Below are 57,671 nucleotides of genomic sequence, written 5' to 3'. Positions count from 1 at the left end.
TACTATTCCCGTGCCCGAAATTTGCATAAAACGGCTCAATATGTCGCAAATGATCTTAATGGAATTTTCCCTGCTAATTATGCAGCACTATTAAAGCTAAAAGGTGTTGGTGAATATACCGCCGCTGCAATTGCCTCTTTTTCTTATAATGAAGCCGTTCCTGTTGTTGACGGAAATGTATTTCGTGTACTTTCCCGCTATTTTGATATCGAATCAGATATTTCTCTGCCTGCAACTAAAAAAGAGTTCACAGAACTGGCAAAGGAATTAATGCCAAAGGATAACCCTGCAATATTTAATCAGGCGATTATGGAATTTGGTGCTTTGCAATGTGTTCCCAAAAGTCCTGATTGCCCGGTTTGTGTTTTTAATGATAGTTGTCTGGCACTTCAGAAAAAGAAAGTTTCAGTTTTGCCTGTAAAATCGAAAAAGCTAAAAGTGACCAACCGCTTTTTTAATTATCTAATTTTAGAAGATGTTTTAGGAAATACTTTAATTCAAAAAAGAACAGCTAAAGGCATTTGGCATAACTTATATGAGTTTCCTCTTTTTGAAACTACAGAAATTGTTGGTTTTGATGTTGTTTCAAAAGCAGCTCAAAATGATATTTTTCCTTCTTATACTATAGTAAGTATAGAGGAGTGTACAGAAACAACTGTAATCCATAAACTTTCGCACCAACATCTTCATATTCAGTTTTGGAAAGTTAAAACTGACGAAATAATTAAAAATGGATTGAATTACAGTGATTTAAAAACTTTTCCTTTTCCTATTGTGATTTATAATTTTATTGAAAAGCAGGAAATAAATTGCTAAAAAAATGTATCTTTGGGATAAATACCACTAATAGATTATGAACGGAACATTAAATAAAGTGATGCTAATTGGCCATTTAGGTGATGATGTAAAAATGCATTATTTTGATGGAGGAAATTGCATTGGACGTTTTCAATTGGCTACAAATGAGGTTTATATTAATAAAACTACCAACGAAAAAATAACTTCAACAGAGTGGCATAATTTGGTTGTGCGCAACAAAGCAGCTGAAATTTGTGAAAAATATCTTTCTAAAGGAGATAAGATATATGTAGAAGGACGCATAAAATCCCGCCAATGGCAAGCTGAAGATGGTACTACAAAGTATACTACCGAAATTCAGGTTACCGAGTTTACTTTCTTGACTACCAAAAAAGAAACTGGAAATCATAAGCCGGCCAGCGAACCAGAATCCGTAAAAAATACTAACTTTGACGCGACGAGTGAAGGCTTACCTATAAACGATTTGCCTTTTTGATTGTTTAACTAATCTTTTTTAATTTGGACCCGGAGCCCAGTTTGTTCGCTACAACTTTAGACATCAATTTAATTATTGGTTTTGTCGGAATATTTATTTTGCTGTTTTTATCAGCAATTGTCTCAGGTGCTGAAATAGCACTTTTTTCTTTATCACAAAAAGACATTGATGATGCCTTGCAGGAAAATCTTCCAAAAGGAAGAATTATTTCGAGTCTTTTAGATAAACCCAAAAAACTTTTAGCGACCTTATTAGTAGCCAATAATTTCTTTAATATTGGAGTCGTTATTTTATTCTCCTTTGTAGGCCAAAATATTTTTGAGACTATAAGTTCACCGGTGCTTAAGTTTATTCTTGAGATCATCGTGGTTACTTTTTTTATTTTATTGTTTGGAGAGGTTTTGCCTAAAGTATATGCGAGCCGAAACAATATTAAATTTGCGAAACGAATTGCGTACCCCATCGCAGTTTTAGATAAATTGCTTTCACCAATAAGTTTACCTATGCGAAGTGTTACCTTATATTTGCACAACAAATTAGGGAAACAAAAAAATAGTTTTTCTATTAATCAGCTTTCGCAGGCTCTTGAGCTTACAGATTCTGAAGGAACATCAAGCGAAGAACAAAAAATACTGGAGGGAATTGTTTCTTTTGGAAACACAGATACCAAACAGGTAATGAGCCCGAGGATTGATATTTTTGCATTAGAAGTATCAGAATCATTTGATGCAATTTGTCCTAAAATAATTGAGAAAGGGTTTTCAAGAATTCCGGTTTATCGTGACAATATAGATCAGATTGAAGGGGTTTTGTTTGTTAAGGATTTGCTGCCTCATATTGATAAGGAAGAATTCGACTGGACTTCTTTGGTTCGGGAAGCCTTTTTTGTTCCCGAGAATAAGAAACTGGATAACTTATTAAAAGATTTTCAGAGCCTTAAAAGTCATTTGGCTATTGTGGTCGATGAATATGGCGGAACTTCGGGATTAGTGTCTTTAGAGGATGTTATTGAGGAAATAGTAGGAGATATCAGTGATGAGTTTGATGATGAAAATTTGAACTATTCTCAGATCGATGAAAAGAATTTTCTTTTTGAAGGAAAGATTAATATGAAGGATTTTTACAGGATCATGGATGTTGATGAAGATGTTTTTGAATCGCATAAAGGCGAAGCCGAAACATTAGCAGGGTTCATTTTAGAAATTTTGGGCAATTTCCCTAAGAAAGATCAAAAAATAGCTTTTCAAAACTGTGTCTTTACTATAGAAACAGTAGATAAAAAGCGAGTAAAACAAATAAAAGTAACAATAGATTAAAAAATGCTGAAAAAAACAATTTCTATAGCAACAATTTTGCTGGCATTAACTGTTTTAAGTTGTAAAGATGATGTCGTGCCTAAGCCTTCAGGTTTCCTGCGTTTGGATTATCCGGAAGCAAAATATGTTAGTTTTGAAAATAATTGTCCTTTTACTTTTGATATGAATGAAGCTGCGGTGATAAAAGGAGAAAAGGATTGCGGATTTGCAATTACCTATCCTAAAATGAAAGCAACTATTTATCTGACCTATAAACCCGTAAATGGTAATATTGAGAAATTGCTGAAAGATGCTCAAAAACTTACTTACGAACACGTTATAAAAGCCGATGATATATTAGAACAGCCCTATTTAAACCCGCAAAAAAAGGTTTATGGTATGTTTTATCAGGTGGATGGAAATGCGGCTACAAACTCACAATTTTACGTAACAGACAGTACAAAGCATTTTATAACAGGATCGGTTTATTTTTATGCCAAACCTAATTTTGATTCGGTGATGCCGGCAGCGAGTTATATCAAAAATGATATGCAAAGATTGATGGAAACATTAAAATGGAAATAGAAAAATCAAAACATAAAAAAAAGGGCGTTTAGTTTATAAACGCCCTTTTTTATGTCTTAAAATTAAATCCTAAATCCCGATTGTTGTTGTCATTTAAGATTTAAAATTCGAAACCTTATAAGTTTTTCCGTCTCCCGTTGCCTGAACAACTTTAGTTAAGTTTTCCGGGTTTTGTACTGTTTTGTCAAATACAACAGTGGCAGTTTTTTTATCGAAATCTACTGTAGCTTTTTCTACCCCGTCAAGATCAGATAATTCTTTTTCGATTGTTTTGGCGCATCCCATTGCACAAGTCATTCCTTCGATTTCGAAACTTGCCGTTTGTATATTTTCAGCAGCGATTGCTTTGTGTTCTTTTACAGCTGTGTTTACAGGTTTTATATTGGCAAGGTTTTTATCTTCTTCTTTTTTGCAGCTTACTAATACTAAACTTGCGATGGCGAAAGCGGCTACGATCTTTGTAAATTTCATTATATATGATTTTTAAATTGATAAGTTGTATTCCTTGCAAAATTAATAAAAAGGAAGAGGTCAGTTCATAAATTTATTACAAATTTGCATCAAAATGATATTTATGGATGCAAAGCAATTAAAGTGGGTTTATTTATTTGTGCTTTCGCTTATTTGGGGAAGTTCTTTTATTCTGATAAAAAGAGGTCTCGTTGGTTTGACGGCGATTCAGGTAGGCTCGTTCCGAATTATTTTTGCAGCATTGTTTTTGTTGATTTTTGGCTTTAATAGCCTAAAGAAAATTTCACGCCGCCAATGGAAATTTGTGGCCATTACTTCTGTTTTCGGAACCTTTACTCCGGCATTTCTTTTTGCCATTGCCGAAACTCAGGTCGATAGCTCGATCGTAGCTATTTTAAATTCGCTTACGCCTTTGAATACTTTAATTCTGGGAATAGTAATTTTTGGGATTCAATTTCAAAAACGACAGGTTATTGGGGTTTTTGTTGGTCTGGTAGGTTGCTTGCTTTTGGTATTAAGCGGAGCATCGGCTCATCCGGGGCAAGATTATTACTATGTCATTCTGGTTGTAATTGCTACAATCTGTTATGCAATCAACGTTAACTTAATCAAGAAATATTTATCCGATCTGAATTCCGTGAGTATTACAACCGGAAATTTTGCTGTTTTGCTTATACCTGCTTTGATTATTTTAAGCACAACTGATATTTCTCAAAGAATAAGTTTAGATATAACGCAACATTCCATTCTTTTTGTAATGATTCTGGGAGTTTTAGGAACCGGAATAGCGAATGTTTTGTTCTTTAAATTAATACAAATGTCATCGCCCGTTTTTGCAACATCGGTAACGTATTTAATTCCGATAGTAGCATTTTTCTGGGGATTATTAGATAACGAAATGCTGACGCCAATTCAGTTTTTTGGAGCGTTTATTATTTTGATAGGAGTTTATTTATCGGCGAAGAAATAAAAGATTTGAATTGAATATCTTTGTTATGAAGAAAGGTTCAAAGGTGAAGAGGTTCAAAGTTGCAAAGGTTTGAAAATTAGGATTAAAAATATTTCAGACAAAGTAACCACAATCATTGTATCCGCAATCTTGTCATTCCGAGGAACGAGGGATCTCCGCAAGTAGCTCGACAATTTAGGGAAAAAACTTTGCGTTAGTTTCTTGCGGAGATTCCTCGTTCCTCGGAATGACAAAAATGGGTGAACAGCCATGTAATTTATTTTACGAAAAACCTTACTTATTTAGGAAGTTTTGGCTACCTTTGTAGTCCTAAAATTTAAGATTATGAACTCGATAAAACTTTTGCCCGTGTGGTATGCTGGCGGTATTGGAAACAACCGTAACGCTCTCTTAAAAGCGTAGGACAGCTAAGCTATGCGGGTTTTATATTTTCCTAAAATTTAAGATTATGAGTACAAACACCCTTTCAAAAGAAACAGAATTGAGACTGGCAAATTTCTTCAACAATTCTATCGACGCTAAACTAATGGCAAAAACAATTCGGCATGTGAATTATATGCTTGCCTTAAGCTTAATGCGGGAATGTGAAACACTGGAAACCGAGAAAACAAATCTTGAAAATGGTTTCTATTGGTTGAATGAATTAGCAGAAATTTTGAATCCTTATCTGGATGTTGAGTAATTAAACAAGAAAGGCTGTCGATTACGACAGCCTTTCTTGCTTTCAACGCATGTCCCGCTGAATGTTATGATTAAGTCCCTCCGGAACATTTTTTCATTTTTCATTTTTTTACCGATATTAAACTCCTATCGGAGTAAAAATGATAATTTACGAAATAGTAGCTTGTATAGTTATATCTCGTAGAGATTACATATTGGTAGAAATATTATTAAACGCCCATGAATTTTATCCCGTAGGGATTACACCTGCGCGATCCAATTGTAATGGGTTTCTCCTGAAGTCTCGGGACGTTCAGTCTGGTAAATTACAATACATAAAAAAAAGGCTTTGTCAAAGTTTTAAACTTTGACAAAGCCTTTGAAAATCTTAGAACCTTAGCAGCTTAGTGCCTCAGTACCTTTAAAGAAAATCTTTCTCAGAAACCCCTTCGTTTATCTTAATCTCAGACATTTTAATATCCAATTCAAAACCAACATTCTGAACTAAGTTAAAAGGAACTTTTATGCCCTTTACTTCTTTATAATCGTTGAAGTTTGTTATTTGGGCTGATGATTTTCCGCCTTGTTCGCGAACTTTAGATTCGGCTACTTTTAGTCCGGATTTAACATCATAGAAATAAGTGGTTTTGTCATCTATTATGGCATAAGCATCACTACCATTTATAGATTCGATTCTGTCTACTTTTAAATCTGTTCTTTTTACGAGTTGTAATTCTTCAAAAGGAGCAGCGTTTGCTTTCATATCAGCCAGGTCAGCGCCTTCAAGGTTTTTGCGTTTTCCTTGTTGTTCGATATAAGCACCTTTTTCGTTGACTACTTGTTTCATTAGATTCATCGTTCCCATAGCAAGCGACACCATCATTTTTCCTTTAGAATCTAATTTAGAAGTAAAAGTTAAAGGGCCGGGAGCCTGCGGAACAGTTGTTGTTCCGGTCATTGCGAGAGTTTTTACAGTAGAAACTACTTTTTCTCCACCAATTGCTTTAAGATAATTTTCAAAAACTATTTTTGCCGTAATTCCGGCTGGAGCTTGTTTGTTTGTAGCTGGTTTTTCGACAGGATTTCCGTATTTATCGAAATAAAAAATCGGAATTTGAAGTTTTTCTAAACCTGAAATAACATCAGAACCTTTTCCGGCAATTACAATTCGCATATTGTCCAGTAGGAAATATTTGTTGGCCACACGGTAAATGTCGTCAGCGGTAACATTATTAATAGTTTGGATGTATTTTTCGTAAAAATCAGCCGGTAATTTTTCTGTTTCGATATTTAAGGCATATCGGGCAACTGTCTGAGGTTTTTCGACCTGCATTACAAATCTGCCAATGTATCCTGCTTTTACGTTTTTTAAGACATCTCCGGAAACTTTTTCTGTTCTGATTCTTTTGATTTCTTTTATAAATTGAGCTACTGCGCTATCTGTGACGGTATTTCGAACAGCAGATGAAGCCTTGAATTTAGTGATATATTTTCCGGCTCCAATGCTGGAACTTGCGCCGTAAGTCCAGGCATGTTGCTCTCGTAAATTCATATTCAGATAACTGTTGAAATCTCCTCCCAGAATTTGATTTGCAATTACTGCAGGAAAAAAATCAGGATCGCTCATTTTTAAGTCGACAGTGTTGACTAGTGAAATTTCAGATTGAACTGCATTTGGAACATCTACAAAATCAATTTGAAGTTTGGAAACATTTTCCGGATTTGGATAGGTGCTTTTTGGAACAGCTTGTTTTTTCCATCCTCCAAAAAGTTTCTCTACAGCCGCTTTTGTTTCTTTGAATTTAATGTCTCCAATAATTACCAGATAAGCATTTTCAGGAACAAAATAAGTGGCGTAGTTTTTCTGAACGTCTTCAAGTGTTACATTTTTAACTGTTTCTTCTGAAAGATATTCTCCTGACGGATGATTTTTTCCAAAAGCCAATACGTCAACAACTCGGCTTGCAATGGCGGGAACACTTTTTTCATCGGCTTTAAGCCCTTCAATTAATTTTGCTTTTTCTTTGTCAAATTCAGTTTGAGTAAAATTGGGTTGTAAGGCACCTTCGGCCAAAAGTTCTAAAACGCGTCCTGAATATTTAGAAAGCGAACTTGCATAAGCGCCTGATGACGAAAAATTAATGCTCGCTCCGTAAAAGTCAATTTCTTCATTAAAAGCTTCTTTGGTTGTTTTTTTAGTTCCGTTGCCAATTAAGCTGCTTGTTAGTTCATCAACACCTTTTTTGTTTCCTTCAGTAAAAGGAGCATTGTCTAAAGTTAAGTTAAAGCTTACTCGGGGTAATTTATGATTTTCAACCACCAGAACTTTCATGCCGTTTGCCAAAACAAAAGTTTGTGGTTTTTTGATGTTGACTACTGGTGAAGGACCTGGTTTGGGTTGTGGACGATCTTGTGCTTGCATAATTCCAGTGAGGAATAAAAGGATTAAAAATGTGTGTATTTTTTTCATGATTCGATAGACTTAGTTTTGAACTTTAGTTGAAGGAATGTAGTCTAAGATTAAACGCTGGTTAGGGTTTAAGTACTTTTTGGCCACTTCTCTAATTTCTTCTCTAGTAATAGAGTGGTAAATATCAATCTCTGTGTTGATCAAATTTACGTCTCCGTAAAGAAGGTAATAAGAAGCCAGATTTTCTGCAATTCCTTCTACGCTTGCATTAGCATTCACAAAATTGTTGTCGAATTTATTTTGTAGTTTTTGGTAGTCTTTTTCAGAAATCAGATCGGTTTGAATTTTTACTATCTCTTCATCCATTTCTTTTAAGATGTCGGCTGTGGTGTTTGGAGCCATTGGCAAACCGTATAAAATGTACATTCCGTAATCTTCCTGACTAAAACCTACTGCTCCAATCTGAAGTGCCATCTTTTTATCATCCACTATTTTCTTGTACAGTTTAGAGCTTTTTCCGTCACTTAAATAAGAAGAAATTAAATCCAAAACCCTTGCATCTCTTGTTTTCATCGAAGGCGTTCTGTAAGAAGCAACGATCATCGGAATCTGAATATTCGGATCTTCGTAAGTCGCTTTTATAGTCTGGTTGATTGGTTCTTCAACAAAAGTTTGCTTTTTAACCTCTTCTCCTCTAGGAATTGGAGCAAAATATTTCTGAATCCATTCTTTGGTTTTGGTTTTATCAAAATCACCGGCAACCACCAAAACGGCATTATTAGGAGTGTAGAATTTTTTATTGAAAGCCTGAAATTCTTCCAGTGTTGCAGCATCAAGATCTTTCATAGAACCGATAGTGGTCCAGCGATACGGATGATTTTTGAACATGTTCTTTTTAACCTCCGGAAGTATGTTTCCGTAAGGCTGATTGTCGTAACGCATTCTTTTTTCTTCTTTTACTACTTCATTTTGGGTTTCAACCCCAATTTTGTTGATTATCGGATGCATTAATCGCTCAGATTCCATCCATAAACCAAGTTCTAAACTATTTGATGGGAAAACTTCATAATAATAAGTCCTGTCATCAGAAGTATTGGCGTTGTTTACTCCGCCGTTTGCAGTGACGATTTTCATCCATTCGCCGCGTTTTATATTTTGAGTTCCTTCAAATAATAAATGCTCAAAGAAATGCGCAAAACCAGTTCGGTCAGGACGTTCGTCTTTTGATCCAACATGGTACATCACTGAGGTTATGACCACCGGAGCAGATGAGTCATTGTGCAAAATAACATGCATGCCGTTATCTAAATTGTATTCTTCAAAAGCTACCTTTTGAGCATGAGCCACTCCGCCGAGCATTAGTGCTGCGCTTAATATCATTATTGAATTTTTCATAAAGATTAATAATTTTTATTTACCTATATATGTAGGTAGCCAAGAGTTGATTATCGTTACATCAAAAATAACTTTTTTTAATTATCAATTTGGGATTAGGTTCTATTTTGGTGATACTTTAACAGTATTTTACGGCTAAATATGCTCTTTTGTAGGGTGAAATGCCTTGAAAACAGACTTTAATGCGAAATAAATATTTTTAGAATAAGAGATTGCACAGTAAATTATTAATTGTATATTTGCAACCTTAAAAATCAATAAATCAATTTGGTATGTATGCAATCGTAGAGATAGCAGGGCAACAATTCAAAGTAAGCAAAGACTTAAAGGTTTATGTTAACCGTTTGACTAATGAAGAAGGTTCAAAAGTTTCTTTTGACAAAGTTCTTTTATTAGACGACAATGGTAACGTAACTTTAGGCGCCCCAGCTATAGAAGGTGCTTCAGTAGAAGCTAAAGTGTTACAACACTTAAAAGGAGATAAAGTTATCGTTTTCAAAAAGAAAAGAAGAAAAGGATACAAAAAGAGAAATGGTCACAGACAATATCTTACTCAAATTGTAATTGAAGGTATTACTGCAGCTGGAGGAACTAAAAAAGCAGCAGCTAAAAAAGCAGTTGTAGCTGAAGAAGTATCTACTGAAGAAGTAGAAGCTCCTAAAGTAAAAAAAGCAGCAGCTCCAAAAGCAAAAAAAGAAGCTACTAAAGAATAATAACAATATTTAAACTCATACGTCATGGCTCACAAGAAAGGTGTCGGTAGTTCGAAGAATGGTAGAGAATCAGAATCAAAACGTTTAGGCGTTAAGATTTTTGGTGGTCAAGCTGCTATTGCTGGGAACATCATCGTTAGACAAAGAGGTTCAAAACATAATCCAGGTGAAAACGTTTACATTAGTAAAGATCACACACTACACGCAAGAGTAGCTGGAGTTGTTAAGTTCCAAAAGAAAAAAGATAACAAATCTTATGTATCTATCCTTCCATTCGAAGCATAATCATTAGACTACTTATTACAAAACCCGTTCAGAAATGAACGGGTTTTTTGTTTAAATCGATTTTATACCTTATTTTGATACAATACTATTTTATTGGTCTTTACATTACGTTTTATTATTCTATTTTTGATTTGACTAAATCAATCTGAATTTTGAAAAAAATAGTTTTCCTTTTATTTCTTTTCTGCACAAGTTTGTTTGCAAAAGAAATTCATTCTGTACAGCAAGTAGTATCATTAACGGATAATCAAAAAAAGATTTTATACGAATTTGCCGTTTTGCAAAAAAGCGGTTTTGATGCTAATGCCTATTGGCAGCAACATAAAAATCAGTTTGCTGTTATTAATGATACCCTAAGAAATCAACTGGCGAATGAAATTTATGCCAATTCTCATATTGTTTATATTCCTGTGAAGGATTCTGCGGTTCAATTGTGGATGCAGACACAATCTTTAACCAATTGGATGCTGTATCTGGCAGCATTTATTGCAATATGTTCGATCATAGGACTGTTGCGTAATTATTGGAATTCACTTATAGATATTCTGATAAAACAATTTGCTCCGTTATTCAGGCTTTTATTCTCAGCAATTTTGCTCACCTACGAATTATTGTTGATAGGTGTTCTGTGTATTGTTTTTGGATGCTTTATCGAAGAAATGACATTGCGTACTGTAGTAATTCATATAGGTCTGTTTCTGTTATGGAGTCAGTCGACGGCTATTTTTACGCGGCAATATCTAGTTAAGAAATATATTTTTAAGATAAAGGATGACTTCTGGGGAAATGATAAATGGGAAGCCGTAAAAACAATTTGTCTTCCTGCTGTCATTGTTACTCTGGCTCTTTTGTATCTTTTGTGTAAAATTCCTGGTGATGTGCTGTATAATTATGAGATTGTTGTTTCGGGTATGGCGGTTATTTGTGCTTTGCCTTTTTGGCGTATTTTAGAGAAGTATATTTCTCCAATTTTAATTCCTTATAAAGATACTTCGGTAGAAAGGAGTATTTATTCACTTGCTTCTTGTGTTGTTTTAGCTTTAATTATCGACGGTTTATTTATAGGACAGCATAACCCGCTTTTTTCTTATGTAATAATTGCCTTGACAAGTTTGCTTATTATTTCCTTTTTGCTGTTGTCGCTGAAAGAGAATTTCAAATACAATTATAAGAATTATTATTACCTGCAATTTATTACGGTTCTTTTTCTTTCATCTGTTTTGTTCTATAGTTTTTATATTCATTCAGGTGAGTTGATTTGGGCATCCTTAATAGGGGGGAGTATCTATATTATTATCAAATATTGGGAGATTCCGACCTTTTTTATAAGCTGGAAAAGAAGTAAAATGTCTGCCTGGGGATTTTTGGGAATGGCGGTATTATTATGGTTGCTGGCGAAAGGTATTTTGTATGTTTCGGCAATAGCATATGTGGTTTAGAAAATAAAAAACCTGCTCGTTATGAACAGGTCTAATTTTTATTTACTCCGTATCTTTTGTTTCCTCGAGATCTTCTGTTTTTCTTCCTAATTTTACTTTCGGACTATTCTGTGTTCCGGTAACGGTCATCGGAATTCCGAAGATACCAAAAGGAGGAAGTCCTAAGCGCATTTTTAGGTTCAGCTTTCCGTCCAGACTTGTTGTGCCTTCGATTCTTGGTCTAAAGCCTGCAAACTTAAACTTAAAGCGTTCTACTGTCATGATATTGTTCTTGATGGTAGTTTTAATATCGACTTTAGAAAGATCAGGATTTTTGATCGATTCTGTATTTGTTGCTTTGCTGACGGCACTAAACATTTTTAACCCCCGCACTTTTACATCTTTTACAGAAAGTGTTCCGCCACCTGTAAGCGATGGATAGACCGGATCCATGTTTCCGTTTAAGCGGCCTTTTAATTGGTAATCTACAGAAACAATTCCTTGTGCTTTTTCAGCGGCACTGGCCATCTTTCTGAAAACTTCGATTTCATTGTACGCTTTTTTGATGTCAAAATCGGATCCTTTAATACTGAAATCAAAATTTGCTTTTTGCGGTGTTACAGCCTGATAATTGGCGTTCATGGCAACATTGCATCCAATTAAATTAAAACCCGTATTCTGCATGCTTAATTTGCCTTTGTTCATGCTTAAATTTCCAACAGCATTTTGAAGGTTTAATTTATCAAAATTCACTTTTTGTGCATTGGCAACAAATTGCAAATTCAAATTGGTTGGAATTATAATAACTCCAGTTTGTTTTGTTTCTGTTGGAGCTGGGGCAGGAGTTTCAGTTTTAGTTTGTGTTACAGGCGCATTTGCAGGTGTGCTAGACATGAACTCATCAACATTAATGTATCGTGATGTAACTTTAAAAGAACCTCTTAAAATTCCATTTTTTGTAGTTACATAATTAAAAACATTTTGCAGATAGCCATTCATTTTAAAATCAGATTCACCATAAGCGGCCAAAAAGTTATTGAATGACATTTTATCCTGATTAATTTTAAAAACCCCTTCTTTGATGATGAATTTTTTTGGCAGATATTCTGATGCAATGCCAATGTTTCTCAATTCAAGCGTTCCTTTGTTGTATAGTTTGCTGTAATTTCCTTTTTCGGCATCGCTTTGTTTGCCTTTCAAAACTAAATCGGCTTTTACGAAACCGTCTAAGTCAAGTCCTTTTTGAGAGAAAACTTTATAGATTTTATTGACATCAAGTTCTCCTTTTGCTTTAATATCATACGCTAAATCATTGAAGTTGCTTAAATCAGCTTGTACAAAAACAGGTTTTCCTTCAAAAGTAAACTGAGTTGGTTTTAGGTTCACTTTTAAGTCAGCAAAAGTTCCTTTTTGATTTTCAATTTTAGATTTTATCGTAATATTTGTGATTGGGTTTGGATAATATGGTGTTTTTAAATACCCATTTTCCAAATCGATAATTCCTTTTGTAACAGGAAAAAGTTTGTTTTTTAGATCAAATTTTCCTTTTGCTTTTACATCACCTGCCAAACTTCCTTTTAAAACAATATTCGGAATTCCGAGCGCTTTCATTAATTTTTCAAGATCAATTTTAGCTTTAAAATCAGCATCAATATTTGGAGTATTTATTCCTTCAACATAAAATTTAGACTTTAAATAATCCTTGTTAATGTTTAAGGATAAATTTTTAGCATCAACAATAGCAAGATCCGGATTTAAAGACGGAACCTTTGTTTTAATATCTAAATTTAAATTAGAAACCGGAAATGTGCTTTTGTTATAATTTACAAAACCGCTGTCTATTTTTATATCGAGATTTAAGTCCGGAGCTATTTTTTGAGAAGCAATATAATCTCCTTTTAAAGTTAAAAGCAGATTTGTGTTTCCTTTTAGTTCTGTCTTAGAAAGCCAGGTAATGTACTTTGGAGGAAAAGCAGTAAAAACATCATACAGATTACTATTGTCGGATTTAATGACAAAATCCATATTATAGCCGTCTTTCAAAAAATCAAATTTACCTTTAAAATCCACCAAAAGCTGATTGATTTTAAGATTGTTCTGTTGAAAAAAGAACGACAACGAGTTTACATTTACTTTTGTAATTAAGTCGGCGTCAATTTTTTTATTCATTAAATACGGTTCACCTTCGTAAGCAATATTTAATTTCTCGATTTTAGCTTTTGAATACAAATCGAAAACGGCCTTGTTTAAATCTCCTTTTCCTAAATAATTAAATCCAAAAGCGTCGAAATGAACTTTAGTCGATAAATCGTCGTAGATAATTTTACTGTTTAAAATCTCAATTCGCTCAAGTTTTAAAGCTGTTTCTGTACTGTCTTTGGGTTTAGTAGCTTGCGAAGATGATTTGTAAACATTATAATTTGCTTCTCCTTTTGCATTTACTTTTACATTAATAAAGGAATCTGATAAATAAATCTGGTCAATTTTTACTTCTTTACTAAAAATCAGACTTGCTACATCTATTCCAAAAGAGACTTCTTTTGCTGTAATGAATTTTTCGCTTTGGTAAGGAGATGATCCGTTAAGGCTTAAATCGCTTAATGTTAAGGTTAGGGAAGGGAAATGTTGAAAAAAAGAAACCGAAACATCAGAATAATTCAACTCTGCAGTTAGTTTTTCGTTTGCTGTTTTTTTAATCTGTTCTTTGATTTTATCGGCAAAAACAATAGGCGTCAAAAACAATAATCCTATAATAACGACAAAAGTTATTCCAAGATATTTTGCTGTTTTTAATAAAATGGACTTTGTTTTATTTTTAGACATAAAAAATTGTGTATTTATAGGTAATGGTGAATCGAATTATGAGGGATAAATTATCCATGAACGGTTTCGCTTTTTCCGTAATTGGTAATAATTGAACCTTCGTATTCAATCCATTCTTTCCAGCGTTTATCAATATCTATATTGTCTGTATATTTTCGTGCAAATCCTAAAAATGTTGTATAATGCCCGGCTTCAGAAATCATTAGATCACGGTAGAATTTGGCTAATTCTTCGTCTTTTATATTTTCTGAAAGTACTTTAAAACGCTCACAGCTTCTGGCTTCAATCATGGCTGAGAATAATAAACGATCACAAAGCGCATCTTTTCGGCTGCCGTCTTTTTTCATGAATTTAAAAAGCTCATTTACATAATGATCTTTTCTTTCGCGCCCCAAAGTCAGGCCTCTTTTTTTGATAATATCGTGAACCATCTGCAAATGTTCCAGTTCTTCTCTCGCAATCACAAGCATTTCGGTTACTAATTCTTCTAATTCAGAATTGTAAGTTATTAAGCTAATGGCATTTGAAGCTGCTTTTTGTTCGCACCAGGCATGATCCGTCAAGATTTCTTCGATATTTGACTCAACAATATTTACCCAGCGAGGGTCTGTGGCTAATTTTAATCCTAACATAATTTTATTGAAAAAAAGTATCCTGCAAAATTAGTCTTTTTTCTAACTGAAAACTGGGAAACATCGTGTAAATACGCTCAAAAAAGCATTATTTTGTAGCTTGAAACAATTAAAATGAATCAGATAAAAAAACTGTTGATTATTGGGTTTGTTTGGCCTGAACCAGATTCGTCTGCGGCGGGTGGAAGAATGATGCAATTGATTTCTGTTTTTAAACAAAATGGATTTGAGGTTACATTTGCCAGTCCGGCATTGGATAGTGATTTTATGGTTGACTTGCCTGAATTTGGAGTGAAGAAAGTGTCGATCGAACTGAATAATGCCAGTTTTGATGATTTTATAATAAAACTGAATCCTGATGTTGTTTTGTTTGATCGCTTTATGATCGAAGAGCAATTTGGGTGGAGGGTTGCTGAGAATTGTCCAAAAGCAATTCGACTACTGGACACAGAAGATTTACATTGTTTAAGAACAGCAAGACAAAAAGCATTCAAAGAAAACAGAACTTTCGAGTTGACTGATCTGTTATCTGAAGAAGTGGCAAAGCGTGAAATTGCCAGTATTTTAAGGTGTGATTTGTCGTTTATGATTTCAGAATTCGAAATGAAAATTTTAAAGGATGTTTTTAAAATCGATTTGAGTCTATTGCATTATTTGCCTTTTCTGGTGGATCAAATGTCTGAAGAAGATCTTTTGGAATTGCCATTATTTGAAAATCGAAAGAATTTTGTTTTCATTGGAAATTTTCTTCATGAACCCAACTGGAATACTGTTCAGTATTTAAAAGAAACAATTTGGCCATTAATTAAAAAACAATTACCTGAAGCTGTTTTAGAAGTTTATGGGGCATATCCTTCGCAAAAAGTATTGCAACTGCACCAGCCTAAAAATGGTTTTTTTATTATGGGCAGGGCTGCTGACGCTAATGAAGTGGTTAAAAACTCAAGAGTTGTCCTGGCGCCCATTCGTTTTGGAGCCGGATTAAAAGGAAAATTACTTGAAGCGATGCAATGCGGAACACCTAGTGTCACCACTACCATTGGTGCCGAGGCAATGCATGCTAATTTACCATGGAATGGTTTTATTAACGATGATATTCAGGAATTCGCAAAACAGGCTATTTCGTTGTATCAGGATGAAAATATATGGAGGCAATCTCAAAAAAACGGAATTGAAATTGTAAATGTATGTTTTCAAAAAAGTAAATATTGTATTGAATTAATCGAAGCAATTAATTTATTATTGAATGATTCTGAAACTCATCGTTTGCATAATTTTATGGGAAGTCTATTGCAGCATCATACCTTAAAAAGCACCAAATACATGGCAAAATGGATTGAAGCCAAAAATAAAAAGTAAGCATAAAAAAAATCCCCGATTACGAATGTAATGGGGGATCTGAATTAAACTGTAAACTTTGACTGCTTATTATTTTAAAAGCCCTTCAACTGCCTGAATTGTTGTTGCGTGATAACCGGATTTTGCTTTGTCAAAGATTTTCTTAGCCCAAACTTTTCCTTCCGGTGTTTTTGCCATTTCTTTATAAAGCATCATAACTGATCCTGTTCTGCTGGTTGAAATTAAAAATTGTTCGATTGCAGGATATGCCGCTGTATATTTATAACGAAGTGATGGAATAAACCATTGACGTTTTATGATAAAATTACCGCCTTTTGTAAAGTTAAATTCAGTATCTATTGCTTCCATTTCTTTTGGTGTAATATCCGTTGGAAGATGATCTATAAAATATTGTTTTTCTGTAGTGGTTGTGATTTTTTTACTTAATCCTTTTACACCGGTTTCTCTCCAGCTTTTTTGGATTTTATCAATTGCATCAAAATCTGCTGAAGTTACAGGAGTTATGTTAGACGGGATTCCCGGTTTGTAAATCCAGTCTTCCAGTTTTATTTTATCTGCAAGTGTTTTGTCTCCTTTAATAAGATTTTCGTTGATGTATTTTACAAAATCTTCTGTTGTGATAGATTTGAAAGCATGAGCATCGAAATAATTTTTAATAAAAACATCAAATTTTTCACGTCCAACAGCGTTTTCAATTACTCTTAAAAAGGCATAACCTTTTACGTAAGGGATCAGACTTATTCCGTCGTCAGGATTTCTTCCGGTCAATGATACTTTTAAACGTGTATCAGGATTTGTATCTCCATATTCAGCTACGTTATCAAGTAATTCTTTACGGGTGATCACATTCTGCATTTCAAATTCTTTTTCGCCAAAGATTTCCTCGCCAATTCTATGTTCTACATAAGTGGTAAAACCTTCATTTAGCCAGATATCATCCCATGTTGCATTGGTAACTAAGTTTCCGCTCCAGCTGTGTCCTAATTCATGCGCTAGTAAACTTGTTAATGAACGATCTCCGGCAATTACTCCGGGAGTCAGGAAAGTTAAATTTGGATTTTCCATTCCGCCATATGGGAAACTCGGAGGCAAAACCAATACATCATAACGTCCCCAGCGATAAGGGCCATAAAGTTTTTCGGCAGCAACAACCATTTTGCCAAGTTCAGCAAATTCCCAGGCTGATTTTTTGATTAAAGAAGGTTCAGCATAAACGCCTGTTCTGTTGTCTATAGATTGAAATTCCAGATCTCCAACGGCAATTGCCATTAAATAAGAAGGAATCTCTTTGTCTTGTTTGAAGGTATAAATTCCAGTATCGTTTTTCTTCTGTGGATTTACAGCACTCATCACAGCTAATAAATCTTTAGGAACGGTAACTTTTGCGTTATAAGTAAAACGAATTCCCGGTGAATCCTGACAAGGAATCCAGGTGCGTGACCATATGCTTTCGCCTTGTGAGAAAAGAAAAGGTTTCTTTTTGTCTGCTGTTTGCGCAGGAGTTAACCATTGTAAAGCAACAGCATCTTTTGTGGTGTTGTAATAAATATTAACCTTTGTTGTATTAGGTTCGATGGTAATATGAAGTGGTTTTCCGTGAAATTCGACTTCTTTTCCTAATTCAAATTTGGTTTCTTTTTCTTCATCGCCTAAAGTAACTTTTGTGATGTTAAGGGTATTTTCGTCGAAGATAATTTCATTTCCTTTGCTGATATTGTCGATTTTCCATGATGCTTTTCCGGAAATAGTCTGTGTATCAAAATCAACTTTAATGTCGAGATCCAAATGTTTTACTATAGCAAGTTCCGGTTTAGAGAAGGTGTGCTCATCTGTAACAACTGCTGGTTTTTCGGTTTGATCTTTTTTCTGGCAGGCAATTACCGTCAGGAATAAAGTGGCAAGGATTAGTTTTTTCATTTTATGAGGTTTGAATTTGAGGATGAAAATTAAACAAAAAATCCCGTTTTGAATAAACAAAACGGGATTTTATTATGAATTACCTTCGAATTCTCCTTCAGGCTGACAAAAAGATTATGCCAACATGGTAACCGGGCTTTCGATGTATTGTTTTAATGTTTGTAAGAATTGAGCGCCAGTTGCACCGTCAATTGTTCTGTGGTCACACGCTAATGATAACATCATGGTGTTTCCTACTACAATCTGACCATTTTTTACTACTGGTTTCTCAACAATTGCGCCTACAGAAAGGATAGCAGAATTTGGTTGGTTGATAATCGAATTGAATTCAGTAATACCAAACATTCCAAGGTTAGAAACTGTAAAAGTACTTCCTTCCATTTCTTGTGGTCCCAGTTTTTTGTTTTTGGCTCTTCCGGCAAGATCTCTTACTGAGGTACCAATTTGAGATAAACTCATAGCATCTGTAAATTTCAATACAGGCACTACTAATCCGTCTTCAACTGCTACGGCAACACCAATATTTACGTGGTGGTTGATGATGATAGCATCTTCTTTCCACTGAGAGTTGATTTTTGGATGTTTTTTCAAGGCTAAAGCACAAGCTTTGATTACCATATCGTTGAATGATACTTTTGTATCCGGAACAGTATTGATTGTTGTTCTCGCAGCCATAGCGTCATCCATGCTTACTTCGATCACTAAGTTGTAGTGAGGTGCAGTAAATAATGATTCAGCCAGACGTTTTGCGATAATTTTACGCATTTGAGAGTTTTTGATCTCTTCGGTGAAAACTTCTCCGGCAGGAACAAATACTTTTGGTACAGCAGGAGCAGCAGTTTCAGCTTTTGGTGCAGCAGCAGTTGTTGTTGCAGCAGCTGGTTGTGCTTTTGCAGATGGAGTAAAGTTTTCGATATCGCTTTTTACGATACGTCCGTTTTCTCCTGAACCTTTAACCTGAGTTAATTGGATTCCTTTATCAGAAGCAATTTTCTTAGCTAATGGTGAAGCTAAAATTCTTCCTCCGTTTGAAGTTTCAGCAACAGCTTCAGTTGTTTTTTCAGCAGCAGGAGCAGTTTTTGCTTCTTCAGTAGCAGGAGCACTTGCAGTTGTAGTTCCTCCGGCAGTATAATTGTCGGCAATTCCGGAAATATCAGTTCCCGCAGGTCCAATGATAGCTAATAAGCTGTCAACAGGTGCTGTGTTTCCTTCCTGAATTCCGATATATAATAAAGTTCCTTCATTGAAAGACTCAAACTCCATAGTCGCTTTGTCTGTTTCAATTTCAGCTAAAATATCGCCTTCAGCAACAGCATCACCTACTTTTTTCAACCAGGTTGCTACTGTTCCTTCTGTCATAGTATCACTCAAACGTGGCATAGTTACAACGATAACACCTTTAGGTAATTCAGTTGCAGTTTTTGCAGCAGGAGCAGGGGTTTCTGTTTTTGCTTCAGCAGCAGGAGCAGCTTCTGCTTTTGGAGCTTCTGCGGCAGGAGCATCACCACCGGCTAAAAGAGCAGAAATATCTTCTCCTTCTTTACCAATGATGGCTAATAATGAATCAACAGGGGCAGTTTGCCCTTCTTGAATTCCGATATGTAAAAGAGTTCCTTCGTTAAAAGACTCGAATTCCATTGTTGCTTTGTCTGTTTCAATTTCAGCAAGGATGTCACCTTCGCTAATTTTGTCGCCTACTTTTTTTAACCAAGTCGCTACCGTTCCTTCCGTCATAGTATCGCTCAAACGAGGCATTGTTACTTTTATCGCCATAATATTGTTATAGTTTATGAGGTGTAAATGGATAGTCTTCCTGTGCGTATACTACATCGTATAATTGTTGCAATTCAGGATATGGAGATTCTTCAGCGAATTTCACACATTCTTCAACCAGATCTTTAACTCTTTGGTCAATTGCTTCAATTTCTTCTTCTGTAGCATACTTTTGATCCATAATTACATCTAAAACCTGAGTAATAGGGTCAATTTTTTTGTACTCTTCAACCTCTTCTTTAGAGCGGTAAAGTTGTGCATCAGACATAGAGTGTCCTCTGTAACGGTACGTTTTCATTTCAAGGAAAGTTGGTCCGTCACCACGACGTGCTCTGTCAATAGCTTCTGTCATTGCCTCGGCAACTTTTACAGGATTCATTCCGTCAACAGGTCCGCAAGGCATTTCATATCCTAAACCAAGTTTCCAGATATCAGTGTGGTTTGCTGTTCTTTCAACAGAAGTTCCCATCGCATAACCGTTGTTTTCAACGATAAATACAACTGGTAATTTCCATAGCATAGCCATGTTGAAAGCTTCGTGTAATGAACCTTGTCTGGCAGCACCATCACCAAAGTAGGTCATGGTTACACCACCTGTTTCAAAATATTTATCAGCAAAAGCTAAACCAGCTCCTACCGGAATTTGTCCACCTACGATTCCGTGTCCTCCGTAAAAACGGTGTTCTTTAGAGAAAATGTGCATAGAACCTCCCATACCTTTAGAAGTTCCGGTTGCTTTTCCTAAAAGTTCAGCCATTACGCGTCTAGGATCAACTCCCATACCAATTGGTTGAACGTGGTTTCTGTAAGCAGTAATCATTTTATCTTTAGTCAGGTCCATAGCGTGCAAGGCACCTGCCAGTACAGCTTCCTGACCATTATATAGGTGTAAAAAACCTCTAACTTTTTGTTGAATGTATAATGCTGCAAGTTTGTCTTCAAACTTTCTCCAAAGTAGCATGTCTTCGTACCACTTTAAATATACTTCTTTTGTAACTTCTTTCATCTGAATTCTTTCTTTTGCTAAAGTTTGTTTGTGTTATCAATTGTTGCCTATAACGCAAAATAGTTTCCTCCCACAAATTTGCGCCCGAAAGGTCGGGATGCAAAAATAAGACATTCCTATTAAGAAGTAAAATTTAAACGTCACTTTTTGGCTTTTTTTTACAAGAACTTTTTATCAAACATAAAAGGAAGCAGATTTTTTAGGGATGCTGATTTGTAAACTTCGCCAATTTCGCCCATAAAATAGATTTCTATAGGGGTGTCTTGTCTGATTTCATATTCTGCAATAGACTGGCGGCATGAGCCACAAGGCGGAATTGGTGCTGTAGTTTGATTGGTGTCTGAAGCTGCGGTAATAGCTATTTTTAGAATTTTGGCTTCCGGATAAATACTTCCTGCATGAAAAATGGCAACTCTTTCTGCACATAAACCTGATGGATAAGCGGCATTTTCCTGATTTGACCCTAAAACTATTTTTCCGTTGTCTAATAGTAATGCTGCTCCAACTCTAAATTGGGAATAAGGTGCGTAAGCTTTTTTTCGAACTTCGACAGCCTTATTCATTAAATCCTGAATGTCTTTTGATAGCTCTTCTAAAGTGTCGTAAATTATAAATGATGATGTAATGCTAATTTCTTTCATTTGTTTTTAAGGGAAAAAAAATCCAAATTCCTGAAAAACCAGGAATTTGGATTGTTATTGTTTTTTATTTTATTCGTTTAATAAACTTCGTATTTGTCGCCAAAGTTAAAGGTTAAAGAAAAGCGAAGTGTATTTTCTAGAGGATTTTTGATTTTTGATGTTGAAAATAAATATGAAACATCGACTTTTACGACATTATATTTAAATCCGGCCCCTAAAGAGAAAAATTGTCTGGCTCCTTTTTGCGGGCTTTCATGAAAATATCCTGCTCGTAATGCAAATGCATCCTGATACATGTATTCTGCAGCTGCGCTATAAGTGATTTCTTTTAATTCTTCGCTAAAACCGCCTGGTGCGTCTCCAAAAGATTTAAAAATTCCGGAAACCCAACCAATGTCGTTGTAGTTTTTATAGTTTGTAGCATTAGCCTGCTCCTGAGAAATATCTCCCGGATCATTATAGTCGCCATCGCCATTTGCATCTACGGCAGTTCCCGGTCCCGGAGGAGTTGGTACTAAAAGTTTGGTAAATTCAACACTAAGGGCAACTTTGTTATAATCATCAAGAATAAAATCAAAACCGCCACCTAATCTAAGGTTGGCCGGTAAAAAGTTGGAGCTTAAATCGTCGTTGTCATAACTTATTTTCGGACCCAAATTTTGCATGTTGAAACCTGCTCTCCATCTTCCGTTAAAGTCAGAATAAGCAATTTCTTCTGATTGATAGAATCCGGCAACATCGACTGCAAAGGAGCTGGCTGCTGAAGCATCAACATCTTCTGAAGCGATTTTTAGATTCGAACGAATATATCTTCCGGCAACTGCCATCGAGAATTTTTCGCTTAATTTCAAAGAATACGATCCGTCTAAGGCAAACTCGTTTGGCGATACAATTCTTGCAGCCTCATTTGGATCTCCTGTGGTTCTTAACTCTATATCTCCAAAGCCAAAATAGCGAAAACTTCCTGCAAAGGCACTTTTTTCATTGATTTTGTTGTAATACGTTACTTGTCCAAGTGAGATGTCATTGGCAAGGTCTGTTAGGTAAGGAGTGTAGCTAATGGAGAAACCTTGCTTGTCTACTGAAAAAGCATACTTTGCGGGATTCCATTGTTGGGAGAAAGCATCAGCTGACGTGGCGACCCCCTGATCAGCTAAACCTGCTGCCCGGGCATCTGCCGCAACTAATAAAAAAGGGACTCCTGTCGTGATAGGACGATTTTCCTGAGCCTGTACTTTAAAAAGAATAAAAGAACAAATTAAGAGTAGTGATATTTTTTTCATTTAGGGAACTTATAGGTATTTATGTTACAAATATATATATAATTATAATATGACAAGCTTTTCGTACTTTTCTGCTTTCTTATTTGTTAAATTAGATTTAACTGTAAGTTTATAGACATAAACTCCTTTTCCTATTCTGTCACCAAAATCATCTTTTCCGTCCCAGGTTATTTCTCTGGATAAAAATCCTTCTGTTGTAATAATCTGGTTTTTTGTCCAGACTACTTTTCCGGTAATAGTCATTACCTGAACCTGAACATCCAAAGGCTCGTAAGGTCTATTGTGTGAAAACCAAAATTGCGTATAAGTCGAAAATGGATTAGGGTAATTAAGAACGTGAGTTAGTGTCAGTGATTCATCTCCTACGACTATAAATTGTATTTCGCTCGTTACAGGATTGTTGTAAACATCCCATGCTGTAAAAGTTATAGTGTGCATTCCTGCAGCTAAATTTCTTAACGGGAAGCGCAAATTTCCGTTCGTATAATCGTCTAATTTTGTTTGATAATAATCATTCAAAACATAAGGATTACTGACGTCTCCATCCAGAATTGCCACAATATCGTGTCCGATTCCACTTGCTGTATTGATCCCATTTTCATCTTCAAGAAACGCTAGTAAAAATGGTGATTCGTTTGTAATTCCACCCGACACAAAAGTTTCATCGTTCATATATAACTTAACTTTTGGACTTATATTGTCCTGAGGTGCATTTTCATTTATTCCGCCAATTTTAATAGTCGTATTATAGCCGGATTGGTTCTCTAAAAGCTGATTTTTTTTCGAATAAAAACTAATTCGGCCATAATCAAGGGGAACGCGGATATCCCGTGGTACAACAAAGCTAAACTCAAACTGGCCATTGGTTACAGACGCATTTCCTCTAAAAATAGTTTCCCCAAGAATCCTGAATGACATTGCAGGGCTATATCCATCATTATTTAGGGTAGTAGTGGTGATTAATTTGTCGAAAATTGCGGTTGCCAGTTCTCCGTTATAATTGCTTAAAAGTGTATTGTTTTCGTCGGTAATTTCGCCTGTGATTTTAATTTTTGATAGTGATTTAAAATCCGGAATTGCCTGAGAAATCACAATATCATTTACTTTCGTTAAATTAATTCGTGGTTTGGGAATGGCTAACATTAAAGCGGGATCTCCAATATAAAAAATAACGTTGCTGGCAGAGCTTGGATTTTCATTTTTAGAAATTCGAAGCGCTTCCGCAATAGTAGTGTATTGATTGGATCCGTATGAAAGGAGATTTTTACTTAAGCTGTCATTAAAATCTTCAGCATTATATTGTCCGATAGCACGAACAGTGGTCAGCATAGAAATGGCACCACCTTTTGGATTCCAGAAAGTATATTCTCCGGCTGTTGGTCTTGTTGGATCATCAAATCTTGAAAATTCACAAGTAATAGTAATGAATAAAGGGTATTTGTATTGATTGCTTAAATTTTGGCCATCGGATTTTTCCCAGATTCGTTCGCTTGCTAATCCGTCTTCACCTCCGTGACCTAAATAGTTGAATACTAAAGCTCCTTTTTCGAAAGCATCAAACAAATCAGTTCTTGCTTTAGGGTATCTCGACCCACCTGCAGAAGCTTCCTGTGTATAGGCATCTAACAGGATCTTGTCGATATTAAAAAAAGGTTTTTGAGTGGCTATTGCATCGGCAAGATTGTTTTGGTGAGATTGTATTGTCGCATCTGAGGCCTGATCAGAATCGTCACTGACCATAACAATATTATTTCTCCAGTTTCCGTATGATTTGGTGTCATAGTATTCCAGGACTTTGTTTACCATTTCGCCTGCTTGTGCATTGTCTGATACTAACATTCTGCCAACAGCAATATCAATCCCGCCAAAAGGAGATACTACAATTCCTTCGTTGGTATCCATTAATCCATAAAAATCGTCAGATGCAAATGAAGCTTCTCCGGTAGTATTGCTGATTACGGATTGATATATAGGTACAATATTATTATTGTTTGCAATTCGGTCTTTGTAATCAAAGGAAGCGTCTCCAAATAAATTCAGGTATTTTATTTTTTTTTCTGGCGAGGAGGCATTGTTGTAGATATATCTGATGCAATTTCTAATGGCTGAAATGTCTTGTTTTCCTGAAGAGAATTCCTGATAGATGTTTTCTAAGGCAATTACTTTTACGTTCAGATTAGAGTATGTTCTATGAAAACTGGCTAGTTTTTCAGCTTGAGAAACTAAGACTTTAGGTGTTACAATTATATAGTCTATGTCTTGAAAGCTGTTTTGTGTATTCTTAAAAAGTGTTCCTTTTAAGTTTTGATTGGCGATTTTTGATTGACTTTCTTTTAAAGGTGTAAAATAATCTGTGGGGTCAATTGCGATATATTTTCTAATTTCTCCCAATTGGGCTTTAAAGCTAAAAGTTGCCTGATTGCTGTTTTCTGTTTTTGATACATTATATAAGTCTGTGATATCCCAAATCTGGGAGATCCCTGTGGCGCTTCCAATTGTGTAATTTACAATTCCTCCCGTAGATCCGGCCAGATTGTATTGAAATTTAAATTGTTTTCCTGTTCCTAATAACTTTCTTTTAGCAGTTAAATTGATGTAATCGAGATATCCTTTTGATCCCGGAACCCCATTGTTGTTGTAGGTAAGTTTTATTTTTACATTTTCGGCTCCGGTAAATGAGCTGTTAGAAGGGAGTTTATTAGTGTAGAATTTTTGGTCAGACCCCACGGTTAATGTCTGGAAATTAATGTTTCCAATATTTTGTCCGTTGCCGGAGATTGTAAAAGAAGTAGGAGTATAGGCAGCGGAGGCTGCGTTTAATTCGATCTTTACAGGTGTTGAAGCGTCAATATTAGGGAAGTTAAACTCAAATTCCTGTTCCTGATTGATGTCAAAAGATTCTCCAAACCATTGTCGTCCTAAATGGGCAATGTTGATTTTGTCGATTTCGTGAAATTGATAGTCGTCAAAAGTGTTGAGTTCTAAGGTGCTGTTTCCGGTTGGTTGACTTAAAGAGGAGATACGTTTTCCGTCACTGCCAACAACTGTAATGTAGTAGTAGGATTTTGTAGCGTACAAGTTAAGGTTAGTCTGACTTTCGGTACTCCAGTTTTCAACTCCTTCGCCATAAAAAAGAATATAATCTTCGTTATTGAAGATTCCGTCGCTTTCCCCGATAATTTGAATGGCATTTTCGGTTAAGTCCTCAGGGTAATAGGTGCTGTTGGCTAATGGTAGCATTTTTCCTCCGTTTCCATAAATCTTAATTCGTCTCGGATCGACTTTTGACGGATCAAACCCTAAACTTTGTAAAAAGGATTTAGAGATTTTATAAACCCCTGATTTCTCGATATAAAACCGATACCAATCTCCGGAGGCCAGAACAGAATTGGAAACAGAAGCAGATTTTTGAAAAGTGGATGAATTGCTGCTTTTGGATGTGTTGTTATTATTTATAGCGTAAGAAAATGACCTGATTCGTTTATAGCTATTTCCTTCTTTTATTATAGGTGATAATGATAGAAAAACTTGTCTTTTATCTCTTGAGGTAGTTGTTTGTAGCGTTTCATTTGGCTTTTCGGGGATGTTTTCAAGTGATAAGTCTCCCAGTTCAGCGATCGATATGGATTCGTATATTACGTTTGTAATTTGTACAGAATTGCTGTTCGCGTAGCCTGATTCGTTTAGATTAAGCAGTAAGCTTAAGTTTTTTTTAGTAGTATCATATCTAAAACTGCCTCCTGAAAAGTACGGAATTTTTATTTTTAAGTCGCCAAAACTCATTTCTTTTTTATTTTGCCAATCAAGTGTCAGAGCGCCATTTATCTGGGAAAACGAGATGAATGGGAGTAAAAAAAGATAGAAGATTAAGGCTTGTTTCATTGTTGCGCCAGACGGTTTTAAATTAAAAATATTTTAGTAGGTAAAAATATAGTATTTCATGTTATAGTAAATAATAAAAAGTATATTTTTGCGTTCGTAACTATAGGTTATTTTCTGGTAAAAAACAGCTAAATAAAATTATTAGACCGGATGTTGCTAATTAAATGTTAATTATTATATTGCAGCACCTAAATTTATCACCTAAGAATGAGTATGAAAGTAAACAAAATTGTAGTCTTGCAATTAATGATGTCAATGGTATTGATGTTGGGCACGGCTAGTTGTAGCAAAAAATCGAGTTCCAGTCATGCATCCAGAGCAACTGGTTGGGATGTAGATAGTCAGAATGGTACTGCTGCTAGAAATGCAGGAAAAAAACAGCAGGCAGGCCCTGGTTTAGTTTTTGTTGAGGGAGGTACATTTACGATGGGTAAAGTACAGGATGATGTTATGCACGATTGGAATAACACGCCAACTCAACAGCACGTTCAGTCATTCTATATGGATGAAACCGAGGTTACCAATGGTATGTACTTAGAATATTTGGAATGGTTAAAGAAAGTTTTTCCTCCAACAGAAGAAAATTACAAAAATATTTACGAAGGAGCATCTCCGGATACTTTAGTATGGAGAAATCGTTTAGGATATAACGAAACGATGACCAATAACTATTTAAGACACCCATCTTATGCAAACTACCCTGTAGTTGGTGTTAACTGGATTCAGGCTGTTGAATTTAGTAAATGGAGAACTGACCGTGTAAACGAAGCAGTTTTAGAGAAAAACAAATATATCAAAAGAGGTGCTAAAACTCAAGATGTTAGTGCTGAAAGTTTATTTAATACTGAAGCGTACCTGGCATCTCCATCTACAACTTATGGTGGTAATGAAGAGATTGTTTTAAAGGTAAATCCAAACGGAAGAAAGCCAAAAGCAGGAAAAGACGGTGTAGTTCCGGAAGAAAAGAATGTTTATGCACAACGTTCTTCAGGGATTATCTTACCAGAATACAGACTTCCTACTGAAGCAGAATGGGAATATGCCGCTGCTGCTGATGTTGGACAAAGAGAATACAACATCATAAAAGGACAAAAGAAATATCCTTGGTCCGGAGATTATACTCGTTCAGGGAAACGTAAAAACAAAGGAGACCAATTGGCTAACTTTAAACAAGGAAACGGTGATTACGGTGGAATTGCAGGTTGGTCTGATGATGGTGCAGATATTACTAATGCTGTAAAAAGCTATTCTCCTAATGATTTTGGATTATACGATATGGCTGGAAACGTAGCCGAATGGGTTGCCGATGTTTACAGACCTATTATTGATAATGAAGCTAATGATTTTAACTACTTTAGAGGAAATCAATATGCTAAAAACAAAATTGGAAAAGATGGTAAAATTGAAATTATCACTAAAGATAATATTCAATACAAAACTTTAAGCAACGGTAAAAAAGTTGCGACAAATTTACCGGGAGAAATTGCTCAGGTTCCAGTGGATGAAAATGAAACTTACCTGAGACAAAATTTTAGTACAAGTGACAATATCAACTATAGAGATGGTGATAAACAGTCATCTAAATATTTTGATTTTGGAGATTCTGAGGCTAGTGCTAAAACAGATCAGGCCATGTACAACTCTCCTAAACATAATGTAACAACAGACAGTTTAGGTCAGATGGTTAGAAAATATGATAACACTAGTAAACGTACTACACTTATCGATGATAATGTAAGAGTTTATAAAGGTGGATCGTGGAGAGACAGAGCTTACTGGTTAGATCCGGCTCAAAGAAGATATTTCCCTCAGGATATGGCAACTGATTACATCGGGTTTAGATGTGCGATGTCAAGAGTAGGTGCTAAAACTGAAAAAAGAAGATCACCTAGAAACTAAATTCTAAAAGACTTAATAAAAAAATCCAAATTCCATACTGAAAATATTCAGCTTTTGGAATTTGGATTTTTTTTATGGGTTGTTTTTATATAATATCTAAATATTTTTTTAAATGAATATTCAGGACATTCATAATTTGTTTTTGCAATGTAAATCAGTTTCAATCGATACAAGAAAAATTGAAAAGGATTCTATGTTTTTTGCCATAAAAGGCGAAAATTTTGATGCTAATACTTTCGCTGCTACGGCACTGGAATTGGGAGCTTTATTTGTTATAATTGATAACGCATCTTATGTCATTGATGAAAGAACTATACTTGTTGAAAATAGTTTAGAAACCTTGCAGGAACTCGCGAAATTTCATCGTTCTTATTTGAAATTGCCTATAATAGCCCTTACAGGAAGTAACGGTAAAACAACCACTAAAGAGCTTATTAATGTAGTTATTGCTAAGAAATACAAAGCTAAAGCGACAGTTGGTAATTTAAACAATCATATTGGAGTTCCTTTGACTTTGTTGTCTTTTACAAAAGAAACACAAATTGGTATCGTTGAAATGGGAGCAAATCATAAGAAAGAAATTGAGTTTTTATGTGAAATTGCCCAACCGGATTACGGTTATATAACCAATTTTGGTAAAGCCCATTTAGAAGGTTTTGGCGGTGTTGAAGGTGTTATCGAAGGTAAAAGTGAGATGTATAAATATCTGGCTAAAAACGATAAGCTGACTTTTGTAAATTTGGAAGATCCTATCCAGGTTGAAAAATCTGCAGGAATTAAATCTTTTACTTTTGGACTAAATAATAAGGCGGTAGATCTAAATATCAATGATATTAAAGCAAATCCATTTGTTGTTATAACGTATGATGATTTCAGCATAGAATCGCATTTGATAGGTCTTTATAATGCGAATAATATCAATGCGGCAGTAGCGATGGGGTATTATTTTGAGGTTGATGCAAACGACATCAAAGATGCTATTGAAAACTACATACCGGAGAATAACAGATCGCAATTGTTAAGAATTGGTTCTAATCAGATTATACTGGATGCTTACAATGCAAATCCGAGTAGTATGGCGGTTGCAATTGCTAATTTTTTACAATTGGAAAGCCATAACAAAATAATGATTTTAGGTGATATGTTTGAATTGGGGGATGAAAGTCTGCAAGAGCATAAATTAATTGTTGATTCTTTGTCAGATCAGAACAAGTCTGTTTGTTATTTGATCGGAAAATCATTTTACGAAAATAAGATTGAAAGAGATACTATTCAGTTCTTTGAGACGTTCGATTCTTTTGTAACGTATGTTCAAACAATTAGTTTTGCTGAAAATACAATTCTGATAAAAGGTTCCAGAGGAATGGCGCTTGAACGCACTTTAGAATATATTAAATAATAGAAAAGCCATTCGCTGTAACGAATGGCTTTTATGTTTTAAATGCTCATTAAGAAACCAATTAGGTTTTCTTTTTTATTTAAACCCAGTTTTTTTCGTAATCGATAACGTGCTAATTCAACACCTCCCGTAGATATATTCATAATTTCGGCTATTTCTTTTGTAGACATATTCATTAATAAATAAGTAGACAGATCGAGTTCGCGGGGTGAAATTGTGGGATATTTTTCTTTTAATCTTTTCAAAAATTCAAAATGTACATTTTTGATGTGTTTTTCCAGATCTTTCCAGCTTTTATCTGTATTGACTTCTTTTACAATGCTTTTGTGTAATTTGTTAAATTCAAATTTTGTAGAGTCGTCCAGAATATTGGTGTCAATATCTTTTAACTTGTAAATGATTCCATTTAATATTTTGTTTTTCTTTACTACTTGTAAAGAGTTGTTTACTAATTCTTTGTCTTTCGCCAGAATTTTTATTTGTAGTTTGTCACTTTTCAGTTTTTCAATTTCTTTTTCAAGCTCATGCTGTTCATGTCTGATTTTTGATTCTTTTTCAAGGTAGAGCCTTCTCTGTTCAATCGTTTCGTAGTATCTGTTTCTTCTGATTTTTAATTTAATTCGGTTAGAAATAATGTATACAGCAGTAAGCAGGAAAATAAAATATATAAGGTATGCTAAAAAGTGTCTGTACCAGGGAGGGGAAACTGTAAATGTAATTTCCGAGATGTCAGATTCTATTCCATAACTGTTTTTTGCTTTCAGTTTCATTATATAAGTACCTTCTCGCAGGTTTGTATATTCTTTTATCGAAAGAGAGGACCAGCTGCGCCAATTCTCCTCAAAAGGTTCTAATTTATAAGAGTAAGTTACGTTTTCCTGGTTTTCGTAAGTAGGTGATGAAAATGTAAATTTCACATGATTCGAGCTGTAAGGAACTGTATAAGCCTGATGATTGTTAGAAATGTTACCTGTTAAGATAGTGTCTCCGGGGAAAGAAAAACTTTCTATGAATACTTTAGGTTTTGTTATAAAGGTATTCGGAATCTTAGAGTCGTAATGAGTCAATCCATCTGTTAATCCTATAAAGATGTTTTTCGGATCTATAGCGTTAACGGAGATGTAGTTATTTACTAAATTACCCGATAAATTAGAGAAAGGAGCCTGTTTCTTCGTGAAAGTTCCATTTGGATTCTTTGAAAGTACACCCAGAGATTCATTGAATGCATACCATAAGTTTCCTTGTGAATCCTCGATTAATGTATTTATAGGTGGCGTTCCATTAAAGAGAGCGGTTATTTTCTTGTCTTCAAAAAATGTTTCCTGTTCCTTAGAAAACCTGTAAAAATGATTTTTTGTTTGAAAATAAACCTTGTTGTTTATATTTTGCAGGCTTCCTATTCCAGTATAGGTTGAAGAAATCTTTTTATGTTTTTTGATATAATCAAACTTTTTCAAATCTCCGGATAATTTCATTTGGTACAAATAAGAATCTTTCTTAAGCCATAAATAATTTTCGTCTAACTCGATAGAAAAAGTATTTGTTGTTTCTTCAAATCCTTCTACCTGATGTGAATATTCAAATCCGGCAGCTGATTTTTTAAAAATACTAAATCCATTATAACTTTCTCCTATAATGTAATTTTCCTGATTGGGTATTTTCTTGAATCCAAAATACCCTCTTGTGTCCAATTTTTGAGATACTTTATTATGATCAATAACAAGGGCTCCGCTATTGCTGGCGCAAAGAAGAGTATTATCTATAACCTGGATATTCCATGCCTGCGAAATAGTTCCTTCTACTCTTGTAAATGGACTGTCTTTAAAAGGATTGGTCCAGGAATGATAAAATAACCCTTGATTTGTAGCAACATACAGGTTTTCGTTAAAAACGGCTGAAGCATAAACGGTTCCTATATTATAACTGTAGTCAAAATAGGAGAAGGGCGAGTTTTCATTGATAAAAGTTATTCCGTTGTCAAGGCCTAGCCAGATATTGTTTTTGTTGTCAATAAAAGATGTTAATATCGTGTTGTTTTGAAGACCTTTTTGACGGTTTAGATGTTGAATTATTTTGCCGTTGAGATCACAAATAATAACTCCGTCTAAGACTGAATTCAGAACAATAAACTTACCTTTTATTATAGATCCACCAAGTGATGTGTTCTTCTTGATAAAAGTATTTGCTTCCGTTTCCCAAGGTTTTACAGATCTCCCGTCAGATATAAATAAACCCTTTTCTAAGGTAGCAAATAACATTTTATTGTTTGGTAGGGGAAATACAGACCAAATTTCTTTGTCATTAAATACAGTTGTTCCTTGTATCTGGTTTAGTATTTTGTTTTTGTATTCCAGAATTCCCAGTGATTTATCCTGAAAGTAAAGGTGGTTATTTACTAAAAAGGAAAATTGAAATTTTGAGGGGGCATTTATAAATCGTAGCTTATTATTTTTCAGGAAAAAGACTTTTGTAAAAGATTGGAAAATTACTTCGCCATTGAATATATGTATTCTCCATATTAAGTTTATGTTTTGCTTATCTTTTTCATCTACCAGATCAGAAAGTGAATGATATTTTAAATTACCCTTAGCATCATTTTGAAAATACCCAAATTCATTGTTCCCTCCCACAAAAATTTTCCCCGAAGAATCGATTTTTAAACTTCTAATTTCGTTTTGGGTTGGCAATGAATATTTATGCCAGCTAGAGCCATCAAATTGTATGAGACCATTATTATTGGCGAAGTACATATTACCTTTTTTATCCTGGTCGATACTCCAATTTTGGGTGCCCCCCCTATAATCTGCTCTTTTGAAATTCTGAATATCCGGCAATCCTATATCCTTAACTTGAGCCGAAATAGATATTTGTAAGAAAATAAATATGATTGATAATGAAAATGTATTTATGAATTTCATAAAATTTATAATGTATTTTTATTAGAAATGTTTTATAAAGTGATTTAATTTTTAATCAATTATTTATAATGATATATTTTAGTATGATTATTTTGAATAATTGATTAAAATATAATAATATTATAAATGTAGTGTTTATTTTTTTACTTAACATTTTTATAACAATATATTATTTTTTGTAAAACATTGTTATTTAATATTTTAAAAATAATTTGATGTGTTTTTGTAAAGTATTAAAATAAGGTTTGATGTGTTTTTGTAATGAATTTTTATTGTAAATAGTAAAAATTTAACTTTATTATTGCATCAAATTACTAATTAATTAACCAAAATTTTTAGAAAAATGAAATTAACAAAATTACTTATTTTTTGTATTTCGTCTCTATTGTTTTCAGTTATCGCAATGGCTCAAGATGTTACGGTAAACGGAACTATTAATGATGAAAGTGGATTACCCGTCCCTGGGGCAACAATTTTAATTAAGGGAACAAGTAAAGCGACAGCTTCTGACTTTGATGGAAAATTTCAAATTACTGTTCCTTCAAACGGAACTTTATCTATTAGTTTTGTTGGATACTTAACTGTTCAGGAAGCAGTAAACGGAAGAACAAAACTTGAAATTAAATTACGCCCTGAATCACAATCATTAAATGAGGTTGTAGTAGTAGGATATGGAACACAAAAGAAAAGTGTTGTAACAGGTTCTATCTCAAGTGTAAAAGCGAAGGATTTAGAGAATCTTCCGGTTACAAGAATTGAGCAATCATTACAAGGTAGAGTTTCGGGGGTTTCTATTGCTGCAAATGCGGGACAACCAGGATCAGCTTCTACAATCCGTATTCGTGGTTTTACTACTTTGAATAATAATGATCCTTTATGGGTAGTTGATGGAGTTATCGTAGATAATGGTGGGATTGGATATTTAAATCAATCCGATATTGAGTCTATTGAGGTATTAAAAGATGGTGCTTCGGGAGCAATATACGGTTCTCGTGCTGCTGCCGGGGTTATTTTGGTTACGACTAAAAAAGGTAAAGCCGGTAAGATATCTGTTAGTTATACTGGTTATGCCGGAATCTCTCAAGCGGCTAAAAAACTTGATTTGTTAGATTCTTCTCAATATGTAACTATTATGAATGAAGCTTTCAAAAATGGTGGTGGAGTTGGTGAAAAATTTGCAACAAAAGATGCTAACGGTAATCCAATAAATTACGGACAAGGTACTAACTGGCAAGATGCTATTTTTAATAATCACGCACAACGATCTTCTCATGAATTTAGTTTAAACGGTGGTAATGATGTTTCAACATTTTATATGTCTTTCGGTTTATTAGACCAGGAAGGTATTGTTACGACTGATATTTCTGACTATAACAGAAAAAACTTCCGATTAAACTCAACGCACAAATTAGGCAAGTATATTAAAGTGGGGCAAACTTTTGGTTACTCACACGAAAAAACGATTGGTATTGGTAATACAAATAACGAGTTTGGTGGCCCGTTATCTTCTGCAATCAATTTAGATCCACTAACACCAGTTGTTGAAACTGATCCTACTAAAACAGGCCCGGGATCTATTTATGCCAGCAATCCTAATGCAATTAGAGATGCTAACGGAAATTACTATGGAATTTCGACTAATGTAACTCAGGAGGAAACAAATCCATTGGCTTATACGCAAACCCAATTAGGGAATAATAATTTCGCAGACAATTTTGTTGGAAATATTTATTTAGAAGCTGAACTTTTACCGGGTTTAAAATTTAAATCTGCTTTTGGTGGTAAAATGGCCTATTTTGGTTCAGATACTTTTACTCCTGTGTACTACTTAAATGGAGCTACAAAAAGAGATAAAAATTCATTATTCAGATCTTATCAAAAATCGCTAAGCTGGAACTGGGAAAATACTTTGAATTATACCAAAAAAATTGGAGATCATAGTTTTAGTGTTTTAATCGGTAAAGGTACTTATGTTGATAATATTACTTCTGGTAATGATATAACATACAATGGAGTTCCTGCAACGACTCATGCTGAAGCTTCATTTAATGTTGATGTTCCAATTGCTGATAAAATTGCTAATGCATATAATTCTCTAGCATATGAGCATAGAATTGAATCTTTATTTGGTAGATTAAACTACGATTACAAAGAAAAATACATCTTTACAGGAATTATTCGTAGAGACGGTTCTACCAGATTTGGTGAAAATCATAAATACGGAACTTTCCCTTCAGCATCTTTAGGATGGGTACCTTCAAAAGAAGAATTCTGGAAAGAAAATGATATAGTAAACACTTTAAAAATTAGAGGAGGTTACGGAGTAACAGGAAATGATTCTTCTCCAGACTTTTTATTTGCTTCTACTATTGGAAACAAAAGAAACTATACCATTGGTGGAGAGCCAACTCCTGGACAAAGTCCAAATGCACTTCCTAACCCGGATTTGAAATGGGAAGAAACAAAACAAGCAAACATTGGTTTTGAAATGGGCTTATTCCATGACTTTAATTTAAGTTTCGATTTATTCAACAAAAAAACAGAGGGTATTATTATGCCAGTTCCTAATCCTGGTTATGTTGGAGCCACTGGAAGTTCTTATGCTAACTTAGCAAGTATGCAAAATAAAGGTTTTGATATTGAGTTAGGATATCGTAAAAAAATTGGTGCATTAAATCTTTCTGTAAATGGTAATTTTTCACATATAGAAAATGAAGTTACTTATCTGGCTCCTGGAACTAGCTATATTCCTGGATCAGAAAAAGTTCAGTCGACTGCTTATGAAATCAATAGAACAGAAGTAGGTCATCCTTACAACTCATTTTATGGATTTAAAACAAATGGAATTTTTCAAACGCAAGCAGATATTGATAACTACAAAAACGCTAGTGGTACTGTAATTCAGCCAGGTGCAAAACCAGGTGATTTCCGTTGGATAGATACAAATGGAGATGGAAAAATCGATGGAAATGACAGACAATTTCTTGGAAGTTCATTACCAAAATACACTTATGGTCTTACTATTAACTTAGATTATAAAGGATTTGACTTATTAGTTTTTGGTCAAGGTGCTGGTGGAAATATGATTTATCAAGGTTTAAGAAGATTAGATATTGTAAATGCAAATTATCAAACAAGTGTTTTAAACCGTTGGACGGGACCAGGTTCAACTAATAGTTATCCAAGAGTTACAACACAAGATACGAATCAAAACTTTAGTAATCCATCTGATTTTAATTTAGAAAAAGGCGATTATTTTAGATTCAAGACAATTCAGGTTGGATATTCATTTCCAAAAGAATGGATAGAAAGCATTTCATTGGAAAAGGTAAGATTGTATGTAACAGGAGAGAATATGTTTACGATCACAAAATATTCAGGTTTTGATCCGGAAATTGGAGGAACAACTACTGCAGGTAAGGACAATGTACAAGGTGTTGACAGAGGGTATTATCCTCAGGCTAAATCATACATGTTAGGAGTTAATTTGCAATTTTAATTAAAAAAATAAAATATTATGAAACTTATAAGTTTTAAACAGTCATTAATCGCCTTTGGAGTGTTACTTACACTTGGGTCGTGCGATACCGATGAAAAATTAGACGTAAAAGGTGATGGAGTAGTACTTGAAAATAATTTTTACAAAAATGAAACAGAAGCCTATTCAGGTTTAGTAGCAGCCTATGATAAAATAGGTGTATTTGCCGGAACATATCCACAAAGCCCATTATTGTTTTTAAACTCTGCATCAGATGATTTCTACGCCGGTGGGTCGACATCAGGGGATCAACCAGGTCTTCAGGTTGCATCAAACTACACTGTAACTGCTACTAATATTCCACCAGAACTTTGGAGTAATTATTATCAGGGTATTTTCAGATGTAATATCATGTTACAAAAGCTTCCAAATGTACCAATGGATGCTGCTAAGAAGGCAAGATTTACAGCTGAAGTAAAAGCATTACGAGCTTATTACTATTTTGATGCTGTTAGAATGTTCAAGAACATTCCATTGATATTAGTACCGCTAACTGCGAGTGAAGTTCCAAATGTCTTGCAAGTGGCTCCTGGATTAGTGTATGCACAAATCGAAAAAGATTTATCAGAAGCAATCAATGATTTACCAATCACATTGCCAACAAGTGAATTAGGACGTTTTACAAAAGGTGCAGCAACCGCACTTTTAGGTAAAGTTTATTTGTATGATAACAAAAAAGCTGAAGCTGTGACACAATTAGCTCTGGTTAATGGAACACCAGGAGGCACAAGTAGTTTTGGTTACAAATTGATGCCACATTTTGCAGATTTATGGAATCATGCTAACAAATTTAATAGTGAGTCTATTTTCGAAATTAGTTACTCAGATAAATCAAATGCTGACTGGGGTAATTTTAATACTGGAAATGATGAAGGAAACGTAGCGGCTCAATTGATGGGAATAAGAGATTATCACAGAACAGATGCTGGAATTGCAGCACTGTTACCTGATTATATTAATGGATGGGGTTTTTGTGTTGTTACCACACAATTGGCTACTGCCATGCAAGGTGATCCTCGTTTCGCTTCTACTATAATGAATGTTGGTGCTTTAAGAGGTAATACTAGTATTCCACTCGACAAACCTGATCCAACGAGACTTATAACGTATACAGATAGTTATCAGGAAACAGGATACCATTTTATTAAATATATGCCTGTTAATGCTGATATTAAAGCAGCAAATCCTTTCTTGAATTTTTCTATCAATACATATATCATTCGTTTGGCTGATACCTATTTGTTGGAAGCTGAAGCTCTGGGAGGAACAGGAGCAAGAGCTCAGGCACTTTTAGACGCTGTAAGAACAAGAGCAGGATTAACATCTGTTCCGGTTTCTTTGGATGCTATTCAAAATGAAAGAAGATTAGAACTTGCCGGAGAAGGCCACCGTTGGTATGATTTGGTAAGAACCGGTCAAGCTGCTGCTAAATTAGCTTTCAAAGGATTTGCTGCAGGTAAAAATGAAGCTTTTCCAATTCCTTATAGTGAATTTAATAACACTAAAATAGTTCAAAACCCGGGATACAATTAATAATCTAGAAGAATAAAATTTAGTACTTATACCTAGAAAGACTGAGAAGAAATTCTCAGTCTTTCTAAAAATGAGTGCTAAAAAATATGTTTAAGTTTAAGTTAAGTTTGGTTGCTTAAATAGCCCATGTTCACCAGGATTATGGGCTATTTTTTAAATCAATTATTTGAAAAAAGTTTTAATTATTAAAACGTATAAAATGAAAAAAAACGGCTTTATCATTACTTGTTTGTGTTTTTCTCTAGCTGTTTTTTCACAGCATAAAAATCAGAAACAGCAACAATTTACCACAAATAACAAAAAAATCACAGTGTATACCACTGCTGATCATACAAAATTAAGGTTAACCCCTACAGATAATTTATTATTTACTGCTTCAAAACAACCAGTCGAAACTGAAATTTCAGTTTTTGTGGAACCATCAAAAAGATTTCAGACATTTATGGGAATTGGAGGTGCTGTTACTGATGCAAGTGCCGAAATTTTTGCTAAACTTTCAAAAGAAAAACAAGCCGAATTTTTAAATGCTTATTATGATACCCAAAAAGGAATTGGCTACACATTATTAAGAACAACAATTCAAAGTTCCGATTTTAGTAGTGCGAGTTATTCTTATATAGAAGAAGGTGATAAGGATTTAAAAACATTTTCTATTGAACATGACAGACAATATCGCATTCCGTTAATAATGCAAGCAATAAAAACAGCAGGAGGAAAACTAGTTACCTATGCGACTCCCTGGTCACCGAATGCTTTTATGAAGAGTAATAAAAATGTGCTTAAAGGAGGAACTCTACTTCCGGAATTTTATCAGCCCTGGGCCAATTTGTATGCCAAATTTATCAAAGCTTATGAAAAAGAAGGGATTCCGATTTGGGGAACTTCAGTACAAAATGAGCCAATGGCAACACAAACCTGGGAATCTTGTTTGTACACTGCCGAAGACGAGAGAGATTTTCTGAAAAACTACCTGGGACCAACACTTAAAAAAGAAGGTTTAGAGAGAATAAAAATTATTGCCTGGGATCACAACCGTGACTTGATGGTGCAAAGAGCCAATGTGATATTCTCTGATCCTGAAGCTTCAAAATATGTTTGGGGAATTGGATTTCACTGGTATGAGACCTGGACAGGAGCTCAGCCAATGTTTGATAACGTTGCGAGAGTTTACGAAGCATATCCTGATAAAAATTTGATGTTTACAGAAGGTTGTGTAGAAAAATTTGATGCTGCGAAATATCAATTTTGGCCAAATGCCGAAAGGTACGGAACTTCAATGATCAATGATTTTAATAACGGAACAGTGGGCTGGACAGATTGGAACATTCTTCTTGACCAATATGGTGGTCCAAATCATGTGGGTAATTTTTGTTTTGCTCCAATACATGCAGACACAACAACAGGAGAATTAATCTATACGCCGTCTTATTATTATATTGGACATTTTTCAAAATTCATCCGACCAAATGCCGTTCGTGTGAGTACTGCAGTTAGCAGAAGCTATTTGCAAAGTACTTCATTTTTGAATACAGATGGCAAGATGTCAACTGTTGTCATGAATCACACAGACAATGAAATTACTTATAATCTGATAGTGGCTGCTCAAAAAACAGTAGTAAAAATACCTGCACACGCAATACAAACCTTAGTTTATTAATATTTTGTTAGTAGTTAAGGGCTATTTATTTAGCCCTTATTTTTTTAAAAAAAATAGTACCCAAAAACACAATGAAATCAACCCATAAAATTTTAATAATTCCAATATTAATTCTGCAGTTAAGTTGTTCTTCATCAAAGGCTATAGCGCAATCTAATGTTGCTAAATCCAAATCGAATTCAAAAATCAATGTTTATACTACTGCTGAAAACACTAATTTAAGATTGTCATTATCAAATGATTTAATCTCAAGTTCACAACAAACAAACTCAACCGTTTCTATTACTGTAGACGAAACAAAAACAGACCAGACTTTTCTGGGAATTGGAGGTGCAATTACAGACGCAAGTGCAGAAGTTTTTGCTAAATTATCTCCAAAAAATCAGCAAGAATTCCTCACAGCTTATTACGATAAAAATAAAGGAATTGGTTATTCTCTGGCCAGAACCAACATTCATAGTTGCGATTTTAGCAGCGAAAGTTACACCTACATTCAGGAAGGTGACAAAGATTTAAAAACCTTCAATATTGATCATGATAGAAAATATAGAATTCCATTACTGAAAAAAGCAATTGAAACAGCCGGCGGAAAATTGACCTTATTTGTAAGTCCATGGAGTCCCCCAGCTTTCATGAAAGACAATAATGATATTTTACATGGCGGCGTTTTATTGCCTGAATTTGCGCAATCCTGGGCAAATTATTATGCTAAATTTATTAAAGCTTACGAAAAAGAAGGAATTCCGGTTTGGGGACTAACCATACAAAATGAGCCAATGGCAAAACAACGATGGGAATCCTGTATCTATACTCCGGAAGCAGAAAGAGATTTTTTGAAAAATTTTCTTGGACCCACTTTAGAAAAAGAAAACCTTGGTTCGAAAAAAATAATTATTTGGGATCATAACCGCGGAGATATGTTAGAAAAAAGAGCCAATCTGGTTTTCTCTGATCCTGAAGTTTCAAAATATGCATGGGGAATTGGATTTCACTGGTATGAAACCTGGAATGGCGGAACACCAAAATTCGAATCTGTGGCAGAAGTGCATAAAGATTTTCCCAACAAAAATTTAATTTTTACAGAAGGTTGTATCGAAAAATTTGATGCAACTAAGTTTCAGTTTTGGGGAAATGCAGAACGATACGGACTTAACATGATCAATGATTTCAATAACGGTACTGTTGCCTGGACGGATTGGAATATTCTGTTAGACCAAAACGGAGGTCCAAATCATGTGGGGAATTTTTGCTTTGCACCCATTCACGCAGACACTTCAAAAGATGAATTAATCTACACGCCAATGTATTTTTATATTGGTCATCTTTCAAAATTTATCAGACCAAATGCGAAACGTATCAAAGCAACTAGCAGCGATAAAACACTGCTAAGTACTTCATTTAAAAATACAGATGGCAAAATTGTTACGATTGTAATGAATTCTTCTGATAAAGAGGTGATTTATAACCTAATAAATAAGACACAAAAAACAACGATTATTATACCAGCACATGCTATGCAAACGCTGAAATATTAGAGATTTAATTAATGAGATATTAATTTAAAAGTTTAAAATGAAAAACACGAAGTTGCTAGTATTCGCTTTACTAATTTGTGGAGCAGCATGGAGCCAGGATATAAAAAGTAATAAAGCGATAGATGCTAAAGTAGCCGAATTATTGTCTAAAATGACTTTGGAGGAAAAAGTAGGGCAGATGACTCAGATCACTGTTACGGTATTTGAAGATTCTGCAAAACCGGGTTATTTTGATGTGGAAAAATTAAAGAAGGGAATTCAGGATTATCATATTGGCTCTATTTTGAATGTGCCAAATCCTGGTGCTCCCACATTAAAAAGATGGCAGGAAACCTTAGCCGCAATATCGAATGAAGCCAACAAAACAAGACTTAAAATTCCGGTGTTATATGGTATTGATGCTATTCACGGCGCAAGTTATACTGCCGGAGCAACTTTGTTTCCGCAACAAATAGGTTTGGCGGCGACGTTTAATACTGATTTGGTAAAACGTGGTGCCGAAATTTCAGCATACGAAACAAGAGCTTCTTCTATTCCCTGGGTTTTTTCTCCGGATTTAGATTTTCCAAGAAATCCAGCCTGGTCAAGAATGTGGGAATCATTTGGAGAAGATGCGTATTTGTCTTCAAGAATGGCCGTTGCTTTAGTAAATGGTTTCGAAGGAAATAATGTAGGTTCAAAATACAGCGTTGCTTCTTGCATGAAACATTACATAGGTTACGGAAGTACCACTACAGGAAAAGACAGAACACCAAGTATTATTCCGGAACGACTTTTAAGACAGTATGATTTAACGATTTATCAGGCTGCAATAAATGCCGGTGCTAAAAGTGTTATGGTAAGTTCTGGAGAAATCAACGGAACTCCAGTGCATGCAAGCAAACATTTGATCACTGATATTCTCAAAAAAGAGCTTAATTTTCAAGGAGTAGTAGTGACAGACTGGAAAGACATTATTTACCTATATACGAGGCATAAAGTGGCAGAGTCTAAGCGTGATGCGGTTAGAATTGCAGTTATGGCGGGAATCGATATGAGTATGGTACCGGAAGAATTTTCTTTTTATACAGATCTGATTGATTTAGTAAAAAAAGGGGAAGTGCCAATCGCTAGAATTGATGATGCTGTTAGCCGAATTTTAAGAATGAAATACGAATTGAATTTGTTTGAAAATTCAGTTGCTAACCTAAAAGATTATCCAAAATTCGGATCGCCTGATCACGTTCAGGAAGCCTATAATACAGCAGCGGAATCTATTACTTTATTAAAAAATAATGGAGGTGTTTTACCATTAAATAAAAACGAAAAAATCCTGATTACTGGCGCAACTGCAAATAGCATGAAATACCTTAACGGAGGCTGGTCGTATACCTGGCAAGGTGAAAATTCAGATACATATGCAGCTGATAAGTTCACAATTCTGGAAGCTTTTCAAAATAAATTAGGAAAAGAAAATGTACTCTATACACCAGGAGCTGATCTTGAAAAAGAAGATGATGCCGAAATTCAGAAAGCAGTAGCATTAGCCAAAACAGCATCTAAAATAGTGTTGTGTTTAGGAGAGAAAAATTATACCGAAACTCCGGGAGATATCAGCAATCTTTATATGAGCCCGTCACAAATAAAATTAGCCCTGGCTTTGTCTAAATTAAATAAGCCGATAATTTTGGTTTTAAATGAAGGAAGACCAAGATTAATTAGTGATTTTGAAGATAAAATGAGTGCCGTTATTCAGTGTTACCTTCCGGGAAATGAAGGAGCAAGAGCATTGGTCGATATTTTATACGGAGAGGTAAACCCAAGTGGAAGATTGCCGTACAATTATCCAAAATATCCTAATTCATTAGAAAAATACAATAGAAAATATACCGAAAGTATCTCTGAAAATGAGCAAAATAACGATGCAAAATACGAGAAAAGTTATTCACCTCAATTTGAGTTTGGAACAGGATTATCGTACACTACTTTTAACTATTCAAATTTAAAAATTGACAAATCTGAAATCAATACTACAGAGGATCTAAATGTTTCAGTAGAGGTTACAAATTCGGGAGCAAAAGCAGGAAAAGAGGCTGTTTTATTGTATTTGTCAGACAATGTAGCAAGTATTACACCAGAAGTAAAAGCATTAAAAAGATTTGAAAAAATAAGTTTGAATCCGGGTGAAACTAAAACTGTAAAATTTATTTTAAATCAAAAAGACTTACAATTTGTAAATGAAGATTTGAAATGGATTGCTGAAAAAGGAACCTTTACCATTCAAATTGCGAATCAAAAAAAGGATTTTCTTCTGAAATAACAACAAATTAATTTCAATTGTCCTGCAAGGTTTTCAAAACTTTTAAGGCCTTTGAATTTAGAGCATAAAAGACGACTAAGATTTTAAATAAATAGCATGAAAAAAATATTTATCATATTACAACTATTGCTTTCGATTACTGTTTTTGGACAAGGATTTCTGCATAGAGACGGGCAAAAGATTGTTGATGGAAACGGAAAAAATATCATATTAAGAGGTCTTGGCGTAGGCGGTTGGATGGTGCAGGAAGGCTATATGATGCAAACCCAACCTTTTGCAAGTCCGCAATATCAAATCAAACAAAAGATTCAGGATGTTATTGGAGAACAGGGTGCAAAAGAATTTTATACAGCTTATAAAGCAAACGGAATTACAAAACGTGACGTCGATTCATTAGCAGCCTGGGGGTTTAATTCGATTCGTTTACCCATGCATTATAACCTGTATACACCCTCAATTCAGGAAGAAAAAAATGGAGGGATTACCTGGATAGAAGAAGGTTTTACGATTACAGACAATTTACTGAAATGGTGCGCTGAAAACAAAATGTATCTCATTCTGGATTTGCATGCTGCTCCCGGAGGACAAGGAAATGATGCTGCAATTTCGGATTATGATACCACAAAACCATCACTTTGGGAAAGTGAAGCCAATCAGAAAAAAATGATTGCCTTATGGAAAAAACTGGCTTCACGTTACAGAGATAATCGATGGATTGGAGCTTATGATATTATCAATGAACCCAACTGGAATTTTACAGGAACCAATAAAAATGGTTGCGACGAAAACTCAAACGGACCTTTAAGAGAATTAATGGTTCAGGTTACAAAAGCCATTCGCGAAGTCGATACCAATCATTTAATTTTTATTGAAGGAAATTGTTGGGGAAATAATTATAACGGAATTTTTCCTTTATGGGATGAAAATATGGCCTTGAGTTTTCATAAATACTGGAATTACAATACCAAGGAATCGATACAAAAAATGTTAGATTACAGAACAAAGTACAATGTACCAATTTGGCTGGGAGAAAGTGGAGAAAATTCAAATGTCTGGTTTAAAGATGCCTTAACATTAGTAGAGAGTAATAATATTGGATGGGCTTTCTGGCCGATGAAAAAAATTGAAAATATTGCAGGTGTAACATCAGTAACTAAAATTCCGGAATATGATGTTTTATTAAAGTACTGGAAAGATGGCGGACAAAAACCGACAGCTGATTTTGCGAAAAAAACATTAATGAAAATGGCTGATAATTACAAAATGGAGAACCTAACCGTTAAGCCGGATGTTGTAGACGCAATGTTCAGACAAGTGCAGACAAACGATACAAAGCCCTATAAAAAACATTTAATTCCCGGTAGAATTCCCGCAACGCAATATGATTTAGGAACAAATGGATATGCCTACTCAGATAAGGATTTTGTAAACTACAGAGTAGAAACAGGAAAGTTTGACGAATGGAATAAAGGAAATACCATGCGTAATGACGGAGTTGATATTCTGCCTTGTAAAGATGCAGGTTCAAACGGCTATCAGGTTTCCTTTATTGAAGACGGCGAATGGTTGCAATTTACGACGCAGGTTAAAAAACAAGGTAAATACAACGTAGCCATTCGATATTCAAGTGAAAATTTAGAAGGGAAATTACATCTTGAAGCAGAAAATGGGAAAAAATCAGAAACAATTACACTTCCTGCTACTGCAGGAAATGAAAAATGGAAAACTGTTGTTTTATCCGGTGTTGAATTAAAAGCAGGAACAAACAAAATCAAAGTAGTTTTCGAAAAAGGAGGTTTTAACCTGAATTATTTAGATTTTTCAGAAAGTAAAAAAGGAAGTTCTAAAAAATAGCACAATACTTTATAATAGTTTTTATGTGACGTAAAATTTGAAAAGAAAAATAATACTAAATAGTTATGATAGGTTTAATATTAATCATTGTAGAATATTTAATTAACATTTTTTTTAAGGTTAATGTTCTTCTTTAAGGCTAATGAAATGCTAGCTTTACCGAATTAAAATTTTTAACATGAAAAAAATAAACGTGGTTTTTTTAGTATTATTCTTATTTTTTATGAATGCTTCATTTTATGGGCAGAATTTGAAAATCATGACCTACAACATTCGTTTGGATGTTGCATCTGATGGAGAGAATGCCTGGCCAAATCGAAAAGATTATTTTGCCTCGCAAATTCAATTTTACAGCCCGGATATTTTTGGAGTACAGGAAGCAACTCCAAATCAGGTTACAGCTATAGCATCGGCTTTGCCTGATTACAGTAAATTCGGAATAGGCAGAGAAGAAGAAGGAAAAGGAGAAGCTTGTACGATTTATTATAAAAAAGACCGTTTTCAGTTGCAGGAATCAAACACATTTTGGTTGTCAGAAACACCAAATAAAGTCTCAAGAGGTTGGGATGCAGCCTGTAACAGGGTTTGTACTTATGGTCTTTTTAAAGATTTAAAAACAAAAAAAATATTTTGGGTTTTTAATCTTCATCTTGACCACATAGGTGAAGTAGCCAGAGTAAAAGGAGTAGAATTGGTTCTTTCGAAAATAAAAGAATTAAACACAAAAAAATATCCTGCTTTTTTAATGGGAGATTTTAACTCAGAACCGGATACCAAACAAATTGTCGCCATAAAAAAAGTAATGGATGATACCAAAGATGTTTCGAAAGAAAAACCTTTTGGTCCTTCAGGAACTTTCAATGATTTTAAACATAATGAGCCTGTAACCTTATTATTAGACTATATATTTATCTCTAAAAATAGCGGGCTAACAGTACAAAAACATGCAGTTTTGAGTGATTCTAAAGATTTGAGATATCCGTCAGATCACTTACCAGTTTTAATAGAAATTAATTAGATTAGAATGAAGAAATTAACCACATTAACCTTGTTGATGGTATCACTTTTTGCGGTAGCACAACAAGAAACAATAGATCAGAAAGTAAATGCTCTATTGAAGAAAATGACCCTTGAAGAAAAGATTGGTCAGCTAAATCAATATACAGGAGATAATTCTGCAACGGGACCAATCACTATTAATCCAAACAAGCAAGCTGAAATTAAAGCAGGAATTGTAGGATCAATGCTTAATATTATCGGGACAAAATACACCAGACAATATCAGGAACTGGCCATGCAATCCCGCCTTAAAATTCCGTTGTTGTTTGGTCAGGATGTCATTCACGGTTACAAAACAACATTCCCAATTCCGTTAGCTGAGGCCGCCAGTTGGGATTTAGCAGCAATAGAGTTAGCAGCAAGAGTTGCCGCTACAGAAGCTTCTGCAAGCGGTATACACTGGACATTTGCTCCAATGGTAGATATTGGTCGTGATCCGCGTTGGGGCCGTGTTATGGAAGGTGCCGGAGAAGACACTTATCTGGGATCTAAAATTGCTTATGCCAGAGTAAAAGGTTTTCAAGGGAATAAACTGGGAGATTTGAACTCAGTTATGGCTTGCGTCAAGCACTTTGCAGCTTATGGCGCAGCAGTTGGCGGAAGAGATTATAATTCTGTAGACATGAGCGAAAGAATGTTGTGGGAAACCTATTTGCCTCCTTTTAAAGCGGCACTAGACGCCGGAGCAGCAACGTTTATGAATTCATTTAATGATTTAAACGGAATTCCTGCAACGGCAAATGCACATTTGCAACGTGATATCTTAAAAGGAAAATGGAACTTTCAGGGTTTTGTAGTTTCAGACTGGGGATCGATTGGAGAAATGGTAGCGCACGGATATTCCAAAGATCTTAAAGCTGCTGCTCTTGCTGCCATTACAGCCGGAAGTGATATGGATATGGAAAGTAACGCTTACCGATATCATTTAGCCGAATTAGTTAAAGAAGGAAAAGTACCTGTTGATTTGATTGATGATGCAGTGAAACGTATTTTACGCAAGAAGTTTGAATTGGGTTTATTTGATGATCCGTATCGATATTCAGATCAAAAAAGAGCAGAAGCTTTGAATGATCCTGAAAACAGAAAAGCAGCCCTTGATGTAGCGCAAAAAAGTATCGTTTTATTAAAGAATGAAAAGGAGACTTTGCCACTTTCTAAAAACCTGAAAACGATTGCTTTCATTGGACCAATGGTAAAAGAGTACAAAGAAAACATGGGATTTTGGTCTGTTGAATTACCGGAGGTAGATTATAATAAATGGATCGTTTCGCAATGGGACGGTTTGCAAAATAAAGTAGGCAAAAACACCAAATTGCTTTACGCTAAAGGTTGTGATGTTGACGGAAATAACAAAGACGGTTTTGCAGAAGCTGTGGCAACTGCACAACAAGCCGATGTTGTAATTTTAAGTATTGGTGAAAGACGCGACATGAGCGGTGAAGCAAAAAGCCGAAGCGATCTTCATTTACCCGGAGTTCAGGAAGATTTAGTAAAAGCAATTCAGGCAACAGGAAAACCGGTTGTGGTTTTGGTAAATGCAGGAAGGCCTCTTATTTTTAACTGGACCGCTGATAATGTTCCGGCAATTGTTTATACATGGTGGTTAGGTACAGAAGCAGGAAATGCAATTGCCAATGTTTTATTTGGAGATTACAATCCGTCCGGAAAATTGCCAATGACTTTTCCTAGAGAAGTAGGACAGATTCCAATTTATTACAATCATTTTAGTACAGGAAGACCAGCTAAAGATGAAGATTCAAAAAATTATGTTTCTGCCTATATTGATTTGAAAAACTCACCTAAATTTCCTTTCGGATATGGTTTGAGTTATACAAAATTCAATTATTCAGATTTAAAATTGTCTTCGGTTAAAATAAAAAGCAATGAAACCATTAAAGTTTCTTTTCAATTATCAAATGTTGGAAAAGTAGCCGGAGAAGAAGTGGTACAATTGTACTTAAAAGATAAATTCGGATCTGTAGTAAGACCGGTTTTAGAACTGAGAGATTTCCAAAAAGTAAAACTAAATGCAGGAGAATCTAAAACAATCGAATTTACAATCGACAAAGAAAAACTTTCTTTCTACAATGATAAATTAGAATTTAAAGCAGAAGCCGGAGATTTTGAAGTCATGATTGGAGCTTCATCGGCAGATATCAAATTAAAAGCAGATTTTGAATTGCTTTAAATTTTTTAAACAGATAGAATATAAAAAAACGGGGCTAATTTTAGCCCCGTTTTTTTTGTTATAATTATTTTACCAGTTTCTTGAAATTAAATTTCATCAAATTCATAAAACCTTGTTCTATAATATCTATTCCGAGTCCAAAATTGCTATCCGCAACCTCGTGATGCGCATTTCTGAATTCTTCAAAATCTGCTGCCGGAATTTCTAAGTTTACTAACGGTTTATAGTCGATGTAAATCGTTGCGCCATTTTTGGCGACCTTTTTACGGCTTGTATAATCGAAATACGGATTTTTAATGGTGCTTTCCTGTACCGTAAATTTTTCTTCTACATCTATTCTCTGATCGGTATAAAGATTGATTTCATATTTTTCATTATCAAAATTGTGCCAGAATGTAATATCAGTATGCAGAAAATCACGCGCATTATTTTTAATCACATTTCGGTCAAAATACATCAAAAAGCGATTTTTTTGTGCATCAGTAAAATAGGGATCTTCAACAGTAGCCTTGTACTGAATGGTATATTCGTTCAATTGTTTATCGTCACTTAAAGTTTCGATTGTTGCCTCTTTGAAGATATTTCTAACGTCAGTTCCGTTTCGGTCATTATTATAATTCAGCGTATAAAAAAAGAAATTATTCCAACTGTCTATGATTTCTCTTTTATTGGTGTTTTTAAAATACTTACGCATATAATTGGCACGATTTCCTTTGTAGGTGGTCGTTAAAGTAAGTTTTCCGATATTGTTTTCAACGTTAAATTCAGCTTTTTCATTGATACCATAATAAGGGAATCGATGCGATTTTTTTATTTGTAAATCCTGGTTGGGTTTCACCTCAAGATAATGCATGAAATAAATAAATCCGCGATTTTCAATCCATCCAAATTCATCACGACTAGTAGCATCGATAAAATAAGTCTCGCCTTTATAATCGATTTTCACAATTACATGATTAAAAGTAAGCAATGACGGTAAGTAATATTTCAGGTAATGATCTGTATTAAAATTCACTAAAACCACAGACGAATCTACCTTGATATAATCTAAAATTACTTTCAGTAAAACACATTTTGCTTTACAATCGCCCTGTTTGTTTTGGTAAGTTATAGCGGGTTCTTGTGGTTTGTGACCGTTCATTTCGTCAGCATTAAAAACATAATAAACATGATTTTGAACGTAATCGATAGCAAACTGCAATTGCTCCTCTTTGTTGGTAATAGCATTCAGCTTTTCGACCAGATTAGGAGCGAATTCCGGTAAAGATGATTTATTATAAACCGCTTCGTATAAGGGAGAAATGTAATTAGACAAGTCGATCCAGTTACTATCAGTTGCAAAATCAATAAAAGGAGCAATCTCCCTATTAGTGTCTACAAAGTTGATGTAGTTTTCTTTTTCGATAGTAAACTTTTGGCCTTTTTCTAGATAATTGATTTCCGGAGCCAATACATTTCCATCTTCATCTCTGAAAAAAGTTTTTTTGTAAGCAATGGTTTTCTTACGATCATTAATAAAAGTAAATTTATAGCTTCCGTAAGCCCAATAGGTACTGGGGCTTACCCAAACAAACTTTGAAAATTCTTTGCGTAAAAAGTCACGTTCTGTAAAAACTTTTACTCTGGAATCCTCCATTATTAAAACATCATAAAGACGTAAATCCTTTATCGTAATGTTGATCTTCTTATTACTGCTCAAAACCCCACCATCACTTTGGTTTTCACTGTCCAGTACTTTAATTTTAGTATCAGGAATTTTATCAACTAATATACCTTCTCTTAAAACACTTATTCTGTGTATAATATAAGTCTCGTTTTCTTCCACTACGACATCCATTACAGAAGCGTTTTCCAGATTTGAAGGTTCATTAAGAGTGTAAGCTACACAAGCATATTCACTATTTTCCTCGTCATTTGTATAATAAATTTTATCTAAAAAATAGCAATAATCTCTTCCCTCATCTATTTGTCTGCTTGCAAAATCTGATTCTTTAATGTATTCAATAAGTTGATTGTCATTTGTAGTAGTAGCCCATTGTGCTGGCTTTTGAATTTTATAATTCTCTGATTGAATAAGATTTTCCATTGTTGTATTTTTAATATTTTCAAACATTCAGTATAAGTATAATCTTATATTTTTGAATTGGCAAAAATATAGAATTTTGAGAATACTTAGTAACGATTGAAATTAATTAATTTAATTTTCTTAATAAATTTGCATCATTTTATTGACATTGGCAACTGAAACTTAAAAAAATCTTTGGTTTTTGTACCCTGAATTTTAAGTTTTAAATCAAATAAACTTTAGAAGTTACTTAGTGCAGAGTGATTTATGTAAATAAAAAAACCTTGCTTTTTAGCAAGGTTCTATATCTTAGATCAGTAATCTTAAAAAATCAAATCGATTAAAATTTTTCTATAATTTGGTTATTTCAAAACTGTATGTATAAAATCCATAGCACCAATTCCTTTATAGGATGCAAATAATGCTTTATCAAAAGCTTCGCGTTTTGCCTTTTTATCTTTTGCTTCAGTTTCAACGATCATTTCATTGAAAATTCTTTCCTGCTCTTCACTATATTTTAAAGAAGCTTCTAAAAGATAAGTTTTGGAAACAAATCCAAAGGAAGAGAATATTTTTTTAATAAGCTTCTTGTTTAGGTCTTCTATATTCGGAATGCTCATACTTCAATCAATTTATATTATATATAGAGTAGACTAGTTTCTTTACTATTTGTTACAAAAAATATATAATATTAAGCTGTTAATTAATATATTATAATTTTTGTAATGCTGTTTTTAAACACTTTTTTGTTGTAAAAATAACAAGTTTGATGTCTAAAGTGTTATTATGACGCAATGTACTTATTTTTTTTATTCGTTTTGAATTTTAAGCAAAAATTATACTGTCAAATTGTTGCTATTAATACTTGTTTTTACCGATAATAATGGGACTGAATGTCAAAAGAACTGTTGATTTTATAAAAATGAATTAAATTGCAGAACTATTTGAGACAGGAAAATGTAAACGAAGAGAAACCGGATGCCAAAAGGAATAATAGAAAATAGAGAAAATTACCAGCCAGGACTTTCAATAGACTGTGTCATTTTTGGTTTTCATGACAATCAGCTTAAAGTTTTACTGATTAAAACTCCTTATGAAAGTAAGTGGTCATTGCCCGGTGGATTTGTACCTCTTGATGAGGATATTGATACGGCAGCGGTTACTGTTTTAAATGAACGTACAGGAATAGAAGGTATTTTTCTAAGACAATTTGCTACTTTTGGAAGAGTAAAACGAAATGATAAACATTTTGAAAATGCAGTTTTAGAATATTTTAAAATTCCGAAAGAAGCAGGAAAATGGTTTACACAACGTTTTGTAACCATTGGATATTATGCTTTAATTGATTTTCTGAAGGCAATTCCACAGCAAAAAAATAGTCAGGAAGTTATCGAATGGATTGATCATAAAGAAGTACCGGAACTTATTTTAGATCACAAAGAAATTTTAGACAAAGCCTTGACTACACTTCGTATTGAATTGAATTTAATGCCGGTTGGCTACAATTTATTACCTGAAAAATTTACCATACCGGAACTTCAGAAATTGTATGAAACGATTTTGGATAAAAAATTAGACAGGAGAAATTTTCTACGCAAAATCAACAATATGGGCATCTTAAATAAACTTGGTGAGAAAAAAAACAATGTCGCCCATAAAGCCCCAACCTTATATACTTTTGATAAAGATAAATATGATGAAGTCCTTAAAAATGGATTGAATCAAGGTTGGTAAAGGCTATTGCGCATTTTCTTTACCAAAGAAGAACTAATTAGCAATTATTATATTTGTAAAACAATATTTCATATGATTGGCAGTGAAACCTGGAACATAATTGTGGTTCCGTATAATCCTGATTGGGCAGAAGAATTTCAAAAAATTGAAAAAGAATTATTTGCTGTCTTAAAGGATGTCGTATTGGCGATCGAACACGTAGGCAGTACTTCTGTGGCGGGACTATATGCAAAACCTATTATTGATATTGATGTCGTAGTTGAAAATAATATGTTTGAGGCGGTAAAACAAAAGCTGAAAGAGATAGATTACGAGCACGCAGGCAACTTAGGTATAGAAGGGCGGGAAGCTTTTAGTTATACCAATAAAGAACATCTGATGGAGCATCACCTGTATGTCTGTCACAAAGAATCCAATGAGTTAAAACGACATATCACTTTTCGGGATTACCTTCGTAAGCATGATGATGACAAGGATAGATATGGTCAGATTAAAATTGAAATGGCAAAGAAATTCCCTCATGATATAGAGAATTATCTTTTAGGAAAGCAATCTGTAATTTTGGATATTTATAAAAAATGCGGATTATAAATCGTTCTTATTGCTCACTATAATTTAAGAATTTTAAATTTAATGCACCTACTATCTTAATGGTTTAATTTTTTATTGTGAAACAATTGTTCTAAAAGTCAGGTTCACTCTAGGTTTAGAAGTTGTTTTTGTTGGCGGTAAGCGATGCAACCAATGTGTTTGTGTAGTGCCTTTCATAACCAATAAGCTGCCGTGTTCTAAGATTAACGATACGGTTTCTTTAGTGTCTTTATGTTTAAAAGCAAACTTTCTTTCAGCACCAAAACTTACAGACCCAATAGCACCATTCTTTTTTAAATCTTTTTCGGCATCGCTGTGCCAAGCCATTCCTTCGTCGCCTGAATGGTATAAATTTAGTAGGCAGGAATTGAATGTTTCTCCGGTTTCTTGTTCAATAACAGCTTTTAAATCCAAAAGTTCCTTCGTCCACGGAAGTGCTTTTTTAGTAGTATTCGAATACGTATATTCAAAACCTGAATCTCCGTACCAGGCTACTTTTCGTTTCGTAACAATTAATTTTCCGAAGATGATGGCTTCGTCATTTTTCCATTCAATATGATGTAGCAAAACATTTAAGTAATGATTTGCATCTTCTCGAGAGAACAATTTTCCGTAATAATTTACAGTTCCGTCTTTAGGAAGCAGATTCGTATTTTCGTCAGTTTGAGGATTAAATAAGTCCATTTTTCCAGTTTTGATATTCGGTTTTCATGCAATGTCCGCAAGGTCTGAAACCATTTTGTCTGGCTTCATCTTCAGATAAAAAGAAAACACGATTTTCTCGTTTCATTCTTTTACCTGACGAACATCTTAAAGTCCCGTAGATTTTTAGTTTTCGGTTTCCACCAAAGCAAATTTCCGCATTTTTAATTTTAATTCGGAGATCGGAGTCGGAAATTTCATTGTGTTGAATCATTGTTTTATACGTCTATTTTTATTGTAAAGACATACTGCAGTGCGTCTAACGTTTTGCGATTTTTCCGCCACGAATTCACGAATTATTTTTAAAATCCATGCGAATAGAATTAGTTTAATTCGTGAATTCGTGGTGAAAAAAAAATATTCACGAAAGTGCATCGTGAAAAATAATCCCCAACGTATGTCGTTCACCGGAATGAATTTCGCTGACTCCATGTTTCATATTCACACGATAATATCCTTTTGTACTTTTTACAGGTCTGAAATTGGTTGTGAAAACCAAAACATCGCCTTTTTTAGGTTTTAAAACAATTGCTTTAGATTGAGCTCTTGGTATTTGTTCTGTTAATACAAATTCACCACCGGTAAAATCTTCGTCAGGTTCATTTAGGAAAAGCACAATTTGAATAGGGAAATAAACGTCTCCATATAAATCCTGATGCAAAGTATTAAAACCACTTTTGCCATATTTTAATATCAAAACAGTTGCTTTGAATTGGTTATTTGCTTGACATTGTTCCAATAACTTTTTGTGTGTTTCAGGAAAAACAGTATTTATAAGTAAAACTTTCATCCAGGCATTTGCAATAGGGGCAAGTTTAGGATAAATAGAAGTCCGAATGTCTTGAATTAAATCCGGTAAGGGATAATTAAAATACTTGTATTCTCCCAAACCAAATCGATACCGTTCCATAACAACCGTTTTTCGGTATAAGGTTGGATTATCGTAATCGAATTTTAAATCTTCACATTGTTCGTTGTTGAGTAGATTCGTAATAATTGCAAAACCGTTTTCGTGCATAGATTCGGTGATACTTTCCCAATTAATAGAAGCAATTTTAGATTGTATATTTTGCATGAAAATGATTTTAAATATCTGAATTAATTTGAGCGCCTTCCCAACCAATAATAGCCGTTTTACGCGTGTTTCCCCACATATAACCGCCAAAGGTTCCGGAGGATTGAATAACGCGATGACAAGGGATTAAAAAAGCAACAGGATTACTGCCAATAGCAGTTCCAACAGCCCGGGAAGCATTTGGTTTGTCGATTTGCTGTGCAATGGATCCATAAGTAGACAATTGTCCCATTGGGATTTTGAGTAAAGTCTCCCAAACTTTCAATTGAAAATCAGTACCTTTTAAATGGAGCTTTATTTCAGATAATTTGCTCCAGTCATTTTTAAAAAGGAACAAAGCATTTTGTTGTGCTAAATCTAGTTTTTTACAGAATGTCGCATTCGGGAATTTGTTTTTTAAATCCTGAAATCCTGTTTCTTCCTCTTCGGCAAAAGCCATAAAACAAACCCCTTTATTGGTCGAAGCAACAATGATATTCCCAAACGGACTTTCGGCAAAACTGAAATTAATGGCTAAGTTTTTACCTCCGTTTTTATATTCGGCGGGTGTCATGCCTTCGATATTTACAAATAAATCATGTAAGCGGCTTGTTCCTGATAATCCGGTATCAAAAGCAGCATCAGATAAAGTAACTTTATTATTTTCTTTGAGGATTTTTTTGGCGTGTTCGACACTAATATATTGCAAAAATTTCTTCGGACTTGTTCCTGCCCATTCCGTAAACAAGCGCTGAAAGTGAAACGGACTTAAATGTACTTTTTCAGCAACCTCATCTAAATTGGGCTGATCCTTAAAGTTAGATTTGATATAATCGATCGCATCAGCAATACGATTATAATTAATGTTTTCCTGTGTGTTCATCTTCGTTCAATTTTATAATGCAAATATCGATAGGATTGCGTGGTTATAAAATCCGAAACTTGCGGAAGTTTAATGTTTTCTTTTGTTTAAAGTTTCAGGTTTCAAGTTCTGCAATAACCTGAAACTTTACACCTGAAACAATTATTTTTATTTCAGATTTTTTTCCATTTTGTAATTGAAAAGCTCCACGCCCAATCTTATGTTTTTTTGCTCGGCTATTATAATGAAGCCTTTCTTTTCGAAAAATGGTTTTGCGGTTATACTTACGTCTGCGGTGATTTTTTTCGCGTTTTCTTTTCTGGCTTCGATCTCTAATTGATTGAATACTTTATCAGCAATTCCTTGTCGTTGAAAATCTTTATGAACACATAAGAAATCAATATAATTTCCGTCTTTTAAAGTTCCGTAACCCACAATTTTATTCTCGATAACAGCCAATGAAACATATTGATTGTGAATAACTTTCAGCCAGCGTTCAGTATCATTAAGTCCGGAAACCCATGCATTAATTTGCAAAGGATTATAATCATTTTTGCAAACCCATTTAATAGTTTCGATATACATTTCCTGCATTTCTTTTAAGTCTGCAATAGTGGCTGTTTTGAAAATCATTTTTCTAGAGTTTGAAATGAAGAAAATTAAGAATTGATAACACAAAATACAATTGATTTTTTGTTTCGTTTCAGGTTTGCACCAACTTGAAACCTGAAACCATTTATTTAATGCACCGTAGTTTTAGAAAAAATATTAATTACGACAACGCCCATCATAATCAAAACTAATCCGATAATAGCAGGCAAATCTGGTATTTGTTTGAAGAAAACAGCTCCAATAATAGTAATTAATACAATCCCGACACCGGACCAAATGGCATAAGCAATCCCAACCGGAATAGTTCTGATCGCAAAACTCAAAAAGTAAAAGGCCGCAAAATATCCCACAATTGTAATGATGCCTGGGATAAGCTGTGTAAATTGCTCCGACTTTTTTAAGGCAGAAGTGGCAATGATTTCGAATATAATAGCAATGCCTAAAAAGAAGAAATTTTTCATAGCTAACGTTTTTTACAAAGTTAACTTTTGTATTGATGTGAAAGAACTATTTAAGATTCTCTTTTGCTAGTGAAACACTTATCAGCTTATAGCCATTTTCAGTTTTCAAAAATTCAAGATGATCTTGTTTAACGTCCTTATTTGAGATCACAATATTTTTCACCGGATACATCCATTCTTTCGCCTGATTACAATTGTCGAAATATTCACTAAATTCTTTACCTTCATAAATAAAAGGATTCAGACTTTCAGAGAAGACATGATAGTCGCAATTTGTTTTTGTCAGCTCAGTTATTTTTGCTTTTATAATTTTGTAATTCTGATTGATAAATTTTGTTTTTGACTCATTCTTCCAGCCGTTTGGTTTTTTCCAATAGGTGATTTTGTCAAAGGAAAATTTTAATAAATTTTCTTTTGAAAGATTAGTTTGTAAATTGTCTTTTAGCCACAATTTAAACTCTTTATCATAATTGATAAAGGAATAGTATTGGCCGTCAACTCCGGGGAAGTTTTCTCTTATCGGGTCTTGGTTTGGCTCTTTTGATTTTTGCAGCGAATAGAAATTCAGTTCATTATTATATCCAAAATTCTCTATTAGGATTTTATTATTGGTATCGATGAGATGTTCTTTACCTCCAGACCAGCTAAAATGACCATCCCCGCCAGCATCCATTATTTTTGTGGCCCCTTTTAGTGCGATAATCATTCCGTTTCTTACCCTGGTTAAATCATTGTATTCAGCTGGAATCACAATATTTCCCTGACCATTAAAGAAACCCATTTTATCTGTTTTATAATCTTTAAAACGAATAAAACCTTCGTTCTCGCAGTCAGGACCATTATCGTAAATATATAAACTATCCCGACCAACTATTTTTCCGGTTTTTGTTAAGTAATAA

General features: G+C 34.3%; 43 protein-coding genes (2 of these 43 cut by a window edge). 22 read left to right on the top strand and 21 right to left on the bottom strand.

Going from position 1 to position 57,671, the window contains the following annotated elements; genetic code table 11:
- The 4 genes in view from mutY to gldD are tightly spaced (at most 37 nt apart) and all read left to right on the top strand, a layout consistent with a single transcriptional unit that may run on beyond the window.
- Positions 1-816: the 3' portion of an A/G-specific adenine glycosylase gene (gene mutY / locus ACQY44_RS10100; protein ID WP_428230235.1), read on the top strand. It extends 231 nt beyond the left edge of the window; the window shows 816 of its 1,047 coding nt (coding positions 232-1,047); its start codon lies beyond the left edge, outside the window; it ends in the stop codon at positions 814-816.
- Between the two features lie 37 nt (positions 817-853).
- Positions 854-1,294, top strand: a complete 441-nt coding sequence (locus tag ACQY44_RS10095) for a single-stranded DNA-binding protein (protein ID WP_428230234.1) — start codon at positions 854-856, stop codon at positions 1,292-1,294.
- A gap of 23 nt (positions 1,295-1,317) precedes the next feature.
- Positions 1,318-2,610, top strand: a complete 1,293-nt coding sequence (locus ACQY44_RS10090) for a gliding motility-associated protein GldE (RefSeq protein WP_428230233.1) — start codon at positions 1,318-1,320, stop codon at positions 2,608-2,610.
- A gap of 3 nt (positions 2,611-2,613) precedes the next feature.
- Complete coding sequence (gene gldD / locus ACQY44_RS10085) at positions 2,614-3,174, top strand: gliding motility lipoprotein GldD (protein ID WP_428230232.1); 561 nt, start codon at positions 2,614-2,616, stop codon at positions 3,172-3,174.
- Between the two features lie 93 nt (positions 3,175-3,267).
- Here gldD and ACQY44_RS10080 read toward each other — a convergent pair whose 3' ends face one another.
- Positions 3,268-3,645, bottom strand: a complete 378-nt coding sequence (locus tag ACQY44_RS10080) for a heavy-metal-associated domain-containing protein (RefSeq protein ID WP_428230231.1) — start codon at positions 3,643-3,645, stop codon at positions 3,268-3,270.
- 103 nt (positions 3,646-3,748) lie between these two features.
- Between ACQY44_RS10080 and ACQY44_RS10075 the strand changes: the two genes are divergently transcribed.
- Together ACQY44_RS10075 and ACQY44_RS10070 are read left to right on the top strand one after the other, a co-directional pair.
- Positions 3,749-4,615, top strand: coding sequence for a DMT family transporter (locus ACQY44_RS10075; protein WP_428230230.1), 867 nt, complete (start codon positions 3,749-3,751; stop codon positions 4,613-4,615).
- Positions 4,616-5,063: 448 nt separating this feature from the next.
- Positions 5,064-5,297, top strand: coding sequence for a hypothetical protein (locus tag ACQY44_RS10070; protein WP_428230229.1), 234 nt, complete (start codon positions 5,064-5,066; stop codon positions 5,295-5,297).
- 399 nt (positions 5,298-5,696) lie between these two features.
- On the opposite strand, the gene ACQY44_RS10065 is transcribed toward ACQY44_RS10070, so the two are convergent.
- Together ACQY44_RS10065 and ACQY44_RS10060 are read right to left on the bottom strand one after the other, a co-directional pair.
- On the bottom strand, positions 5,697-7,745 hold the full coding sequence (locus ACQY44_RS10065) for a M16 family metallopeptidase (RefSeq protein ID WP_428230228.1): 2,049 nt from the start codon (positions 7,743-7,745) through the stop codon (positions 5,697-5,699).
- A 12-nt stretch (positions 7,746-7,757) separates the two neighbouring features.
- Positions 7,758-9,080, bottom strand: coding sequence for a M16 family metallopeptidase (locus ACQY44_RS10060; protein ID WP_428230227.1), 1,323 nt, complete (start codon positions 9,078-9,080; stop codon positions 7,758-7,760).
- A 272-nt stretch (positions 9,081-9,352) separates the two neighbouring features.
- Between ACQY44_RS10060 and rplU the strand changes: the two genes are divergently transcribed.
- The 3 genes from rplU (at position 9,353) to ACQY44_RS10045 (ending at position 11,517) form a co-directional block, all read left to right on the top strand.
- Positions 9,353-9,793 (top strand): 50S ribosomal protein L21, encoded by a 441-nt coding sequence (rplU, locus tag ACQY44_RS10055; protein WP_428230226.1) that lies wholly within the window; start codon positions 9,353-9,355, stop codon positions 9,791-9,793.
- Between the two features lie 24 nt (positions 9,794-9,817).
- Positions 9,818-10,078 carry a 50S ribosomal protein L27 gene (gene rpmA / locus ACQY44_RS10050; RefSeq protein WP_017497241.1) on the top strand — a complete coding sequence of 87 codons (261 nt, stop codon included), beginning with the start codon at positions 9,818-9,820 and terminating at the stop codon, positions 10,076-10,078.
- A gap of 152 nt (positions 10,079-10,230) precedes the next feature.
- Positions 10,231-11,517 (top strand): hypothetical protein, encoded by a 1,287-nt coding sequence (locus ACQY44_RS10045; RefSeq protein WP_428230225.1) that lies wholly within the window; start codon positions 10,231-10,233, stop codon positions 11,515-11,517.
- Positions 11,518-11,559: 42 nt separating this feature from the next.
- Here the strand turns inward: ACQY44_RS10045 and ACQY44_RS10040 are convergent, their stop codons facing one another.
- Positions 11,560-14,319: an AsmA-like C-terminal region-containing protein gene (locus ACQY44_RS10040; RefSeq protein WP_428230224.1), complete on the bottom strand. Its 2,760-nt coding sequence runs from the start codon at positions 14,317-14,319 to the stop codon at positions 11,560-11,562.
- Between the two features lie 50 nt (positions 14,320-14,369).
- On the bottom strand, positions 14,370-14,951 hold the full coding sequence (locus ACQY44_RS10035) for a tRNA-(ms[2]io[6]A)-hydroxylase (protein WP_428230223.1): 582 nt from the start codon (positions 14,949-14,951) through the stop codon (positions 14,370-14,372).
- A gap of 114 nt (positions 14,952-15,065) precedes the next feature.
- Here ACQY44_RS10035 and ACQY44_RS10030 point away from each other — a divergent pair, with 114 nt between their 5' ends.
- Positions 15,066-16,310, top strand: a complete 1,245-nt coding sequence (locus ACQY44_RS10030) for a glycosyltransferase (protein WP_428230222.1) — start codon at positions 15,066-15,068, stop codon at positions 16,308-16,310.
- Between the two features lie 69 nt (positions 16,311-16,379).
- Here ACQY44_RS10030 and ACQY44_RS10025 read toward each other — a convergent pair whose 3' ends face one another.
- The 6 genes from ACQY44_RS10025 to porU form a co-directional block, all read right to left on the bottom strand.
- On the bottom strand, positions 16,380-18,227 hold the full coding sequence (locus ACQY44_RS10025; protein WP_428230221.1) for a leukotriene A4 hydrolase C-terminal domain-containing protein: 1,848 nt from the start codon (positions 18,225-18,227) through the stop codon (positions 16,380-16,382).
- A gap of 114 nt (positions 18,228-18,341) precedes the next feature.
- Positions 18,342-20,000: a 2-oxo acid dehydrogenase subunit E2 gene (locus ACQY44_RS10020; RefSeq protein ID WP_428230220.1), complete on the bottom strand. Its 1,659-nt coding sequence runs from the start codon at positions 19,998-20,000 to the stop codon at positions 18,342-18,344.
- Positions 20,001-20,007: 7 nt separating this feature from the next.
- Complete coding sequence (gene pdhA, locus ACQY44_RS10015) at positions 20,008-21,006, bottom strand: pyruvate dehydrogenase (acetyl-transferring) E1 component subunit alpha (RefSeq protein ID WP_026983801.1); 999 nt, start codon at positions 21,004-21,006, stop codon at positions 20,008-20,010.
- 158 nt (positions 21,007-21,164) lie between these two features.
- Complete coding sequence (gene cdd / locus ACQY44_RS10010) at positions 21,165-21,647, bottom strand: cytidine deaminase (RefSeq protein ID WP_428230219.1); 483 nt, start codon at positions 21,645-21,647, stop codon at positions 21,165-21,167.
- Between the two features lie 77 nt (positions 21,648-21,724).
- Positions 21,725-22,930, bottom strand: a complete 1,206-nt coding sequence (gene porV / locus ACQY44_RS10005; RefSeq protein WP_428230218.1) for a type IX secretion system outer membrane channel protein PorV — start codon at positions 22,928-22,930, stop codon at positions 21,725-21,727.
- A gap of 42 nt (positions 22,931-22,972) precedes the next feature.
- Entirely contained in the window at positions 22,973-26,812 is a 3,840-nt protein-coding gene (porU, locus tag ACQY44_RS10000) for a type IX secretion system sortase PorU (RefSeq protein ID WP_428230217.1), read from the bottom strand.
- Between the two features lie 213 nt (positions 26,813-27,025).
- Here porU and gldJ point away from each other — a divergent pair, with 213 nt between their 5' ends.
- Positions 27,026-28,711, top strand: a complete 1,686-nt coding sequence (gene gldJ, locus ACQY44_RS09995) for a gliding motility lipoprotein GldJ (protein WP_428231191.1) — start codon at positions 27,026-27,028, stop codon at positions 28,709-28,711.
- Positions 28,712-28,823: 112 nt separating this feature from the next.
- Positions 28,824-30,110 carry a UDP-N-acetylmuramoyl-tripeptide--D-alanyl-D-alanine ligase gene (locus ACQY44_RS09990; RefSeq protein ID WP_428230216.1) on the top strand — a complete coding sequence of 429 codons (1,287 nt, stop codon included), beginning with the start codon at positions 28,824-28,826 and terminating at the stop codon, positions 30,108-30,110.
- 38 nt (positions 30,111-30,148) lie between these two features.
- Here the strand turns inward: ACQY44_RS09990 and ACQY44_RS09985 are convergent, their stop codons facing one another.
- Entirely contained in the window at positions 30,149-33,028 is a 2,880-nt protein-coding gene (locus tag ACQY44_RS09985) for a triple tyrosine motif-containing protein (RefSeq protein WP_428230215.1), read from the bottom strand.
- Positions 33,029-33,371: 343 nt separating this feature from the next.
- On the opposite strand from ACQY44_RS09985, the gene ACQY44_RS09980 reads away from it, so the two are divergent.
- From ACQY44_RS09980 to ACQY44_RS09945, 8 genes are all read left to right on the top strand, one after another.
- Positions 33,372-36,527, top strand: coding sequence for a SusC/RagA family TonB-linked outer membrane protein (locus ACQY44_RS09980; protein WP_428230214.1), 3,156 nt, complete (start codon positions 33,372-33,374; stop codon positions 36,525-36,527).
- A gap of 18 nt (positions 36,528-36,545) precedes the next feature.
- The gene (locus tag ACQY44_RS09975; protein ID WP_428230213.1) at positions 36,546-38,099 is read left to right on the top strand and encodes a RagB/SusD family nutrient uptake outer membrane protein; all 1,554 of its coding nucleotides are present in this window, start codon (positions 36,546-36,548) and stop codon (positions 38,097-38,099) included.
- Positions 38,100-38,298: 199 nt separating this feature from the next.
- On the top strand, positions 38,299-39,756 hold the full coding sequence (locus ACQY44_RS09970) for a glycoside hydrolase family 30 protein (protein ID WP_428230212.1): 1,458 nt from the start codon (positions 38,299-38,301) through the stop codon (positions 39,754-39,756).
- 71 nt (positions 39,757-39,827) lie between these two features.
- Positions 39,828-41,291 (top strand): glycoside hydrolase family 30 protein, encoded by a 1,464-nt coding sequence (locus ACQY44_RS09965; protein ID WP_428230211.1) that lies wholly within the window; start codon positions 39,828-39,830, stop codon positions 41,289-41,291.
- A gap of 37 nt (positions 41,292-41,328) precedes the next feature.
- Entirely contained in the window at positions 41,329-43,590 is a 2,262-nt protein-coding gene (locus ACQY44_RS09960; protein WP_428230210.1) for a glycoside hydrolase family 3 N-terminal domain-containing protein, read from the top strand.
- Between the two features lie 96 nt (positions 43,591-43,686).
- Positions 43,687-45,444, top strand: coding sequence for a cellulase family glycosylhydrolase (locus ACQY44_RS09955; RefSeq protein WP_428230209.1), 1,758 nt, complete (start codon positions 43,687-43,689; stop codon positions 45,442-45,444).
- 178 nt (positions 45,445-45,622) lie between these two features.
- A complete protein-coding gene (locus ACQY44_RS09950; RefSeq protein ID WP_428230208.1) occupies positions 45,623-46,462 on the top strand; it encodes an endonuclease/exonuclease/phosphatase family protein in 840 nt (279 codons plus the stop codon).
- Positions 46,463-46,468: 6 nt separating this feature from the next.
- Positions 46,469-48,691: a glycoside hydrolase family 3 N-terminal domain-containing protein gene (locus ACQY44_RS09945; RefSeq protein WP_428230207.1), complete on the top strand. Its 2,223-nt coding sequence runs from the start codon at positions 46,469-46,471 to the stop codon at positions 48,689-48,691.
- Between the two features lie 64 nt (positions 48,692-48,755).
- Here the strand turns inward: ACQY44_RS09945 and ACQY44_RS09940 are convergent, their stop codons facing one another.
- Positions 48,756-50,777, bottom strand: a complete 2,022-nt coding sequence (locus tag ACQY44_RS09940) for a DUF3857 domain-containing protein (protein WP_428230206.1) — start codon at positions 50,775-50,777, stop codon at positions 48,756-48,758.
- A gap of 341 nt (positions 50,778-51,118) precedes the next feature.
- A complete protein-coding gene (locus ACQY44_RS09935) occupies positions 51,119-51,376 on the bottom strand; it encodes a hypothetical protein (RefSeq protein WP_428230205.1) in 258 nt (85 codons plus the stop codon).
- 358 nt (positions 51,377-51,734) lie between these two features.
- On the opposite strand from ACQY44_RS09935, the gene ACQY44_RS09930 reads away from it, so the two are divergent.
- Positions 51,735-52,490, top strand: coding sequence for an NrtR DNA-binding winged helix domain-containing protein (locus ACQY44_RS09930; protein ID WP_428230204.1), 756 nt, complete (start codon positions 51,735-51,737; stop codon positions 52,488-52,490).
- Between the two features lie 72 nt (positions 52,491-52,562).
- Positions 52,563-53,081 carry a GrpB family protein gene (locus ACQY44_RS09925; RefSeq protein WP_428230203.1) on the top strand — a complete coding sequence of 173 codons (519 nt, stop codon included), beginning with the start codon at positions 52,563-52,565 and terminating at the stop codon, positions 53,079-53,081.
- A 72-nt stretch (positions 53,082-53,153) separates the two neighbouring features.
- Here ACQY44_RS09925 and ACQY44_RS09920 read toward each other — a convergent pair whose 3' ends face one another.
- From ACQY44_RS09920 to ACQY44_RS09890, 7 genes are all read right to left on the bottom strand, one after another.
- Positions 53,154-53,765 (bottom strand): alpha-ketoglutarate-dependent dioxygenase AlkB family protein, encoded by a 612-nt coding sequence (locus ACQY44_RS09920; protein WP_428230202.1) that lies wholly within the window; start codon positions 53,763-53,765, stop codon positions 53,154-53,156.
- Complete coding sequence (locus ACQY44_RS09915; RefSeq protein WP_428230201.1) at positions 53,752-53,997, bottom strand: Ada metal-binding domain-containing protein; 246 nt, start codon at positions 53,995-53,997, stop codon at positions 53,752-53,754. Before ACQY44_RS09915 ends, ACQY44_RS09920 begins: the two co-directional genes overlap by 14 nt.
- Before the next feature lie 147 nt (positions 53,998-54,144).
- Positions 54,145-54,858 (bottom strand): 2OG-Fe(II) oxygenase, encoded by a 714-nt coding sequence (locus ACQY44_RS09910; protein ID WP_428230200.1) that lies wholly within the window; start codon positions 54,856-54,858, stop codon positions 54,145-54,147.
- Between the two features lie 10 nt (positions 54,859-54,868).
- Positions 54,869-55,720, bottom strand: coding sequence for a bifunctional helix-turn-helix domain-containing protein/methylated-DNA--[protein]-cysteine S-methyltransferase (locus ACQY44_RS09905; RefSeq protein ID WP_428230199.1), 852 nt, complete (start codon positions 55,718-55,720; stop codon positions 54,869-54,871).
- A 147-nt stretch (positions 55,721-55,867) separates the two neighbouring features.
- Positions 55,868-56,332: a GNAT family N-acetyltransferase gene (locus ACQY44_RS09900; protein WP_428230198.1), complete on the bottom strand. Its 465-nt coding sequence runs from the start codon at positions 56,330-56,332 to the stop codon at positions 55,868-55,870.
- 107 nt (positions 56,333-56,439) lie between these two features.
- Positions 56,440-56,772 (bottom strand): DMT family transporter, encoded by a 333-nt coding sequence (locus ACQY44_RS09895; protein WP_428230197.1) that lies wholly within the window; start codon positions 56,770-56,772, stop codon positions 56,440-56,442.
- A 46-nt stretch (positions 56,773-56,818) separates the two neighbouring features.
- Positions 56,819-57,671, bottom strand: partial view of a WG repeat-containing protein gene (locus ACQY44_RS09890; RefSeq protein WP_428230196.1) — the 3' portion only. Its footprint extends 227 nt past the window's final position; the window shows 853 of its 1,080 coding nt (coding positions 228-1,080); the start codon falls outside the window, past its right edge — the gene reads right to left on this strand; its stop codon occupies positions 56,819-56,821.

The organism is Flavobacterium sp. (assembly GCF_965277525.1).
GTDB lineage: Bacteria > Bacteroidota > Bacteroidia > Flavobacteriales > Flavobacteriaceae > Flavobacterium.
Note: the sequence above shows the minus strand (reverse complement) of the source record. Positions and strands in the feature narration are given on the sequence as shown.

Bases quoted from the DNA above. Each gene is read 5' to 3' on its own strand.
- ACQY44_RS10095 (WP_428230234.1), top strand. From the start codon at position 854: ATGAACGGAACATTAAATAAAGTGATGCTAATTGGCCATTTAGGTGAT.
- gldD (WP_428230232.1), top strand. From the start codon at position 2,614: ATGCTGAAAAAAACAATTTCTATAGCAACAATTTTGCTGGCATTAACT.
- ACQY44_RS10080 (WP_428230231.1), bottom strand. From the start codon at position 3,645: ATGAAATTTACAAAGATCGTAGCCGCTTTCGCCATCGCAAGTTTAGTA.
- ACQY44_RS10075 (WP_428230230.1), top strand. From the start codon at position 3,749: ATGGATGCAAAGCAATTAAAGTGGGTTTATTTATTTGTGCTTTCGCTT.
- ACQY44_RS10070 (WP_428230229.1), top strand. From the start codon at position 5,064: ATGAGTACAAACACCCTTTCAAAAGAAACAGAATTGAGACTGGCAAAT.
- ACQY44_RS10065 (WP_428230228.1), bottom strand. From the start codon at position 7,745: ATGAAAAAAATACACACATTTTTAATCCTTTTATTCCTCACTGGAATT.
- ACQY44_RS10060 (WP_428230227.1), bottom strand. From the start codon at position 9,080: ATGAAAAATTCAATAATGATATTAAGCGCAGCACTAATGCTCGGCGGA.
- rplU (WP_428230226.1), top strand. From the start codon at position 9,353: ATGTATGCAATCGTAGAGATAGCAGGGCAACAATTCAAAGTAAGCAAA.
- rpmA (WP_017497241.1), top strand. From the start codon at position 9,818: ATGGCTCACAAGAAAGGTGTCGGTAGTTCGAAGAATGGTAGAGAATCA.
- ACQY44_RS10040 (WP_428230224.1), bottom strand. From the start codon at position 14,319: ATGTCTAAAAATAAAACAAAGTCCATTTTATTAAAAACAGCAAAATAT.
- ACQY44_RS10035 (WP_428230223.1), bottom strand. From the start codon at position 14,951: ATGTTAGGATTAAAATTAGCCACAGACCCTCGCTGGGTAAATATTGTT.
- ACQY44_RS10030 (WP_428230222.1), top strand. From the start codon at position 15,066: ATGAATCAGATAAAAAAACTGTTGATTATTGGGTTTGTTTGGCCTGAA.
- ACQY44_RS10025 (WP_428230221.1), bottom strand. From the start codon at position 18,227: ATGAAAAAACTAATCCTTGCCACTTTATTCCTGACGGTAATTGCCTGC.
- ACQY44_RS10020 (WP_428230220.1), bottom strand. From the start codon at position 20,000: ATGGCGATAAAAGTAACAATGCCTCGTTTGAGCGATACTATGACGGAA.
- pdhA (WP_026983801.1), bottom strand. From the start codon at position 21,006: ATGAAAGAAGTTACAAAAGAAGTATATTTAAAGTGGTACGAAGACATG.
- cdd (WP_428230219.1), bottom strand. From the start codon at position 21,647: ATGAAAGAAATTAGCATTACATCATCATTTATAATTTACGACACTTTA.
- porV (WP_428230218.1), bottom strand. From the start codon at position 22,930: ATGAAAAAAATATCACTACTCTTAATTTGTTCTTTTATTCTTTTTAAA.
- porU (WP_428230217.1), bottom strand. From the start codon at position 26,812: ATGAAACAAGCCTTAATCTTCTATCTTTTTTTACTCCCATTCATCTCG.
- gldJ (WP_428231191.1), top strand. From the start codon at position 27,026: ATGAAAGTAAACAAAATTGTAGTCTTGCAATTAATGATGTCAATGGTA.
- ACQY44_RS09990 (WP_428230216.1), top strand. From the start codon at position 28,824: ATGAATATTCAGGACATTCATAATTTGTTTTTGCAATGTAAATCAGTT.
- ACQY44_RS09985 (WP_428230215.1), bottom strand. From the start codon at position 33,028: ATGAAATTCATAAATACATTTTCATTATCAATCATATTTATTTTCTTA.
- ACQY44_RS09980 (WP_428230214.1), top strand. From the start codon at position 33,372: ATGAAATTAACAAAATTACTTATTTTTTGTATTTCGTCTCTATTGTTT.
- ACQY44_RS09975 (WP_428230213.1), top strand. From the start codon at position 36,546: ATGAAACTTATAAGTTTTAAACAGTCATTAATCGCCTTTGGAGTGTTA.
- ACQY44_RS09970 (WP_428230212.1), top strand. From the start codon at position 38,299: ATGAAAAAAAACGGCTTTATCATTACTTGTTTGTGTTTTTCTCTAGCT.
- ACQY44_RS09965 (WP_428230211.1), top strand. From the start codon at position 39,828: ATGAAATCAACCCATAAAATTTTAATAATTCCAATATTAATTCTGCAG.
- ACQY44_RS09960 (WP_428230210.1), top strand. From the start codon at position 41,329: ATGAAAAACACGAAGTTGCTAGTATTCGCTTTACTAATTTGTGGAGCA.
- ACQY44_RS09955 (WP_428230209.1), top strand. From the start codon at position 43,687: ATGAAAAAAATATTTATCATATTACAACTATTGCTTTCGATTACTGTT.
- ACQY44_RS09950 (WP_428230208.1), top strand. From the start codon at position 45,623: ATGAAAAAAATAAACGTGGTTTTTTTAGTATTATTCTTATTTTTTATG.
- ACQY44_RS09945 (WP_428230207.1), top strand. From the start codon at position 46,469: ATGAAGAAATTAACCACATTAACCTTGTTGATGGTATCACTTTTTGCG.
- ACQY44_RS09940 (WP_428230206.1), bottom strand. From the start codon at position 50,777: ATGGAAAATCTTATTCAATCAGAGAATTATAAAATTCAAAAGCCAGCA.
- ACQY44_RS09935 (WP_428230205.1), bottom strand. From the start codon at position 51,376: ATGAGCATTCCGAATATAGAAGACCTAAACAAGAAGCTTATTAAAAAA.
- ACQY44_RS09930 (WP_428230204.1), top strand. From the start codon at position 51,735: ATGCCAAAAGGAATAATAGAAAATAGAGAAAATTACCAGCCAGGACTT.
- ACQY44_RS09925 (WP_428230203.1), top strand. From the start codon at position 52,563: ATGATTGGCAGTGAAACCTGGAACATAATTGTGGTTCCGTATAATCCT.
- ACQY44_RS09920 (WP_428230202.1), bottom strand. From the start codon at position 53,765: ATGGACTTATTTAATCCTCAAACTGACGAAAATACGAATCTGCTTCCT.
- ACQY44_RS09915 (WP_428230201.1), bottom strand. From the start codon at position 53,997: ATGATTCAACACAATGAAATTTCCGACTCCGATCTCCGAATTAAAATT.
- ACQY44_RS09910 (WP_428230200.1), bottom strand. From the start codon at position 54,858: ATGCAAAATATACAATCTAAAATTGCTTCTATTAATTGGGAAAGTATC.
- ACQY44_RS09905 (WP_428230199.1), bottom strand. From the start codon at position 55,720: ATGAACACACAGGAAAACATTAATTATAATCGTATTGCTGATGCGATC.
- ACQY44_RS09900 (WP_428230198.1), bottom strand. From the start codon at position 56,332: ATGATTTTCAAAACAGCCACTATTGCAGACTTAAAAGAAATGCAGGAA.
- ACQY44_RS09895 (WP_428230197.1), bottom strand. From the start codon at position 56,772: ATGAAAAATTTCTTCTTTTTAGGCATTGCTATTATATTCGAAATCATT.